The 55,530-nt window shown below is 43.3% G+C and carries 66 protein-coding genes, 1 tRNA gene, 1 pseudogene and 1 riboswitch (2 of these 69 running past the window's edge); of the genes and pseudogenes, 54 read left to right on the top strand and 14 right to left on the bottom strand.

The window, feature by feature from the left end; translation table 11 throughout:
- The 5 genes from glcK to P3L57_RS12440 form a co-directional block, all read left to right on the top strand.
- Nucleotides 1–705: the 3' portion of a glucose kinase GlcK gene (gene glcK, locus P3L57_RS12460; protein WP_059293596.1), read on the top strand. 261 nt of this gene lie to the left of the window's left edge; 705 of the gene's 966 nt are visible here — the last part of the coding sequence; its start codon lies off the left edge, out of view; its stop codon occupies nucleotides 703–705.
- Between the two features lie 116 nt (nucleotides 706–821).
- Nucleotides 822–2,738 (top strand): LTA synthase family protein, encoded by a 1,917-nt coding sequence (locus P3L57_RS12455; RefSeq protein WP_059293597.1) that lies wholly within the window; start codon nucleotides 822–824, stop codon nucleotides 2,736–2,738.
- Nucleotides 2,739–2,819: 81 nt separating this feature from the next.
- Nucleotides 2,820–3,950, top strand: coding sequence for a M14 family metallopeptidase (locus P3L57_RS12450; protein ID WP_277617523.1), 1,131 nt, complete (start codon nucleotides 2,820–2,822; stop codon nucleotides 3,948–3,950).
- 67 nt (nucleotides 3,951–4,017) lie between these two features.
- Nucleotides 4,018–5,076: a YqgU-like beta propeller domain-containing protein gene (locus tag P3L57_RS12445; protein WP_059293599.1), complete on the top strand. Its 1,059-nt coding sequence runs from the start codon at nucleotides 4,018–4,020 to the stop codon at nucleotides 5,074–5,076.
- Nucleotides 5,077–5,079: 3 nt separating this feature from the next.
- Nucleotides 5,080–5,394 carry an MTH1187 family thiamine-binding protein gene (locus P3L57_RS12440; RefSeq protein ID WP_010334936.1) on the top strand — a complete coding sequence of 105 codons (315 nt, stop codon included), beginning with the start codon at nucleotides 5,080–5,082 and terminating at the stop codon, nucleotides 5,392–5,394.
- A gap of 32 nt (nucleotides 5,395–5,426) precedes the next feature.
- On the opposite strand, the gene P3L57_RS12435 is transcribed toward P3L57_RS12440, so the two are convergent.
- Entirely contained in the window at nucleotides 5,427–5,600 is a 174-nt protein-coding gene (locus P3L57_RS12435; RefSeq protein ID WP_010334935.1) for a DUF2759 domain-containing protein, read from the bottom strand.
- A gap of 156 nt (nucleotides 5,601–5,756) precedes the next feature.
- Between P3L57_RS12435 and P3L57_RS12430 the strand changes: the two genes are divergently transcribed.
- Nucleotides 5,757–6,392 (top strand): MBL fold metallo-hydrolase, encoded by a 636-nt coding sequence (locus P3L57_RS12430; protein WP_059293600.1) that lies wholly within the window; start codon nucleotides 5,757–5,759, stop codon nucleotides 6,390–6,392.
- A 39-nt stretch (nucleotides 6,393–6,431) separates the two neighbouring features.
- On the opposite strand, the gene P3L57_RS12425 is transcribed toward P3L57_RS12430, so the two are convergent.
- Complete coding sequence (locus tag P3L57_RS12425; protein ID WP_033884711.1) at nucleotides 6,432–6,677, bottom strand: DUF2626 domain-containing protein; 246 nt, start codon at nucleotides 6,675–6,677, stop codon at nucleotides 6,432–6,434.
- Between the two features lie 233 nt (nucleotides 6,678–6,910).
- On the opposite strand from P3L57_RS12425, the gene mgsR reads away from it, so the two are divergent.
- Nucleotides 6,911–7,291: a transcriptional regulator MgsR gene (gene mgsR / locus P3L57_RS12420; protein WP_052330300.1), complete on the top strand. Its 381-nt coding sequence runs from the start codon at nucleotides 6,911–6,913 to the stop codon at nucleotides 7,289–7,291.
- A gap of 65 nt (nucleotides 7,292–7,356) precedes the next feature.
- Here the strand turns inward: mgsR and P3L57_RS12415 are convergent.
- Nucleotides 7,357–7,427 (bottom strand) — tRNA-Gln (locus P3L57_RS12415).
- A 96-nt stretch (nucleotides 7,428–7,523) separates the two neighbouring features.
- Between P3L57_RS12415 and P3L57_RS12410 the strand changes: the two genes are divergently transcribed.
- Nucleotides 7,524–8,363, top strand: a complete 840-nt coding sequence (locus tag P3L57_RS12410) for an STAS domain-containing protein (RefSeq protein ID WP_044154573.1) — start codon at nucleotides 7,524–7,526, stop codon at nucleotides 8,361–8,363.
- Between the two features lie 79 nt (nucleotides 8,364–8,442).
- Here P3L57_RS12410 and P3L57_RS12405 read toward each other — a convergent pair.
- A pseudogene (locus P3L57_RS12405) lies at nucleotides 8,443–9,772 on the bottom strand (hemolysin family protein).
- A 143-nt stretch (nucleotides 9,773–9,915) separates the two neighbouring features.
- On the opposite strand from P3L57_RS12405, the gene corA reads away from it, so the two are divergent.
- From corA to P3L57_RS12355, 10 genes are all read left to right on the top strand, one after another.
- Nucleotides 9,916–10,869, top strand: a complete 954-nt coding sequence (gene corA, locus P3L57_RS12400) for a magnesium transporter CorA (RefSeq protein ID WP_044154576.1) — start codon at nucleotides 9,916–9,918, stop codon at nucleotides 10,867–10,869.
- Between the two features lie 62 nt (nucleotides 10,870–10,931).
- On the top strand, nucleotides 10,932–11,342 hold the full coding sequence (locus P3L57_RS12395; protein WP_059293601.1) for a CBS domain-containing protein: 411 nt from the start codon (nucleotides 10,932–10,934) through the stop codon (nucleotides 11,340–11,342).
- Nucleotides 11,343–11,663: 321 nt separating this feature from the next.
- A complete protein-coding gene (comGA, locus tag P3L57_RS12390; RefSeq protein ID WP_059293602.1) occupies nucleotides 11,664–12,734 on the top strand; it encodes a competence protein ComGA in 1,071 nt (356 codons plus the stop codon).
- Nucleotides 12,721–13,758 (top strand): competence type IV pilus assembly protein ComGB, encoded by a 1,038-nt coding sequence (comGB, locus tag P3L57_RS12385; RefSeq protein ID WP_059293603.1) that lies wholly within the window; start codon nucleotides 12,721–12,723, stop codon nucleotides 13,756–13,758. The genes comGA and comGB overlap by 14 nt, the downstream gene beginning before the upstream one ends.
- Nucleotides 13,759–13,771: 13 nt before the next feature.
- Complete coding sequence (gene comGC, locus P3L57_RS12380; protein WP_010334925.1) at nucleotides 13,772–14,068, top strand: competence type IV pilus major pilin ComGC; 297 nt, start codon at nucleotides 13,772–13,774, stop codon at nucleotides 14,066–14,068.
- Nucleotides 14,058–14,489 carry a competence type IV pilus minor pilin ComGD gene (gene comGD / locus P3L57_RS12375; RefSeq protein WP_044154579.1) on the top strand — a complete coding sequence of 144 codons (432 nt, stop codon included), beginning with the start codon at nucleotides 14,058–14,060 and terminating at the stop codon, nucleotides 14,487–14,489. The genes comGC and comGD overlap by 11 nt, the downstream gene beginning before the upstream one ends.
- A complete protein-coding gene (comGE, locus tag P3L57_RS12370) occupies nucleotides 14,473–14,820 on the top strand; it encodes a competence type IV pilus minor pilin ComGE (protein WP_069487185.1) in 348 nt (115 codons plus the stop codon). The genes comGD and comGE overlap by 17 nt, the downstream gene beginning before the upstream one ends.
- A gap of 25 nt (nucleotides 14,821–14,845) precedes the next feature.
- Nucleotides 14,846–15,229 carry a competence type IV pilus minor pilin ComGF gene (gene comGF / locus P3L57_RS12365; protein WP_175422400.1) on the top strand — a complete coding sequence of 128 codons (384 nt, stop codon included), beginning with the start codon at nucleotides 14,846–14,848 and terminating at the stop codon, nucleotides 15,227–15,229.
- Complete coding sequence (gene comGG, locus P3L57_RS12360) at nucleotides 15,230–15,604, top strand: competence type IV pilus minor pilin ComGG (RefSeq protein ID WP_059335411.1); 375 nt, start codon at nucleotides 15,230–15,232, stop codon at nucleotides 15,602–15,604. It abuts the gene before it with no gap.
- A 71-nt stretch (nucleotides 15,605–15,675) separates the two neighbouring features.
- Nucleotides 15,676–15,855 (top strand): YqzE family protein, encoded by a 180-nt coding sequence (locus P3L57_RS12355; protein ID WP_003236949.1) that lies wholly within the window; start codon nucleotides 15,676–15,678, stop codon nucleotides 15,853–15,855.
- 42 nt (nucleotides 15,856–15,897) lie between these two features.
- Here the strand turns inward: P3L57_RS12355 and P3L57_RS12350 are convergent, their stop codons facing one another.
- Nucleotides 15,898–16,221, bottom strand: a complete 324-nt coding sequence (locus P3L57_RS12350) for a YqzG/YhdC family protein (RefSeq protein WP_024122040.1) — start codon at nucleotides 16,219–16,221, stop codon at nucleotides 15,898–15,900.
- A gap of 276 nt (nucleotides 16,222–16,497) precedes the next feature.
- Here P3L57_RS12350 and tapA point away from each other — a divergent pair, with 276 nt between their 5' ends.
- The 3 genes from tapA (at nucleotide 16,498) to tasA (ending at nucleotide 18,665) form a co-directional block, all read left to right on the top strand.
- Entirely contained in the window at nucleotides 16,498–17,259 is a 762-nt protein-coding gene (gene tapA / locus P3L57_RS12345; RefSeq protein WP_069487187.1) for an amyloid fiber anchoring/assembly protein TapA, read from the top strand.
- Entirely contained in the window at nucleotides 17,231–17,815 is a 585-nt protein-coding gene (sipW, locus tag P3L57_RS12340) for a signal peptidase I SipW (RefSeq protein ID WP_059293608.1), read from the top strand. The genes tapA and sipW overlap by 29 nt, the downstream gene beginning before the upstream one ends.
- Nucleotides 17,816–17,879: 64 nt before the next feature.
- The gene (tasA, locus tag P3L57_RS12335) at nucleotides 17,880–18,665 is read left to right on the top strand and encodes a biofilm matrix protein TasA (RefSeq protein ID WP_059293609.1); all 786 of its coding nucleotides are present in this window, start codon (nucleotides 17,880–17,882) and stop codon (nucleotides 18,663–18,665) included.
- 85 nt (nucleotides 18,666–18,750) lie between these two features.
- Here tasA and sinR read toward each other — a convergent pair whose 3' ends face one another.
- The 4 genes from sinR to P3L57_RS12315 form a co-directional block, all read right to left on the bottom strand.
- On the bottom strand, nucleotides 18,751–19,086 hold the full coding sequence (sinR, locus tag P3L57_RS12330; RefSeq protein WP_003226345.1) for a transcriptional regulator SinR: 336 nt from the start codon (nucleotides 19,084–19,086) through the stop codon (nucleotides 18,751–18,753).
- A 33-nt stretch (nucleotides 19,087–19,119) separates the two neighbouring features.
- Nucleotides 19,120–19,293, bottom strand: a complete 174-nt coding sequence (sinI, locus tag P3L57_RS12325; protein ID WP_024122036.1) for an anti-repressor SinI — start codon at nucleotides 19,291–19,293, stop codon at nucleotides 19,120–19,122.
- A gap of 183 nt (nucleotides 19,294–19,476) precedes the next feature.
- Nucleotides 19,477–20,271 carry a YqhG family protein gene (locus tag P3L57_RS12320; RefSeq protein ID WP_044154602.1) on the bottom strand — a complete coding sequence of 265 codons (795 nt, stop codon included), beginning with the start codon at nucleotides 20,269–20,271 and terminating at the stop codon, nucleotides 19,477–19,479.
- 19 nt (nucleotides 20,272–20,290) lie between these two features.
- On the bottom strand, nucleotides 20,291–21,964 hold the full coding sequence (locus P3L57_RS12315) for a DEAD/DEAH box helicase (protein WP_059293610.1): 1,674 nt from the start codon (nucleotides 21,962–21,964) through the stop codon (nucleotides 20,291–20,293).
- A gap of 168 nt (nucleotides 21,965–22,132) precedes the next feature.
- Nucleotides 22,133–22,234: riboswitch (glycine riboswitch) on the top strand.
- Nucleotides 22,235–22,407: 173 nt separating this feature from the next.
- Between P3L57_RS12315 and gcvT the strand changes: the two genes are divergently transcribed.
- Genes gcvT through gcvPB form a run of 3 tightly spaced genes read left to right on the top strand, consistent with a single transcriptional unit; the run spans nucleotide 22,408 to nucleotide 26,345 of the window.
- Nucleotides 22,408–23,496: a glycine cleavage system aminomethyltransferase GcvT gene (gene gcvT / locus P3L57_RS12310; RefSeq protein WP_069487188.1), complete on the top strand. Its 1,089-nt coding sequence runs from the start codon at nucleotides 22,408–22,410 to the stop codon at nucleotides 23,494–23,496.
- A 28-nt stretch (nucleotides 23,497–23,524) separates the two neighbouring features.
- On the top strand, nucleotides 23,525–24,871 hold the full coding sequence (gene gcvPA / locus P3L57_RS12305; RefSeq protein WP_069487189.1) for an aminomethyl-transferring glycine dehydrogenase subunit GcvPA: 1,347 nt from the start codon (nucleotides 23,525–23,527) through the stop codon (nucleotides 24,869–24,871).
- Nucleotides 24,864–26,345, top strand: coding sequence for an aminomethyl-transferring glycine dehydrogenase subunit GcvPB (gene gcvPB / locus P3L57_RS12300; protein ID WP_044154625.1), 1,482 nt, complete (start codon nucleotides 24,864–24,866; stop codon nucleotides 26,343–26,345). Before gcvPA ends, gcvPB begins: the two co-directional genes overlap by 8 nt.
- Nucleotides 26,346–26,378: 33 nt before the next feature.
- Here the strand turns inward: gcvPB and P3L57_RS12295 are convergent, their stop codons facing one another.
- Nucleotides 26,379–26,759, bottom strand: a complete 381-nt coding sequence (locus tag P3L57_RS12295; RefSeq protein WP_024122030.1) for a rhodanese-like domain-containing protein — start codon at nucleotides 26,757–26,759, stop codon at nucleotides 26,379–26,381.
- Nucleotides 26,760–26,949: 190 nt separating this feature from the next.
- On the opposite strand from P3L57_RS12295, the gene lipM reads away from it, so the two are divergent.
- The 3 genes from lipM to P3L57_RS12280 all read left to right on the top strand — a co-directional run bounded on the left by lipM (nucleotide 26,950) and on the right by P3L57_RS12280 (nucleotide 29,317).
- Nucleotides 26,950–27,786 (top strand): octanoyltransferase LipM, encoded by an 837-nt coding sequence (gene lipM / locus P3L57_RS12290; protein WP_069487190.1) that lies wholly within the window; start codon nucleotides 26,950–26,952, stop codon nucleotides 27,784–27,786.
- A 100-nt stretch (nucleotides 27,787–27,886) separates the two neighbouring features.
- Nucleotides 27,887–28,315: a transcriptional regulator MntR gene (mntR, locus tag P3L57_RS12285; RefSeq protein ID WP_010334908.1), complete on the top strand. Its 429-nt coding sequence runs from the start codon at nucleotides 27,887–27,889 to the stop codon at nucleotides 28,313–28,315.
- A gap of 126 nt (nucleotides 28,316–28,441) precedes the next feature.
- On the top strand, nucleotides 28,442–29,317 hold the full coding sequence (locus P3L57_RS12280) for a patatin-like phospholipase family protein (protein WP_024122028.1): 876 nt from the start codon (nucleotides 28,442–28,444) through the stop codon (nucleotides 29,315–29,317).
- On the opposite strand, the gene P3L57_RS12275 is transcribed toward P3L57_RS12280, so the two are convergent.
- A complete protein-coding gene (locus tag P3L57_RS12275) occupies nucleotides 29,314–29,709 on the bottom strand; it encodes an SA1362 family protein (RefSeq protein WP_044154629.1) in 396 nt (131 codons plus the stop codon). The two genes, P3L57_RS12280 and P3L57_RS12275, sit on opposite strands and share 4 nt — an antisense overlap.
- Before the next feature lie 39 nt (nucleotides 29,710–29,748).
- Nucleotides 29,749–30,702 (bottom strand): DUF1385 domain-containing protein, encoded by a 954-nt coding sequence (locus P3L57_RS12270; protein ID WP_069487191.1) that lies wholly within the window; start codon nucleotides 30,700–30,702, stop codon nucleotides 29,749–29,751.
- A 231-nt stretch (nucleotides 30,703–30,933) separates the two neighbouring features.
- Between P3L57_RS12270 and P3L57_RS12265 the strand changes: the two genes are divergently transcribed.
- The 27 genes from P3L57_RS12265 to spo0A all read left to right on the top strand — a co-directional run bounded on the left by P3L57_RS12265 (nucleotide 30,934) and on the right by spo0A (nucleotide 53,727).
- A complete protein-coding gene (locus P3L57_RS12265; protein WP_069487192.1) occupies nucleotides 30,934–31,467 on the top strand; it encodes a YqhR family membrane protein in 534 nt (177 codons plus the stop codon).
- Between the two features lie 87 nt (nucleotides 31,468–31,554).
- Entirely contained in the window at nucleotides 31,555–31,995 is a 441-nt protein-coding gene (gene aroQ, locus P3L57_RS12260) for a type II 3-dehydroquinate dehydratase (RefSeq protein ID WP_024122024.1), read from the top strand.
- Between the two features lie 2 nt (nucleotides 31,996–31,997).
- On the top strand, nucleotides 31,998–33,059 hold the full coding sequence (gene papA / locus P3L57_RS12255) for an aminopeptidase PapA (RefSeq protein WP_069487193.1): 1,062 nt from the start codon (nucleotides 31,998–32,000) through the stop codon (nucleotides 33,057–33,059).
- A gap of 24 nt (nucleotides 33,060–33,083) precedes the next feature.
- Nucleotides 33,084–33,641: an elongation factor P gene (efp, locus tag P3L57_RS12250; RefSeq protein WP_024122022.1), complete on the top strand. Its 558-nt coding sequence runs from the start codon at nucleotides 33,084–33,086 to the stop codon at nucleotides 33,639–33,641.
- A gap of 143 nt (nucleotides 33,642–33,784) precedes the next feature.
- Nucleotides 33,785–34,066 carry a YqhV family protein gene (locus tag P3L57_RS12245; protein ID WP_010334901.1) on the top strand — a complete coding sequence of 94 codons (282 nt, stop codon included), beginning with the start codon at nucleotides 33,785–33,787 and terminating at the stop codon, nucleotides 34,064–34,066.
- 75 nt (nucleotides 34,067–34,141) lie between these two features.
- Entirely contained in the window at nucleotides 34,142–35,065 is a 924-nt protein-coding gene (gene spoIIIAA / locus P3L57_RS12240; RefSeq protein ID WP_044154635.1) for a stage III sporulation protein AA, read from the top strand.
- The gene (gene spoIIIAB, locus P3L57_RS12235) at nucleotides 35,059–35,574 is read left to right on the top strand and encodes a stage III sporulation protein SpoIIIAB (RefSeq protein WP_024122020.1); all 516 of its coding nucleotides are present in this window, start codon (nucleotides 35,059–35,061) and stop codon (nucleotides 35,572–35,574) included. Before spoIIIAA ends, spoIIIAB begins: the two co-directional genes overlap by 7 nt.
- Nucleotides 35,575–35,596: 22 nt before the next feature.
- Nucleotides 35,597–35,803 carry a stage III sporulation protein AC gene (gene spoIIIAC / locus P3L57_RS12230; protein ID WP_003153142.1) on the top strand — a complete coding sequence of 69 codons (207 nt, stop codon included), beginning with the start codon at nucleotides 35,597–35,599 and terminating at the stop codon, nucleotides 35,801–35,803.
- 12 nt (nucleotides 35,804–35,815) lie between these two features.
- Complete coding sequence (gene spoIIIAD, locus P3L57_RS12225; RefSeq protein WP_081638335.1) at nucleotides 35,816–36,211, top strand: stage III sporulation protein AD; 396 nt, start codon at nucleotides 35,816–35,818, stop codon at nucleotides 36,209–36,211.
- 18 nt (nucleotides 36,212–36,229) lie between these two features.
- The gene (spoIIIAE, locus tag P3L57_RS12220) at nucleotides 36,230–37,429 is read left to right on the top strand and encodes a stage III sporulation protein AE (protein ID WP_069487194.1); all 1,200 of its coding nucleotides are present in this window, start codon (nucleotides 36,230–36,232) and stop codon (nucleotides 37,427–37,429) included.
- 13 nt (nucleotides 37,430–37,442) lie between these two features.
- Nucleotides 37,443–38,063 (top strand): stage III sporulation protein AF, encoded by a 621-nt coding sequence (gene spoIIIAF, locus P3L57_RS12215; RefSeq protein ID WP_044154638.1) that lies wholly within the window; start codon nucleotides 37,443–37,445, stop codon nucleotides 38,061–38,063.
- Nucleotides 38,056–38,745: a stage III sporulation protein AG gene (gene spoIIIAG, locus P3L57_RS12210; protein WP_010334895.1), complete on the top strand. Its 690-nt coding sequence runs from the start codon at nucleotides 38,056–38,058 to the stop codon at nucleotides 38,743–38,745. The genes spoIIIAF and spoIIIAG overlap by 8 nt, the downstream gene beginning before the upstream one ends.
- A complete protein-coding gene (gene spoIIIAH, locus P3L57_RS12205; protein WP_024122016.1) occupies nucleotides 38,746–39,396 on the top strand; it encodes a stage III sporulation ratchet engulfment protein SpoIIIAH in 651 nt (216 codons plus the stop codon). It abuts the gene before it with no gap.
- Nucleotides 39,397–39,547: 151 nt separating this feature from the next.
- Entirely contained in the window at nucleotides 39,548–40,030 is a 483-nt protein-coding gene (accB, locus tag P3L57_RS12200) for an acetyl-CoA carboxylase biotin carboxyl carrier protein (protein WP_024122015.1), read from the top strand.
- 11 nt (nucleotides 40,031–40,041) lie between these two features.
- Complete coding sequence (gene accC / locus P3L57_RS12195; protein ID WP_059293619.1) at nucleotides 40,042–41,394, top strand: acetyl-CoA carboxylase biotin carboxylase subunit; 1,353 nt, start codon at nucleotides 40,042–40,044, stop codon at nucleotides 41,392–41,394.
- 20 nt (nucleotides 41,395–41,414) lie between these two features.
- Nucleotides 41,415–41,822, top strand: coding sequence for a fatty acid biosynthesis protein YqhY (gene yqhY / locus P3L57_RS12190; protein ID WP_010334891.1), 408 nt, complete (start codon nucleotides 41,415–41,417; stop codon nucleotides 41,820–41,822).
- A 264-nt stretch (nucleotides 41,823–42,086) separates the two neighbouring features.
- Nucleotides 42,087–42,482, top strand: coding sequence for a transcription antitermination factor NusB (gene nusB / locus P3L57_RS12185; protein ID WP_024122013.1), 396 nt, complete (start codon nucleotides 42,087–42,089; stop codon nucleotides 42,480–42,482).
- Nucleotides 42,483–42,493: 11 nt separating this feature from the next.
- Nucleotides 42,494–43,345: a bifunctional methylenetetrahydrofolate dehydrogenase/methenyltetrahydrofolate cyclohydrolase FolD gene (gene folD, locus P3L57_RS12180; RefSeq protein ID WP_024122012.1), complete on the top strand. Its 852-nt coding sequence runs from the start codon at nucleotides 42,494–42,496 to the stop codon at nucleotides 43,343–43,345.
- A 138-nt stretch (nucleotides 43,346–43,483) separates the two neighbouring features.
- Complete coding sequence (xseA, locus tag P3L57_RS12175; RefSeq protein ID WP_069487195.1) at nucleotides 43,484–44,830, top strand: exodeoxyribonuclease VII large subunit; 1,347 nt, start codon at nucleotides 43,484–43,486, stop codon at nucleotides 44,828–44,830.
- A complete protein-coding gene (locus P3L57_RS12170) occupies nucleotides 44,827–45,081 on the top strand; it encodes an exodeoxyribonuclease VII small subunit (RefSeq protein ID WP_024122010.1) in 255 nt (84 codons plus the stop codon). The genes xseA and P3L57_RS12170 overlap by 4 nt, the downstream gene beginning before the upstream one ends.
- Nucleotides 45,071–45,961 (top strand): polyprenyl synthetase family protein, encoded by an 891-nt coding sequence (locus tag P3L57_RS12165; protein ID WP_069487196.1) that lies wholly within the window; start codon nucleotides 45,071–45,073, stop codon nucleotides 45,959–45,961. The genes P3L57_RS12170 and P3L57_RS12165 overlap by 11 nt, the downstream gene beginning before the upstream one ends.
- 177 nt (nucleotides 45,962–46,138) lie before the next feature.
- Complete coding sequence (dxs, locus tag P3L57_RS12160) at nucleotides 46,139–48,040, top strand: 1-deoxy-D-xylulose-5-phosphate synthase (RefSeq protein WP_044154645.1); 1,902 nt, start codon at nucleotides 46,139–46,141, stop codon at nucleotides 48,038–48,040.
- On the top strand, nucleotides 48,037–48,885 hold the full coding sequence (locus P3L57_RS12155; protein ID WP_069487197.1) for a TlyA family RNA methyltransferase: 849 nt from the start codon (nucleotides 48,037–48,039) through the stop codon (nucleotides 48,883–48,885). The genes dxs and P3L57_RS12155 overlap by 4 nt, the downstream gene beginning before the upstream one ends.
- Before the next feature lie 96 nt (nucleotides 48,886–48,981).
- A complete protein-coding gene (argR, locus tag P3L57_RS12150; protein WP_010334883.1) occupies nucleotides 48,982–49,431 on the top strand; it encodes an arginine repressor ArgR in 450 nt (149 codons plus the stop codon).
- 35 nt (nucleotides 49,432–49,466) lie between these two features.
- Nucleotides 49,467–51,197 carry a DNA repair protein RecN gene (gene recN, locus P3L57_RS12145; RefSeq protein WP_069487198.1) on the top strand — a complete coding sequence of 577 codons (1,731 nt, stop codon included), beginning with the start codon at nucleotides 49,467–49,469 and terminating at the stop codon, nucleotides 51,195–51,197.
- Between the two features lie 174 nt (nucleotides 51,198–51,371).
- A complete protein-coding gene (gene spoIVB, locus P3L57_RS12140) occupies nucleotides 51,372–52,649 on the top strand; it encodes a SpoIVB peptidase (protein WP_024122004.1) in 1,278 nt (425 codons plus the stop codon).
- A 274-nt stretch (nucleotides 52,650–52,923) separates the two neighbouring features.
- Nucleotides 52,924–53,727: a sporulation transcription factor Spo0A gene (spo0A, locus tag P3L57_RS12135; protein WP_010334880.1), complete on the top strand. Its 804-nt coding sequence runs from the start codon at nucleotides 52,924–52,926 to the stop codon at nucleotides 53,725–53,727.
- Nucleotides 53,728–54,307: 580 nt separating this feature from the next.
- On the opposite strand, the gene P3L57_RS12130 is transcribed toward spo0A, so the two are convergent.
- On the bottom strand, nucleotides 54,308–55,426 hold the full coding sequence (locus tag P3L57_RS12130; RefSeq protein WP_059293833.1) for an NADH-dependent flavin oxidoreductase: 1,119 nt from the start codon (nucleotides 55,424–55,426) through the stop codon (nucleotides 54,308–54,310).
- A gap of 72 nt (nucleotides 55,427–55,498) precedes the next feature.
- A protein-coding gene (locus tag P3L57_RS12125; protein WP_024122000.1) for a hypothetical protein crosses the window boundary here: on the bottom strand, nucleotides 55,499–55,530 show its final stretch. The gene runs 103 nt beyond the window's last position; 32 of the gene's 135 nt are visible here — the last part of the coding sequence; its start codon lies beyond the right edge, outside the window — the gene reads right to left on this strand; the stop codon is at nucleotides 55,499–55,501.

The raw sequence follows: 55,530 nt of genomic DNA, 5'->3' as shown, positions 1-55,530 counted from the left end.
CTGGGCTGGAAAAACTATGCTTTAAAAAATCATCTGGAAACGGAAACAGGCATCCCTGCGGTTATAGAAAATGATGCGAATATTGCCGCGCTCGGAGAAATGTGGAAGGGTGCGGGTGATGGCGCAAAAGACGTCATTCTCGTTACGCTAGGCACAGGAGTTGGCGGCGGTATTATTGTGAATGGGGAAATTGTGCACGGGATAAATGGCGCTGGCGGAGAAATCGGCCATATTTGCAGCATCCCAGAAGGCGGGGCGCCGTGCAACTGCGGTAAAACAGGCTGTATTGAAACCATCGCGTCAGCAACTGGCATTGTTAGAATTGCAAAAGAGAAAATTGCAAAAGCTAAAAAGCCGACTCAATTAAAAGCATCTGATCATTTAACGGCACGAGATGTATTTGAAGGAGCAAATGAAAATGATGAATTAGCTCTTGAAGTTGTCGATTATGTAGCTAAGCATCTCGGTCTGGTGCTTGGCAATCTGGCCAGCTCGCTTAATCCGTCAAAAATTGTTCTCGGCGGCGGCGTTTCAAGAGCCGGAGAATTGCTGAGATCCAAAGTCGAGAAAACATTCCGTATATGTGCCTTTCCGCGCGCTGCGGAAGCGGCTGATATATCTATTGCGGCGCTTGGAAATGATGCGGGCGTTATCGGAGGGGCTTGGATTGCTAAGAATGAATGGCTGAAACACCAAAATTGTTAAATTTGTGAAAATGAAATTGATTTTTTGTTATGTTCAGGTTAAGATTTAATTTGATGTGTTAATGAGAATGTTGTGAATAGACTGATTTATTTGAGCGTGCTGCATAGGAGGTTGAAATGCGAAAAACGTTTTTTTCGATGATTTCATTTATGCTGATTGCCATGTTAATGATGTGGCTGAAAACGTATGTTGTTTACAAGACCAGTTTTCATATTAAAATTGACAATCTTACGCAGGAATTTATTCTGTTTATCAACCCATTGAGCTTTTTGCTGCTTATTTTTGGCTTCAGCCTGTTTTTAAAGGGAAGAAACAGAAATCGTTACATTATTGCCATGAGTTGTATTGTCACATTTGTTTTGCTGGCGAATATGGTTTTTTATCGTTTTTACAATGATTTCTTAACGATTCCGGTTCTTTTTCAAACAAGCAATATGGGCGATCTGGGAAGCAGCATCGGAACGCTTCTTGAGCCGACAGACCTCCTATTGGCTGTAGATATCGTGATTTTAATATGGCTTCATATGCGTCAAAAAGCCTTTCAATCAGACATCCCCTCCACGAAAAATGAACGGGCGGCATATTTTTTGTTTGTGGCTTCCGTTTATTTCTTCAACTTAGGTCTGTCTGAGGCAGAACGGCCGCAGCTATTGACACGCTCATTTGACAGAGAAATGCTCGTTAAAAATATCAGCCTGTTTAATTTTCATATTTATGACGGAGTACTTCAGTCAAAGCAATCCGCACAAAGAGCGCTGGCTGACAGCAACAGCCTGACGGAAATTGAAAACTATGTCACAGCCAATGCGAAAGATGCCAATAAGAACTTATTTGGCGCCGCAAAAGGCAGAAACGTCATACTCGTATCTCTGGAGTCGACACAAAGCTTTGTGATCAATGAAAAGGTGAACGGAAAAGAAATCACTCCGTTTTTGAATGATTTTATAAAAGAAAGCTATAACTTTAGTAATGTTTATCACCAAACCGGGCAGGGGAAAACCTCTGATTCTGAATTTATCGTTGACAATTCACTTTATCCGCTTGGACGAGGCGCTGTGTTCTTTACAAATGCGGGCAATCAATACATGGCCGCGCCAGAGATTCTCAAAAATAACGGATATTATTCAGCGGTGCTCCATGCCAATAATAAAAGCTTTTGGAATCGCGATTTAATGTACGATTCATTTGGGTATGATTCATTTTTTGATATTGAATCGTATGATGTAAATGACGATAATTCAGTCGGCTGGGGGCTGAAGGATAAAGAATTTTTTGAACAGTCTTCAGAGCTGATGAAAAACCTGCCTCAGCCGTTTTACTCCAGGCTGATCACACTCACGAACCACTTTCCGTTTGACCTTGATGAAGAGGACAAATTGATTGAGGAATATGATTCAAGCAGCCAAACGTTAAACAAGTATTTCCCAACTGTTCGCTATCAGGATGAGGCGCTGAAACGATTTATCGAAAAGCTGAAGGAAGACGGGTTATATGATAACTCCATTATTGTTTTATACGGTGACCATTACGGAATATCGGAAAACCATAATGAAGCGATGGGGCAGTTTTTAGAGAAAGAAATTACACCATTTGAAGAAGTGCAGCTCCAAAAAGTGCCGTTTGTCGTTCATATTCCTGGAATTACAGACAAGAAGCCGAAAACGATTGATAAGGTAGGCGGACAAATCGATATCCGACCGACGCTGATGAATCTGTTAGGTATTGATACAAAGAACTTCATTCAATTCGGCAACGATCTGCTTTCTGACGATAAACTGGACTTTACAGTGCTGCGGGACGGAAGCTTTATCACAGACCAGATCGTGTACACTGACGGTCTATGTTATGACAAAGCGAGCGGAAAGCCTTTGAAAGAGGCAAAACAATGTGAAACATTTGCTGATAAAGCGAAGCAGGAACTTTCACTTTCCGATGAAATCATTTACGGAGATTTGTTACGATTTTATGATCAGGAAAGACTGGACAATTCGTCAAAAAGAAAAGAAAAACAAATTCTTGATCAGGCCTCATGATCACAAAGTCTCCCGTATCAAAAAATGCGGGAGGCTTTCTTTTTTAAAAAACGCCGTCATATAGTAACAAAAAGGGGGATGATGATGGCGTTTATTACGATAAAACCTGAGATCAAATACAATTTGGCTTTATTGGCAAGAGAACTGAAGGTAGATGAGACATTGCTTAGAAGTGCCAATCAAACAGCACAGAAACATCAATTGCACTGTCCGGGTTATAAGATTGAAGAAAGCACTGATAAGGAGCTTCAATCCATTCAGGAAGTAAAGCGCTTTTTACACCCGCTGCAGCTTCAGCCTGCTGATGACTGGCTGGAGCAAGAAAAAATCTATGACTTTCTAGCTGTCGAAGAGGAAATTAAAAAAATAATCAATGTGTTTCCGTTTGTTTCATGCCGGGAAATCGGACGTTCCGTTTTGGGCAGGCCGATCTGGGAGCTGGCAGTTGGGGGAGAGCATACCTCCAAAAAAGTTCACATGAATGCATCGTTTCATGCAAATGAGTGGATTACCACGTCTGTATTACTGAAGTGGCTGAAGGAATATTGCCTTTCTTTATGTCATAATACGAATTTCTTTGGTTTTACTCCTTTGGAGCTGTTCAGCCGAACCTCTCTGTCTCTTGTTCCTCTTGTGAATCCGGATGGCGTTGATCTTGTCTTACACGGATCAGCGGGCATGGGAGACAGGAGAGAGGAACTTGAAAGACTAAACTGCCATCGGCCGAATTTTAATGAATGGAAAGCAAATATTAACGGAGTTGATTTAAATAAACAATTCCCGTCTTTATGGGAAATTGAAAAATACCGCAAACCAAAAACGCCCAGCTACCGAGACTTTCCCGGAACTTCTCCGCTCACGGAGCCGGAATCCATTGCGATGCAGCAGCTGATAACAGCGGATCCGCCTGACAGGCTGGTGGCCCTTCACACTCAAGGAGAAGAAATCTATTGGGGATATAAAGGCCTTGAGCCCGAAGAATCGGCTGCGGTAATAAAGGATTTTGAGACGATAAGCGGAAACATTTATAAAGGAGTCAAGGATATTGACAGCTATGCGGGATTCCGCGACTGGTTTATTCATCACTATTTTAAGGAAGGTTATACAGTGGAACTTGGAAAAGGCCAAAATCCCTTGCCGTTTGAGCAGTTTTCACATATTTACAAGGCGACAAGCGGGATCTTATGGAGGTCGTTATTTTTTCCTGAATAACTGAAACTTTTTCTTTTTCGTGCCGTATCAAATATGGGACAATAATTATGATCGGAGGGGGAGGCTGATGAGATCAGTTTGTTTGATTCTGCTGTCAGCTTTGCTAGTTTGTTTATCGGCATGCGAACCATCTCATCAGCAGCAAAAACAGGCAGCGACGGCAAAAAGTGAGGAAAAAGAGATTGTTCCGCTGCCAGCAGGAAAAGCGGACGGAGCGGAAGGCTGGCTCAATAACAACACAATTCTCTATACAGTCTCAGATCCGACAAAAACAGAGCTTCTTGCCTATCAAATCTTTAATGGCAAAACGAAAAAGCTCTATCAGACGGATGGTCAAATCGTTGATGTTCAAATCAATCCCAAGAAACAGATGATTCTGCTGCAGATCACGCATAGCCAACAGACAGCAGTAGTTTTGCTGAATCAAAAAGGGGAGACGCTGTACCAGAAAGAATACGAAACGTACGAGCTGGAGGCAGCATGGAATCAGTATGATCCGTATCAAATGATGGTCACGGTATTCACTGAAAACTGGGACTTCAATACATACCACGTGGATGCCAAAAAAGACAAGTCTGCTTTAAGTCGAATACAGGTACCGTTTGTCCATTGGACCTCAAAAGACACATTTGACTATCTAAAAGAGGGAAGAAACGATAAAGAAGGCCCTTTGTATACGTATGATATTGCTTCTGAAAAGGAGAAAAAGCTGGAGGAGGATGTCCTTTACTTTGATTCTTTTCATAATATGAGCTTTACCGTCAAAGCAGATTCCGGAGAGAACGGCTTGTATGAATTTACATCACCGCAATTGAATGGTGAAGCAGTTACAGCAGAATGGCCGCTCCAAACCAAATATACAAGTCTGGCTCCGATGGAATATGATTATGATGAGGCTGGCGGTCTGTTTTACACGTTTAAAGAAAGCGGGGACGCATATAAGCTGTCAGCGATCGATATGAAATCGGGAAAGGCGCAGGATCTTCTTACCTTGCCTGAAATGGAGCCGATCCAAGTATCCCCGAACGGAAAATATGCGTTGTACGGTTTTCATTTTGAGTGCATAATTTCATTAATATCTCATGAAATGAAGCCAATCATCATTGGTAAAAAGGAGATGGAATAATTAATGGCTATCGCAGATGTAACCATTATCCCAATCGGAACAGAAACACCTAGTGTGAGCGCCTACGTGGCGGATGTGCAGAAAATTTTAGAGGGCTACAAGGCAGAAGGGAAAATCAAATATCAGCTGACACCAATGAACACACTGATTGAAGGCGAGCTCAGCGACCTTTTTACTGTGATTCAGGCGATTCACGAAGCGCCGTTCCAAAAAGGGCTTCACAGAGTGGCTACCAACATTCGCATCGATGACAGACGGGACAAAAAAACGACGCTTGAAAGTAAAATAGAAAGCGTGAATAAACATTTACAGCAATAAAAAATAAACCTGTATCCCATTGGATACAGGTTTTAATGTGCAGTAGGATAACCGCTGTTTATCACCGTCATCACTGTAAACCAGCCAAACACACACAAGGTGGCTCCGGCTAATAAAAATCCAAGTATATTTTTGTTTTTCACAGAACGCAAGACTCCCCACAAAGCGAAAAGAGCGACAAGGCCGAAAATCACGACAAGTAACATTACGCAGCCCCCTTTACATTGAAAAACCTGCAATTCTTTCCATTTTTATTCTACCCGTTTTCAGTGTGTTTGTCGATAGCGTTTTCATAGCGATTGTTTGAATCTTTTTTCAAAAACCCTCATAATAGGAGCATAAAAAGGAAAGAGGTGAGAAAAGTGAAATGGAGAAGAATGCCTGTAGGACCGATTCAAGCGAATGCATATTTTTTAATCAGTGATGATCAATGCCTGATTTTTGATCCGGGCGGCGAAGGAGATAAAATCAACCAATACATAAAAGAAAAAGGATTAACGCCTTTAGCCATTTTACTGACACACGCCCATTTTGACCATATTGGGGCGCTGGATGACGTGAGAGACAGATGGGATATTCCTGTCTATCTGCATCAAAATGAAAAGAATTGGCTTACAGATGCCTCATTAAACGGCTCAGGAATGCTGAGAGGAATAGAAGTGACAGCTAAGCCGGCAGATCATTTGATTGAAGGGGACGGTGAGCTGAATATTGGGCCTTTCCATCTGGAGACGCTATTTACACCGGGACATTCCCCGGGAAGCGTTTCATATTACGTAAAGGATGCCGACCTGGTGATTTCCGGTGATGTCCTGTTTCAAGGCGGGATAGGCCGTACAGATTTACATGGAGGCGACCAAGAAACGCTGCTGACGTCTATCCATGAAAAATTGCTTGCGCTGCCGGAGCACACATTGGTGTTAAGCGGACATGGCCCTGAAACTGACGTGCAGACTGAGCAGGATCAAAATCCGTTTTTAAATGGTTTTTCATTATAGAAAAAGAGACAAACCGATGAGGTTTGTCTCTTTTTGCCTTTAATGTCCTCCGCCGCCTGGTGCCATAATAAAAATGGAATAGTATGTGAAGCCGGCAAAGAAGATGGTTAAATAAGCGCCAAAGATATAAATGTACATCCGTTCTGTTAAATTCAAATACGATAGAAACACAAATAAGATCGTCTGTCCAAAAAATAAAAGGGAAGCATCTTTCATATCACCTAAATAAAACATGACTGCAAATATTCCCGTCCAAAATCCTAACACCCGGAACATGCGATTCATTTTTTATCCCCTCCCGAGAGTCCCTCTGATTGTTATTATAATAGATCACGAACAAAAATGTAAACATTTTCATTATTAATATGAAAAATGGTATTTAACCCTTTGATTGCGTTTTCTATTATATGTGCGGTTTTTTAGAAATAACCCGAAAAAAAGTTCAATAAATGGTTTAAAGAAAAATTGTTACGGGTAGTTATTCTACAAAGAGATGGTTAACTGGAGGAGGAAAAAACATAATGGAACAATTAACTTTTTACTCATACCCAAGCTGCACGTCATGCCGAAAAACAAAACATTGGCTCAAAGCGCACCAGATTGAATTTAACGAACGGCACTTATTCAGAGAAACTCCAACGATGGATGAATTAAAGTATATTTTATCTTTAACGACAGAAGGAATTGACGAAATTTTAGCAACAAGAAGCCAAACCTTCAAAAATTTAAATTTAAACATTGAAGATATGACTGTAAACGAAGTGCTGGAACTTTTAATTGAGAAACCGAAGCTTTTGCGCCGTCCGATTCTCGTGGACAACAGGAAACTTGTTATCGGATACAATCCGGGAGAACTGTTAAAGTTATCGAAGAAGAAAACGATTCATCAATCTGCATGATGAAAAACCGAAGATCCGCTGATTTGCTTGAATCAGCTTATCTTCGGTTTTTCACGGTTCAGAAACTGGGCTAGCTGGATTCGAACCAACGATCACGGAGTCAAAGTCCATTGCCTTACCGCTTGGCTATAGCCCATCGAATATAAAAATAGTATGTGTAACGTGAGACAAGTTATACATATCAATTATACACTTTTTGAAAGATAAACATCACAGGAGGTAACCGATTGAAATGAAAGCTCTAGATCAGTATTTAACAGAGCACAAAGAAGACATTACACTCCAATGGCTGGAAACATGCACGTTAAAAGGAAGTTTGCTGTATTCTGCAAAAGATCAGCAAAAATTAGAACGAAAATTAAAAGAGCAGCATGAATCATTGGTAGCTATTGTAGCAAAATCCATTAGAAAAGAAGAGGTGAAGGATCAGCTTAACCAATGGTCACTTCAATGTGCCAGAGATCGTGCTGTTCATGAAGTGACTGTGACGGAAAGTGTCAGTCAGTTTAACGCTTTCAGGCACATCATGTGGCAATGGATTCAAGACTTCAGCGAAGCCGCTTCTTCCCAAGAAATCGGCATCCAGGAGATATTTGAGTGGAGCAAGATTTTGAATCAAACGATTGATGAGATTATCGAGGTATTTACAGAAGAATATCATCAGGTCACGGTGATCCAATTAAATGCGCAAAAAGAAATGATCAATGAATTGAGCGCACCGATTATGCCGATTTCTAAAGAGATTGGGATTCTTCCCCTTGTTGGTGAAATTGACACGTACAGAGCGAGAACCATTTTGGAATCCGTTTTGGCCCAATGCTCGGCGTTAAAGCTTTCATATTTATTTTTAGATATATCCGGTGTTCCTATCGTCGATACGATGGTTGCCTATCAAATCTTTAAAGTGATTGACAGCACCAAACTGCTGGGCATTGAGACGATTATTTCAGGAATCAGGCCTGAAATCGCCCAGACTGTTGTGAAGCTCGGATTAGATTTTTCGAATGTGAAAACAGAGCAAAGTCTTGCTAAAGCTTTAGCCAACAAAGGATTTAAGATAGAAGAATCTTAAGATGTCCCTTAAGGGATGTATTTTTTTGAAACACGTTCAACAATGAAGAGAAGCAACAGCTGAACAGCCTGTGCTAGGGCTATTCAGCTTTTTTTACTTCGATAAACAAAATATGGTGACTGTCGATGTCTTTTACCTTGAATGAGTAGCCGTCATATTCAATGACACTTTCAGGCTCGGCGTCTATGTTTTGTGTGAGAAACCAGCCTCCGAGCGTATCGACTTCAGCATCTGATAAATCAGTTCCAAGCAGGTTATTCACGTCACTGATTAATAACTTCGCATTTAATAAATAATGATCTTTTCCCAGCTCTCGAACATGAGGCACTTCATCTGCATCGAATTCATCGCGTATTTCTCCTACAATTTCTTCAATAATATCCTCGACGGTGATCAATCCTGAAGTTCCGCCATACTCATCAATGAGAATCGCCATATGAGTGCGTTCTTTTTGCATTTTGATGAGTAATTTGTAAATCGGAATGGTCTCAATGACATGAATGACGGGCTGTATGAAGGGTTCAATTTTGTGCTTCTGAAAAGAAAAATCTTTCGTCAGCAATGAAAACAGCACTTCTTTCATATTGATCACGCCGATGACGTTATCTTTATCTTCTTTTACAACCGGGTAACGGGTATATTTGGTCTGCTTAACCGTTTCCCGCATGCTTGGAATCGAGTCATCCTCAATAGATAAACTGACCATTTCGTTTCGCGGGACCATGATCTCCTTTGCCATTCGTTTATCAAAAGTAAATATATTATTCATATATTTTAATTCGCTTTTTCTGATTTCTCCGCTTTTATAGCTTTCGGTCAGCAGTACTCTAAGCTCTTCCTCCGTATAAGCCAGTTCATGCTCTGATGCCGGCTTCAGCCCAAAAAGTCCTGTGATCATTCTGGCAGACTGGTTAAGGAGCCAAATGAACGGAAACATGATTTTATAAAACCAGATTAATGGTTTCGCGAGCATCAGCGTAATGCTTTCTGCTTTTTGAATCGCGAAGCTCTTCGGTGCCAGCTCCCCGATGACGACATTTAAATACGTTACCACTAAAAAGGCGATAATAAGGGAAAGAAGATGAGTAAGCGACTCGTTTAAACCTGCCTTATGAAAGAGCGGGCGAAGCAGAGTCTGTACAGTCGGTTCACCCAGCCAGCCGAGTCCTAAAGCTGCGACCGTGATGCCCAGCTGGCAGGCTGATAAATATTCGTCAAGATGTGTGACCACATGTTTTGCCGCTTTAGCGCCTTTTTTGCCTTTTGCGACAAGCTGATCAATTCTGGATCGCCTTACTTTTACGATCGAAAATTCTACGGCGACAAAAAATCCCGTTAACAAAATTAAAAACGCGACTGCTAATAAATTGATAAATTCCAAAATAAACTGCCTTCTCCAAGGAAGGCATGCACCTCCCTTTCCGATGTCTTTCTACATTCCATACCACCGGCAAAAGCTCACAAAACATGTGATGAAGTGCCTAAATGGTTTAGGAATGCTTCTCCTTGGGCAATTAAAGAACAAAAGAATAAAAGTCTGGAGGATCGTAACATGAAGGTACATACAGGTGAAGATTGGTTTTGGTACCAAATGGGGCCTCAGGAAAGAGATAAGGCAAGAGATCTGATCCATTTTTCTCATTGGCCGCAATGTGAAAAGTGGTTTGAAAATAATCATCATATTAACTTTTTGCGCGTGGATACAACAGAAGCTGAGAATGAAGCGGTATTCGGCTCGATCGTATATGATCAGGGGCTTGGCGAGGAAAAAGACCATACCGTTTTTCACTTCTATATTACTAGGCAATATTTTTTCACAATTAACTTTGATTTTTCGATTTTGGAGGGGATTAAGGGAAAACAAGTTGTCCAGCAAATGGAAAGAGCGAACAATGCAATAGAGGGGTTTTTGATTCTTCTCGGCGAACTAATGAATGCGTATTTAATCGGTATAGATGAATTTGAAGTAAAGCTGAGAAAGCTCAGATGGCAAATCAAAGACGACAATAGCAAAAGCATTTTAAATCGCGTCCATCTCCTGCGCCATGAGCTGATGATTTGGAAAAACTTAATCCTAAGCGCTAAAAAAATTGAAATGGCGTTGAAAGAAACCTTTTTGCCTCAAAATGAAGGAAAAAAGGATTATCAGCGGACACACCTGAAAATTGACAGGGGGTTTACATACATCAGCGAATTTGAAGGGGAGCTTAACAATCTGCTTCATTCAGAGGAAGTCATTACCTCGCACAGGGGAAATGAAATTGTAAAAGCGCTGACCATTTTTACGACGCTTTTTACGCCGATTACAGCGCTGGGGGCCCTCTGGGGGATGAACTTTTCTGTGATGCCTGAGCTGAATTGGAAATACGGTTATGTCTTTTCTCTCTTATTGATTATCACTTCTACAGTCTTGATCTACCTATATTTGAAGAAGAAAGGCTGGACGGGAGATATGCTGCAGGAACGGAAGGATAAAAAGAAATCTCGAAAACGGCGGACCCTGTAGAATGTTTCATTTTTTGTGCAGCGGATAAAGAATAAATAGAACACGGTAAAGGAGGAATTGAAATGATAGTAAGAGATATCATGACTGCGAATGTAGAATGCTGCGAGCCAACCGCATCAGTCACTGAACTAGCCAAAAAGATGAAAGACTCCAATGTCGGTTCGATTCCAATTTGTGAAAGCGGCAGACTTCAAGGCATCGTTTCTGATCGGGACATTGTCACCAGAAGCTTAGCTGAAGATCAAATGGAGGCGAAAGCAAGTGATATCATGAGCACAGAAATCGTTTTCGGTCATCCTGATATGTTTGCTGATGAAGCGAGTCAGCTCATGGCAGAGCATCAAATCCGCCGTTTACCGATTCTTGAAAATGAACGTTTAACGGGTATTGTTGCGTTAGGCGACCTTTCCGTTAAGAAAGATACAGACCAGAAAGCCGGAAAAGCATTAAGTGAAATTTCTAAATCAGCATAACAAACAGTTCGGAAGAGGTAATTGCCTCTTCCTTTTTATTTTGTATACAATAAACTGATTCGCCAATTTTAGAAAGCATCATACTCCGATTTATAAATCCCTCTTTGGATGCCAGAGCCGGACTGCGTACATTTGTCCATCAATCTCTTTTCAAATCCTTATTAAAATTGAAAATGATGTGATACATATATCTGAATTTCTATTTTTGATAGGGGCGAAATGTTTTTTTAAGTTGTAAATACATCAGAAAATCACATTTTCTTTGTTTGATTACCATGTCTTCTTTTTCTACAATACGCTTTGAAAGGAGAGGGAATCAAAGTGGATTCGATAGAAAAAACAAGCAAAACTTTAATTGAAGAGGCATATAGGACGAAGGCCTCTGACATTCACATTGTGCCGAGGGAACGGGACGCAATCATTCATTTTCGGGTTGACCATGCATTGCTGAAAAAGCGAAACATGAAAAAAGAAGAGTGTGTAAGGCTCATTTCTCATTTTAAGTTTCTCTCAGCTATGGACATAGGGGAAAGAAGAAAGCCGCAAAATGGATCTCTTACTCTAAAATTAAAAGAGGGTGACGTTCACTTAAGGATGTCAACACTCCCGACAATTAACGAAGAAAGCCTCGTCATCAGAGTGATGCCTCAGTATAATATCCCTTCGATTGACAAACTGTCTTTATTCCCAAAGACAGGAGCCACCTTGCTTTCATTTTTAAAACATTCCCACGGCATGCTGATTTTTACCGGGCCAACAGGCTCTGGGAAAACAACAACATTATATTCTCTGATCCAATATGCAAAAAAACATTTTAATCGAAACATTGTCACACTTGAAGATCCAGTGGAAACGAGGGATGAAGATGTTCTTCAAGTGCAGGTGAATGAAAAAGCCGGTGTCACATATTCCACAGGGCTGAAGGCTATTTTGCGCCATGACCCCGATATGATCGTTTTAGGTGAGATAAGAGACGCTGAAACAGCCCAGATCGCGGTGCGGGCAGCGATGACTGGTCATTTAGTGCTGACGAGCCTTCATACGAGAGATGCGAAGGGCGCGATTTACAGGCTGCTTGAATTTGGCATTAATATGAATGAAATCGAGCAAACGGTTATTGCGATAGCGGCTCAGCGTTTAGTTGATTTGGCTTGCCCGTTTTGTGAAGACGGATGTTCATCAGTGTATTGCCGCCTGTCACGAAATGTCAGGAGAGCAAGCGTATACGAGCTGCTTTACGGGAAAAACCTTCAGCAGTGTATCCAGGAAGCGAAAGGGGACAATGCAAATTACCAATATCAAACGCTGCGTCAAATTATAAGAAAAGGGATTGCGCTCGGCTATTTAACGACAAACAACTATGACCGGTGGGTTTATCATGAAACAGATTAGAAAAGTTTGGCCGTTAAAGGATCAAGCCTATTTACTGAAAAGGCTGGGTGAAATGACAGCGGGCGGATACAGTCTTTTAGACGGATTGCGCCTGATGCAGCTGCAAATGAATAAAAGGCAGCTGGCGGACTTGGCTAACGCCATAAGCCGGTTGAGAGAAGGGGAATCGTTTTACCATGTATTAAAGAGCTTGTCATTTCATAAGGAAGCCGTCGGTATTTGTTATTTTGCTGAAACACATGGGGAATTGCCGGCTTCCATGATGCAGAGCGGAGAGCTGCTGGAACGAAAAGCAGGCCAGACAGAACAGATAAAAAGGGTGTTGCGATATCCTCTTTTCCTCATCTTTACTGTTGTTGTCATGCTTTATATGCTGCAATACATCATCATCCCTCAGTTTTCTGGTATTTATCAATCGATGAATGTAGAAACCTCACGCACAACAGACATCATTTTTGCGTTTTTTCAGCACCTTGATGCTGTGTTCATATTAATGGCCATTTTGGCTGCAGGAACAGGTCTTTATTATTGGTTTGTGTTCAAGAAAAAATCCCCTGACCATCAAATGCTCATTTGCGTAAGTATTCCTTTGTTTGGAAAGCTGGTCAGGCTGTTTAACAGCTACTTTTTTTCTTTACAGCTGAGCAGTCTGCTAGCATCAGGTCTTTCTATTTATGACAGTTTGAAAGCATTTAGGCATCAAACGTTTCTCCCTTTTTACCGCCATGAAGCTGAACAAATGATTGAACGGTTAAAAGCCGGTGAAACCATTGAAGCTGCTTTATGCAAACGGCCTTTTTACGAAAATGATTTTTCAAAAGTGATATCTCATGGCCAGCTAAGCGGCCGCTTGGATCGGGAACTCCTCACATACAGCCAGTTTATATTGCAGCGGCTTGAGGACAAGTCACAAAAATGGACAGGCATTCTTCAGCCCATTATTTACGGATTTGTCGCAGGGATGATTTTAATTGTTTATCTATCGATGCTCCTGCCTATGTATCAGATGATGAATCAAATGTGAAAGGAAGAGGCTGATGAACGAGAAAGGGTTTACACTTGTGGAAATGCTGATCGTACTCTTTATTATTTCTATTTTGCTATTGATCACCATACCGAATGTAACAAAACATAATCAAACCATTCAGAAAAAAGGCTGTGAAGGCCTGCAAAACATGATAAAGGCGCAGGTAACAGCATATGAACTCGATCATGACGGGAAGACACCAAGCCTCGGCGATTTACAGGCAGAAGGTTATGTGAAAAAAGATGCGGTCTGTCCAAATGGAAAGCAAATTATCATTACCGGCGGGGAGGTTAAGGTTGAACATTAAATTAAAAGGGGAAGCTGGATTCACCCTTTTAGAAAGCCTGCTTGTTTTGAGCCTTGCCTCTATTATGCTGATTGCGGTGTTTACCACGCTTCCTCCTGTTTATGAAAATACAGCATTACGGCAGACAGTATCCCAGCTGAAAAACGATATTTTACTTGCACAGCAGACCGCAATTTCCAATCATCAAAGAACAAAGATTCTTTTTCAAGAGAAAAAATATCAATTAATCATAGGTGACACTGTTATAGACCGTACATATCATCATGGTCTTTTTGCAGAGTCACTGACATTAAAAGACCGCTTGGAATTTAACGAGAAAGGGCACCCGAATATAGGCGGGAAAATCCGTATAAAAGGGCGTGCCGCCTATGACATAACAGTTTATTTAGGGAGCGGAAGAGTGAATGTGGAGAGAAAATAAAGGCTTTTCTACAATTGAAACAATGGCTGCCCTCAGCATATGGCTGTTTATGCTTCTGACGATCGTGCCGTTGTGGAACAAGCTGATAGCTGATGAACATATAGCGGAGTCGAGAGAAATTGGTTATCAGCTTGTTAATGAAAGCATAGGCAAATATATGCTGATAGGAGCAGGAAATTCGTCACAGGCTGTTTCGATGAACAATAGCAAATACTCGATGACATGGGAGGAGGAGGGAGAGTATCAAAACGTATGCATCTCATCAGACACCTATAAAGACAAGCCATTTTGCCTCAGCATTTTGCGGACAGACTGGCTATACGCTTCTTAATGTATTATTTTCGCTCTCTGCTTATTTGCTCATATCAGGATCGTTAGCGATGTACTTTCATCTATTTTTGTTACGTCAACAGGAGAATGAGGGCTTCATGCAGCGGGAATGGATCATTTCGGTAGAGCAGATCATGAATGAGTGCAAGCAATCGCAGACAGTGCAGACAGATGAGCATGGGAGCGTCTTAATCTGCAGAAATCTGTCAGGGCAAGAGGTCCGTTTTGAAATCTACCATTCAATGATCAGGAAAAGAGTAGACGGAAAAGGGCATGTTCCGATTCTTGACCATATTAAAACAATGAAAGCCGAGGTTAAAAACGGGATGCTTTGGCTGAAAGTCAAGAATGAGAATGATAAAGAGTATCAAACAGCTTTTCCGGTATATACGTCGTTAGGAGGTGGGTGAATGTACTACTCAAAAGGGTTTATCTATCCGGCCGTTCTTTTTACATTTGCCCTTGTGATGCTGATTGTGAATTTCACCGCCCCTCAATTTGTTTCACGCCATATGTTTGAGAAGGAAACAAAAGAGTATTACACAGGAGAAAATCTGCTGCAAAATGGCGCGCTTCTATCCATCAGGCATATACTTGAGCACAGACCAGGCCGAAAGGGTTCACAGCAGTTTCAATATGGACATGTATCTTATGACATTCGCAAAACAACCATAAAAGAACAGCAAGAAATCACCCTTAAAGCCATCACAGAGTCGGGAACAGAAAAAAACGCTCAGCTGCTGTTCGATCAAAATCAGAAAAAACTGCTGAGCTGGACAGAATAAACCAGCGGTATGTGTATAAAAAAAGTCGTGTGAGCCAACACTTCATAATAACTGAATGATGAGGTGATCACGTGAAAACGAATGATTATGTCAAATATATGACTCAGCAATTTGTGAAATATATAGACACTCCAAAAGATGAGCGAAAAGAACGAAAAGAGGTTCGAAAAGAAACAAAAACGCCTGCTTCTCAGCATTGGTTCGGTATTTTACCTTATGGTTTTAGGCTATGGCTGAAAAGAAAAAAATAAATTGTGCCAATATAACGAGCAAGGTCCTTCACATGGAGGACCTTATTGATATTCTTCTAAAATTGCAATTTTATTCACCTTTTGACTATGAGGATCGAAAGAAATTGTGACAAACACGCCGAATTCCTTTGAGCCTTCTCTCAGGGTTAAATGATATTGTTTCACAGCTTCGTCTTTTCTTTTGCGGTCCCAAACTTTTTGTTTAACCAGTACCTGTGCGAGCGGGTACCTTTTTTTTGCTTCTTTTACAGCAAGCTCTTCCCATTTTGACATGTGTCGGGCGGTTACAAGCGGCCCTTCTTCTGCTTGAGCGGCACTGGTGCCGAAACCGAGAAGAGACAGACAAATCACACATTGTTTGATCATAAGCCGTCACCCTTTCTTTGTTGTTTATTATTGCCAAATGTTAACCGGATATGCGTTTAATTTCTCACATAACAATCCCAAAAAATTCTAAAAACTTAAAAAGGTGAGCAATATTGAGTAAGGCTATGCAATATGATGAAAACATTCTTTTAAACGAACAAAATGGCGGATTTTGGTGTTTTTAAATCCTTCAATCGTTGATTATACTCAGTTTGTGCGGTTCTTAAAAGAGAACGACTGTCACATCAAGTTACAGTGTTTTACAGGGGGTAAGGTATGTTTCGATTGTTCCGCAATCAGCATAAGGCTAAGACAAAATTAAGAGTGCTGCTTGTTTTTCAGCTTTCAGCCATATTCAGTCTGACAGCCGCTATATGCTTACAATTTACCGGAGATACAAGCGCTGCTTTTTATGATATTGAAAACTTTGATGTTTCGCTTCAAACGTGTGAGAACTTTCAGCATACAGATAAAAACTGTCATTATGATAAACGGTGGGACCAAAGTGATTTACACGTGGTGAATCAAACAGATACAAAAGGTACTGTCTGTTCCCCTGTTCGTCTATTTGCCGAGCTGGAAAACAGAGGCCAGAAACTTAAGAAATCGAAATGGAAGTGGGAGCTTCATAAACTGGCAAACACCCGCAAACCGCTAAAAGACGGGAGCGTAATAGATAAAGGATACGTTTCCACCCAAATAGGCGAATCACTTTACAAAATTGAAACAAATAAAAAAGTGAAACCCGGCATTTATGCGTTTAAAGTATATAAACCGGCCGGCTATCCGGCGGACGGCAGCAAGTCTGAGTGGTCGGAACCAATGACAATTGTGAAGTGTGACGAAAAACCGACAGCACCGAAAAAGGAAAGTCAGCCGGCTGTGAAAAATCAGCACAATCAAGCAGACAGTGACAGAAAAGACAAGACAGATAAAGAAAAAACAGCCGACAAAGCCGTAAATGAAGACAAAGAAAATCAACCAGTTCAGAAGGAAAGCGGGGAAGAGGATGAAAAAAGCATTAAAGCTGATCAGTAATATCCTTTACGTAATCATCTTTACTCTGATTATTGTGTTAACGCTAGTTGTCATATCAACACGTTCATCCGGGGGAGAGCCGGCAGTGTTCGGATACACGCTGAAATCAGTACTGTCTGGCTCAATGGACCCTGAATTTAAAACGGGCTCATTAATTCTCGTTAAAGAAATCACAGATGTGAAAGAGCTCCAAAAGGGCGACGTGATCACATTTATGCAGGATGCAGACACAGCGGTGACCCATAGAATTATTGATATGAAAAAGCAAGGCGATCATTTGTTATTCCAAACAAAAGGGGATAATAACGCCGCAGCTGATTCTGCGCCTGTGTCGGATGAAAATGTCCGCGCGCAATATACAGGTTTTCAGCTTCCTTATGCCGGCTACATGCTTCATTTTGCCAGTCAGCCGATCGGCACTGCTATTTTACTGATTGTTCCTGGCGTTATGCTGCTGATCTACTCTTTTGTGACAATCAGCAGTGCGATCAGAGAGATTGAAAGAAAGACGAAAGCCTTGGAAACAGAGACAAAGGACAATACGATGTCCACTTAACATCAGTTGTAAACCTGGCAACAGGTTTCGATAATATAATCATTCAATAAAAGGGGAGTTTACCATGGGTATGAAAAAGAAATTGAGTTTAGGAGTTGCATCAGCAGCACTAGGGTTAGCTTTAGTAGGAGGAGGAACATGGGCAGCATTTAACGACATTAAATCAACGGATGCTACTTTTGCATCAGGTACGCTTGATTTAGCAGCGAAAGAAAATTCAGCCAGTGTCAACTTATCAAATCTAAAGCCGGGAGATAAATTGACGAAAGATTTCCAATTCGAAAATAACGGCTCACTTGCGATCAAAGAGGTATTAATGGCGCTGAATTATGGAGAATTTAAAGCAAACGGCGGAAGTAATACATCCCCAGAAGATTTTCTCAGCCAGTTTGAGGTTACATTATTGACAGTCGGCAAAGAGGGAGGCAATGGCTATCCGAAAAACATCATTTTAGATGATGCCAACCTTAAAGACTTATATTTAATGTCCTCTAAGAATGATGCTGCGGCGACTGAAAAAATTAAAAAACAAATTGATCCTAAATTCTTAAACGCAAGCGGAAAAGTCAATATAGCGACAATTGACGGTAAAACCGCTCCTGAATATGACGGTGTTCCTAAAACACCGACTGATTTTGACCAGGTTAAAATGGAAATTCAATTTAAAGACGATAAAACAAAAGATGAAAAGGGACAAATGGTTCAAAATAAATATCAAGGCAACTCATTACAGCTTCAATTCTCATTTGAAGCAACACAGTGGAGTGGCTTGACAATCAAAAAGGAACATACTGATAAAGACGGTTACATTAAAGAAAATGAAAAAGCGCATAGCGAGGATAAACATTAATAGAAAAAGAGGTGGCCCAGTACATGCGTACTGAGCCATTCTTATGTTCATTGACAAAAGAGGAGTAAGTGCCTCTGCTCAGGCACTACTCCTCTTTTTGGGACTTTCTCCATTTTTGATAATCTAAAAATTCACGAAATTGTTTTTTCGATACCCCAGATGTCATCGCATCGCGAACCAATTTCTCCCATTCACTATCTAATTGACCATCGTATTCGGTTTCATGTTTTTCATCAAGCAAAGTATGAACCGAGACGTCCAGAACAGCGGAGACTTTTTCGAGAAATTGAATGGAGGGGTTCGTTTGTAGATTTCGTTCTATTGAGCTTAAATAAGACTTCGCTACCCCAGCTTTTTCTGCTAGTTCTGATAGTGAGTAGCCTTTTTCTTTACGGTATTGTTTAATACGCTGGCCAATCAATGTCATCACCTTCCTTGTGATATTATAGCACATTCAGAAAGGATTTATGGTATGACTTCTGGCTGCCGGACCAGGATGAGCAGACTTTTTGTTTAAAAGTAAATATTTGCGTATTTCCTCAGGGCTGATATTTGCTTCTCTGGCTTCCATCATTAATTCAACCCATTCTTGATCTAATTCGAAGTGCTCTTGTTTTGCATTTTTCATGCAGTTTCTCCTCCTAAAATACTTGTTTATGTATTTCAGCCAGTCCGGCCATGACCATTGTACGCCTTCTGTGGTCTCTGGAAGTCATTTGCCAATTGAATAGCCAGAATTTTTTTCCAATATACCTTTATTATAATAGCATTTTTCCAAAAAAAACGAGAACGATGTCGAATCTGAAAAAAGTTAGCTCGAAATATTATTTTGCAGAAAAAATAATCCGCCATTTTCGATCTGAACTGATATCTTTGGTTGATACAAGGCTTTTAACGCTTGTTTTTCAAGTTGGTACTCTTCTGGTTTTTCTTCTGTATGCTCATAAAACTGATCAAGCAATTTCATATCGTTTTGCCACCTGTTTACCGCCTGCTCTGCCCAGTCTGACGGTTCTTGTCTAGCGGCTTGGGTAATATAGCTCTCCATCCGCTTAAGACCGCTTTCAGGTTTGATCATAGGCGATATGGTGAAACAATAGTCACATATTTGTGATGTCAATGAAAGCTGTACGAGCTTACTTTGAAAATCTTCAATCATGGCTCCAGAGACAAGGTGAAGACCTAGTGATAATAGCTTATCCTTTTTCATGTCGGACTGGTATGAAATCATGACATTTATACCAAGCCAAGGCTGAAGCGGAATTTTCGCTCCGGCTGATTCAATTTTCTCATACATTCTGGTAAATCTCCCATTTTGTTTAACTGCTTTAAATATTTGAAACAGGCGCGGCGCCCCGAAATAAATAAATTCGCCATCTAGGTCTTTTGGAGCTGATTCCTTATCTGTAATGAACGTTATTTTCATCGGATTCGGGTCGCCGCCGGTCTTCTCGCGCCAGTGCCAGTAAAAAGGCCGATTCATGATCTGTTTGTCCATTTCAACTGTAAGCTGAACCGTCATGTAACCGGGGCCTTGGTCGATGATCGGACAGCTGTTTGCCTGGAAAAAACGAAGCAGAAATTGGTGAACCTCTTGCTGTCTCACTTGTAAAACCTCCTTGCGGCTAAGAACCTCTTTTTTCAGCGGGCTGCTGTTTTTTATAAGATAAAAATGAGGTTAAGTTGTCCATTTTAATTTTCATTTCTTCTTCGGTTGCCGAATGGTACAAAATATCGTGCAGGTGCTCTTCAAAATTGTTGACTTGAATTTTTGTTAAAATGTCATCAAGCTCGCCGACCACTTTTTCAAATAAATGAATTTTTTCATATAAAAGCTTTAAAATATGCTCTTCCACTGTATGTTTGGTAGCCATGTTATAAATATGGACGTCACGTTCCTGCCCGAGCCTGTGGATTCTTCCGATTCTTTGTTCAAGCCGCATCGGATTCCATGGCAAATCATAGTTAATCATGTGATTGCAAAACTGCAGGTTGATCCCTTCGCCGCCCGCTTCAGTTGCAATCAGCACTTGAACCTTCCCGCGGAAAAGGTCCTTCATCCAGTCTTTTTTCCCGCGTTTAAATCCGCCTCTGAACGGCACAGAGCTGATGCCGTGTTGCTGAAGAAACCATTGCAGGTAAATTTGAGTGGCACGGTATTCTGTAAAAATAATGACTTTATCGTCTATCTTTTTAATCAGATCGACGACTTGATTCGCTTTAGAATTTTGCGTCACTTGATTGATGCGGTCCATTAATATAGAAATGGTGTGTTCATCAATGGCTGGTGCCTGTTTTTCTTTTTGGTCGAGCATTTTTTTCAGTGTCATGTACACAGCTTCCCTGCTTGAACAGCATTCTCTTTGGAGTGTCATAATGGAGAACATGCTGGCCGGTTTGTTAATGCTTTCTTTCAGGCGGGAAATCTCATCGTAAAGCGCCTGCTCTGATGGAGAAAATTCAATCGGCACTGTTTCGACGCGGCGCTGCTTCCAATTCAGCCCGGTGTCATGCCGCCTGTTGCGAATCATGACTTTATTCACTAGATCTTTTAAATGATCATGTGCTTCTAAGCTGGATTTCTTTTTAGAAAACATTTCTTGAAAGTGATTCTGATTGCCTAAATGACCAGGCTTTAATAAGGAAACCAAATTGAAAATTTCTTCAACACGGTTTTGGATTGGCGTCGCAGTCAGCAGCAGGCAGTATTTTTTCACAAGATTCCGGACAAATTCATAGTTCTTTGTTTTGCTATTTTTCAGCTTGTGGGCCTCATCAATAATGACGAGATCATATGGGATTGACAGCACAATTTCCCGGTGGGGCGAGCGCTTTGCAGTATCGATGGAGGACACGACGATATCGCACTGCTCCCACACATAGCTCTTCTTTTGCTCAACAGCCGGAATCAAAAATTTTTCCTGAAGCTCTTTCACCCACTGCGAAACAAGAGAAGCTGGCACAAGGATCAGAATTTTTTTGGCTAACCCGCGAATCATATATTCTTTTAGAATCAGTCCCGCTTCAACAGTTTTGCCGAGCCCCACTTCATCTGCTAAAATCGCTTTTCCGTTCATTTTTTCAACAACCTTCTGCGCAACCTCAAGCTGATGGGGAAGCGGCGTGAAGGAAGGGAGATATAATGGGGCCCGCAAGCCTTCAAATTCAGGAATCGCCAATGTTTCCTGGATTTCTGATGAAAGCTTGTACAGCTCCCAGTTTGACCACGGACCGTCGTTTTTCAGTCTTTCGGCAAATTCTTCGGGCCATTTTGTATCATATGTGATTTCTGCATTCATTGCTGTGAAACCGCCTTTCATATTCTTCAATTTTTAAAATGAACAATATAAGAAAAATCCGCCCAAATTGCTGTTGCCCAGCATATAGTGATGATGGTAGGATATGAGTATGTATTTGATGTAAGATATTGCTATAGTATGTCCATAACAGCATGAAAATATGAGCGAATGACAGCAAGGGGAGAGACCTGACCGAGAAAACCGGGATACAGGCGCCGAAGGAGCAAACTGCGGAGTGAATCTCTCAGGCAAAAGAACTCTTGCTCGACGCAACTCTGGAGAGTGTTTGTGTGAAATGCGCAAGCCACCAAAGGGGACGTCTTTGCTATTGCAAAGTAAACTTTCAGGTGCCAGGACAGAGAACCTTCATTTAATATGAGGTGTTTCTCTGTCCTTTTTTGTATGTTTTTTTAGCTGCGCCGTTGAAAAAGGGGAGGAATTTGATGCTGAAAAGAACACCGTTATTTGAATTGTATAAGGAATATGGAGGGAAAACGATTGATTTCGGAGGCTGGGAGCTTCCTGTTCAATTTTCTTCAATCAAAAAAGAGCATGAGGCTGTCCGAACAGCAGCCGGGCTGTTTGATGTATCTCATATGGGGGAAGTCGAAATCACAGGGGATGACAGCTTATCTTTTTTACAAAAGCTGATGACAAATGATGTATCCGCGTTAAAAACCGGCCGTGCGCAATATACCGCGATGTGCTATCCGGATGGCGGCACCGTTGATGATTTACTCATCTATCAAAAAGCTGAAAACCGCTATTTGCTTGTCATAAATGCTTCAAATATAGATAAAGATCTTGCTTGGCTCAAAGAACACGCAGCAGGAGATGTCCAGATTGACAATTTGTCAGATCAGATTGCGCTTTTGGCCGTGCAGGGACCGAAGGCAGAAACAATTTTAAAAAATCTGACAGCTTCAGATATGTCTGCTTTAAAACCATTTGCATTTATTGATGAAGCTGATATCAGCGGCTGCAAAGCACTCATTTCGCGCACCGGCTATACGGGTGAAGACGGGTTCGAAATTTACTGCCGTGCTGATGACGCCGTCCGAATTTGGAAACAAATCATTGAAGCGGGTGAAGAACACGGGCTTATGCCATGCGGGCTAGGGGCGCGTGATACACTCAGATTTGAAGCGAAGCTCCCGCTCTATGGCCAGGAGCTGACTCGGGATATCACGCCGGTTGAAGCAGGTATAGGCTTTGCCGTAAAACACAAAAAAGAATCTGATTTTTTCGGGAAGTCTGTATTGAGTGAACAGAAAGAAAACGGGGCCAAACGAAAGCTCGTCGGTCTTGAAATGATTGAAAAAGGAATACCGAGACACGGATATGAAGTGTTTCAAAGCGGCAAATCCGTCGGAAAGGTGACAACAGGCACCCAGTCACCGACATTGGGGAAAAACGTGGGCCTTGCCTTGGTTGATGCTGGAGCGAGTGAGATCGGAACTGTTGTAGAAGTGGAGATTCGCAAAAAATTAGTGAAAGCAAAGGTAGTTAAAACACCATTTTATAAACGCTAAAAATTTTTCTTTGGAGAGGGGTCAACACATGAAGCACCGCTATTTGCCCGCGACAGAAAAGGATAAACAGGAAATGCTTGATGCCATCGGCGCAAACACGATCGATGATTTATTCGCCGATATACCGGAGAACGTCAGATTTAAAAAAGAGTATCAAATCAAAAAGGCAAAATCAGAAACAGAATTAACAAAAGAACTGACAAAGCTGGCGTCTAAAAACTGTGATACCGTTCAATACGCATCTTTCTTAGGCGCCGGTGTATATGATCATTATCAGCCGGTTATTGTGGATCATGTCATTTCAAGGTCTGAGTTTTATACAGCTTATACACCATATCAGCCGGAAATTTCTCAAGGGGAGCTTCAGGCGATTTTCGAGTTTCAAACGATGATTTGTGAATTAACTGGCATGGATATCAGCAACTCTTCTATGTATGATGGCGGAACAGCCTTGGCGGAAGCTGCGATGCTTGCCTCCGGACATACGAAAAAGAAAAAAATTGTGGTGTCAACAACCGTGCACCCTGAATCGAGAGAAGTGCTGAAAACATATGCAAAAGGACAGTATATTGAAGTTGTTGAAGTCCCTGCCGCAAATGGAGTGACTGATCTTGATGCTTTGCGCGAAACCGTTTGTGACGATACGGCGGCGGTCATTGTGCAGTACCCGAACTTTTTTGGTCTGATTGAGCCGTTGAAGGATATTGAGCCGATCGCTCATCAGGGAAAATCCATGTTTATTGTCTCAGCCAATCCGCTTGCATTGGGACTTCTGACCCCGCCGGGCGCTTTTCAGGCCGATATTGTGGTTGGCGACGCACAGCCATTCGGGATTCCTTCCGCATACGGCGGACCCCATTGCGGATTTTTTGCGGTCACGAAAAAATTAATGAGAAAGGTGCCGGGCCGCCTCGTCGGACAAACGGAGGATGAAAACGGAAAAAGAGGTTTTGTGCTTACCTTACAAGCCAGAGAGCAGCATATTCGCAGGGATAAGGCGACGTCAAACATCTGCTCGAACCAGGCTTTAAACGCACTGGCCGCTTCCGTCGCCATGACGGCTCTCGGGAAAAACGGCGTAAAAGAAATCGCCCGCCAAAATCTCTTAAAAGCTAATTATGCTAAGCAAGAAGCGAAAAAAGCGGGGCTCACCGTAATGTTTGACGGGCCGATGTTTAACGAATTCGTTATCAAACTAGATGAACCTGTGAAATCGGTAAATCAAAGATTGCTGACAAAAGGGATCATCGGCGGCTACGATTTGGGTCTGACGTATCCGGAGCTTGACCGCCATATGCTTATTGCCGTAACAGAGCTGAGAACAAAAGAAGAAATTGATGCACTCATTCAGGAATTGGGGGATCGCCATGAATAATCAGGATCAGGCACTTATTTTTGAGCTTTCAAGAGAAGGCCGTGTCGGCTACAGTCTGCCGGAGCTTGACGTACCGGAAATGGAAGTGGAGGACCTCTTGTCAGACAGCTATATCCGGGATGAGGACGCAGAGCTGCCGGAGGTTTCTGAGCTGGATATTATGCGGCATTACACAGCATTGTCCAGACGGAACCACGGGGTTGATTCGGGCTTTTATCCGCTCGGTTCCTGCACAATGAAATACAATCCGAAATTGAATGAAAAAATCGCGCGGATTCCCGGTTTTGCCGCGATCCATCCTCTTCAGGACGAAGACACAGTGCAAGGCGCTTTGGAGCTTTTATATGACTTAAGCAAGCATCTCGAGGAAATTACGGGAATGGATGAGGTCACGCTTCAGCCCGCGGCGGGGGCGCATGGCGAATGGACGGGACTGATGATGATCCGCGCTTATCATGAGGCGCGCGGAGATATGAAACGGACAAAGGTCATTGTCCCCGATTCAGCTCATGGGACAAATCCTGCGTCTGCAACAGTTGCCGGTTTTGAAACGGTGACGGTGAAATCGAATGAAAACGGGCTTGTTGATTTAGAGGATTTAAAAAGAGCGGTGAATGAAGAAACCGCAGCTCTTATGCTGACGAATCCGAATACACTCGGATTATTTGAGGAGCAGATCACCGAGATGGCGGAAATCGTTCACCAAGCCGGAGGAAAGCTGTATTATGACGGCGCTAATTTAAATGCCGTGTTAAGTAAAGCGAGACCCGGTGATATGGGATTTGATGTGGTGCATCTTAATTTGCATAAAACCTTTACAGGGCCTCACGGCGGAGGCGGTCCAGGTTCAGGTCCGGTTGGCGTAAAAGAAGATCTGATTCCTTATCTGCCAAAACCCGTTTTAATCAAAAAAGAAGGCCGGTTTACTTTTGACTATGACCGCCCTCACGCGATCGGCCGTGTTAAGCCTTATTACGGCAACTTCGGCATCAATGTCAGAGCGTATACGTATATTCGCTCTATGGGCCCGGACGGGTTAAAGGCCGTTACTGAAAACGCGGTGCTGAACGCCAACTATATGATGAGAAAGCTTGCCCCTTATTACGATCTGCCGTTTGACCGCCATTGCAAGCACGAATTTGTATTGTCAGGGAAACGCCAGAAAAAGCTTGGGGTGCGTACGCTGGATATTGCAAAACGGCTGCTCGATTTCGGCTATCATCCGCCTACAATTTATTTCCCGCTTAATGTTGAGGAGTGCATCATGATTGAGCCGACAGAGACAGAATCCAAGGAAACGCTGGATGCGTTTATTGATGCTATGATCCAAATTGCGAAAGAAGCAGAGGAAACTCCGGAGCTCGTTCAGGAGGCTCCGCATACAACAATCGTCAAAAGAATGGATGAAACAAAAGCAGCGAGACAGCCTGTACTTAGATACGAGAAAAACGTAAGCAGCGAACTTGTAAAATAAAAAACAGCTGTCTGATATCAGACAGCTGTTTTTTTAATTTTTGGCTTTGATTTTTCCGCCCCATTTTTTAAAGCCGCCCTTAAGGTTATAAATCTCAGTGCAGCCGTTTTTGCGCAGGGTTTGTGCCGCGCGTCCGCTGCGGACACTGTTCTGGCAGTACAGATAGACAGGCTTGTCCGGCCGGATTTCATTTTTTCTCTGTTTCAGCTGAGAAAGCGGAATGTTGCGGGCGCCTAAAATATGTCCGCCATCAAATTCATTCGGTTCACGAACATCGATAAGCTGCGCTTTGCGGTAACCAGCGCGGAATTCTTCTTCCGAAAGTGTTTTCATAATTCGCTGCTGATAGACATATGAAGCAATCATATAGACGATAAACGCAGCAAAAATAATTAAAACGATCATATTAGACAATGTGATTCTACTCCTTTAACGTATAAAATCAAAACCCTGCTTCTTTAAACAAGGGCATAGAGACGTTTTCGACAAATACTATTATAGTAAAGCACGGCGCGATTGTCATCCATAATGGAACTAAAATATTTTTCATTTTCCCGGCAGTTTGTTAAACTGATTCTATTAAAACGGTAAGGAAGGTCTCAAAATGGAAAAAGAAACTTGGCGGTTTATAGACTCAGGAAATGCAAGCCCGGCTTTCAATATGGCGCTTGATGAAGCGCTTTTATATTGGCACAGTGAAAAGAAAATTCCTCCGGTCATCCGTTTTTACGGCTGGAATCCGGCGACGCTTTCTGTAGGTTATTTTCAAAATATTAAAAAGGAAATCAATTTTGAAGCAGTACATAAGTATAATCTTGGATTTGTCAGACGACCGACCGGAGGAAGAGGGGTGCTCCACGATCAGGAATTGACATACAGTGTAATCGTTTCTGAGGATCATCCGGAAATGCCGGCGACTGTAACCGAGGCATATCGGGTTATTTCAGAAGGCATACTCCAAGGCTTTAGAAATCTTGGTCTGGACGCTTATTTTGCCATTCCGAGAACCGAAAAAGAAAAAGAAAGCTTAAAGAACCCGCGCTCTTCCGTTTGTTTTGATGCGCCGTCCTGGTATGAGCTCGTTGTCGAGGGACGCAAGGTGGCGGGAAGCGCGCAAACGAGACAAAAAGGCGTCATTCTTCAGCACGGCTCCATTCTGCTTGATTTGGATGAGGACAAGCTGTTTGATCTGTTTTTGTATCCGAGTGAAAGAGTCAGAGAGCGGATGCAGCGCAATTTTAAAAATAAAGCGGTTGCGATTAATGAACTCACCGATCACCCGGTGACGATGGAGGATGCACGCAAGGCTTTTAAATCCGGATTTGAAACCGGTTTGAATATTCACTTGGAGCCGTACGAATTATCCCAGGAAGAGGTTGATTTTGTTCAGGACTTGGCAGAAACAAAATATGCTTCTGATGAATGGAATTATAAGCGGTAAAAAGGGCTTTTTGGCCTGCAGAGCATCCTTGTTTTTTCAAGTTCATTAGTGTAAACTTGTAATGATTTATAAAGTTAAGGTGCTTTTTGGGAGGGTTTCGATGACGACACCAAGTATGGAAGATTATATTGAACAGATTTATATGCTGATTGAAGAAAAAGGATATGCAAGGGTTTCTGATATCGCGGAAGCATTGGCAGTCCACCCCTCCTCTGTAACAAAAATGGTTCAAAAACTAGATAAAGACGAATATTTAATTTATGAAAAATATCGCGGTCTCGTGCTAACGTCTAAAGGAAAGAAAATAGGCAAACGGCTAGTATACAGACATGAATTGCTTGAGCAGTTTTTAAGAATCATTGGTGTTGATGAAGAGAAAATATATAACGATGTCGAAGGAATCGAGCATCATTTAAGCTGGAACAGCATTGATCGCATCGGTGATCTTGTTCAATATTTTGAAGAAGACGATGCGCGTAAAAAAGAGCTGAAATCAATCCAAAAGAAAACAGAACATCATAATCAGTAAAAAGGCGGGCCTCAAAGGAGGCCGCCTTTTTTTGATGAAATGCGCCCTGCTTCATTCATTGGTCTATTTCTTCGCGTTTTTTCTTAAAATGATAGTAAACCATTGGATGGAGGGGGAGGGTATGGGATGTATATTGACGGTGTGTTTTCTGGCGGAGGGGTAAAAGGCGTGGCGCTTGCCGGCGCTTATGAAGCGCTTGAGGAAAAAGGCTTCCGCTTTGCACGGCTTGCCGGCACAAGCGCCGGCGCCGTTATTGCCGCTTTTATTGCATCAGGTTATTCAAGCAAGGAAATTCACGCTTTGATTGAAGAAGTGGACGGAGAGAGGCTGCTGGACCAGCGATACTCATTTCTCCCCTTAAAAATGCTCCAATGGGTGTCCATTTACTGGCGTTTGGGCTTGTTTAAAGGAGACACATTAGAAAAGTGGATCGCCGACCTTTTAAGAGCGAAAGGCGTACGCGTCTTTGGCGATTTGAAAAAAGGCTCTTTGCGGCTCATCGCTTCGGATCTGACAAACGGTACAATGATCGTGCTGCCGGATGACTTGGTCCGCTACGGGTTAAATCCGGATATGTTTCCGGTTGCCAGAGCGGTAAGAATGAGCTGCAGCATTCCCTATTTTTTTGAACCAATAAAATTAAAAACAGATACAGGAACTGCCACCGTAGTGGATGGGGGCGTTTTAAGCAATTTTCCCATATGGCTGTTTTCTAAAGAAAGAAAACGACCTGTTATCGGTGTGACGCTTGCGCCGAATGAAAGGGAGCGGCCGAAAAAAAATATCGGAAACGCTTTTGAACTGTTTGGCGCTCTGTTTGAAACGATGAAGGATGCGCATGACGCAAGACATATCGCGTCACGCTATGAGCAAAATATCATTTTTCTTCCGGTTGACAACGTGATGGCGACCGAATTTCATTTAACACAACAAAAAAAACTAGCCCTGATTGAGCTAGGTAAAAGTCGGACAGAGCAGTTTTTAAAGCAGTGGACCTATTAAAAAAGCGCTCTGTTTTTCTTTTTATTTTTTTTGCCTTCTATGACAGTCAGCTGCGTCTGGCTTTTTTTCTTGAGAATCATCGGCTTAGGTTTGCTGGCGCTCGGAACGCTTCGCAGATGGCTCACTCGGCCTTTATGCCCGGCGCGGTGCTTTGCTTTTTGTTCTTTCAGCCGGCGCCGCGATTGTTTGGCCGCTTTTTTAAAAGCCGCTCCTTCACTGCCAGTATTTCGCTTCATTACATATTTCACAATAAAATAAATAATGATACCTGCCAAGATGACGGTTATCGCCATTTTTGCCATTTCTCCGGGATTGGTTACCAGCACATAGAGGAAACCGAACGCTCCCAGCGCAATTAATACAGCAATAATAGGTTGTACACGATGATTCATAACTGTCCACCTCCGAAAGTAATAGCAGGGCAACGGATATTAGATGACGTTGTGAGAAGGCTGCTCTTTTTGTTCAGATCTTTCTTCGAGTCTGAGAAGCTCGTTAAAGCTTTCGATTGCAACTTCTACTTGGTCATCCTTAGGTTCTTTCGTCGTTAACAGCTGAAGCCAGAGGCCCGGGTACCCGAGACATTTCAAACCGGGAATATCACGCACTTTATTTGTCAGCTGCAGCACTTCAAAGGAAATCCCAAGTACAACCGGTATGAGAGCGACACGATCTATAACACGCAACCAAAGCGGATCTGTCGGAACAAGCAAGTATACAAACATACCGACAATAATGGTAAATAAAATAAAGCTGGACCCGCAGCGGTAATGAAGCCGTGATTGATTTTGAACGTTCTCTACAGTAATTGGCAAATTCTGTTCATAACAGTTTATGACCTTATGTTCGGCTCCATGATATTGAAACACTCTTTTAATCAGCGGTGTCATGGATAAAAAATAAATATAACCGAGCAGCAAAATCAGTTTGAATAGACTTTCAACTGCGATTTGCGCTGTGTCCGTTGGAAAAACCGGTCTTGTCAGTTCAGCTAAGAAAACAGGAACCAATGTAAATACGAATTTACTGAACAAAAATGATAAGACGCCGATCACTGCAAGGCTGAGATACATTGACAGCCCCGAGGTTTTTTTTTCTTCCTTAAGCGTCTCGTCCTCAGACGGATCAAGTCCGTAGCGTTCACTCGAGAAATTCAAATGCTTTGTGCCGTTAGCGCTCGCTTCAATAATAGCAGCGATCCCTCTTATAAATGGTATTTTTTTCACCATGTTCAGCTTCGGATTGTGTTTCCGCGGAAGCTTGAAGAAATCAATGCTTCCGTCTGTTCTTCGTATGGCCGTAACGTAATTGTGTTTTCCGCCAAACATAACGCCTTCCACAACCGCCTGCCCGCCGTAAGCGGGCGGAATTTTATGTTTTGACATATTCATCAACCTGCCTATTTCTTTAGGATTGCTAACTATTTCCTTTCACTCTATTGTACAGGAAACAGCGCGAAACCTCTAGATTGACGGGCTGAAAATTTGCCAGAGCCTTGCTTTTTCTACATGCAGTATACCCGTTATTTTCAAATTTTACTCGCTGCTGTCAAAATGTGTGAGCTTTTTTATTGACATTTCATTTTTTGGGCACACTTTAACAAGGAGGTGGCCGTTATGACTAGTGAAAAAAATACAGATCAAAACGAACAAACAAAAGAGGATCAGGGACCGCCGGTGCCAATGGGCGGCAGGGTAGCGGCGACGGGTTTTTGCGGAGGCGTATTATGGAGTTTCGTCGGTTATATCGCCTACTTATTTCATTTTTCCGAAATCAGCCCCAATATGATATTGCAGCCGTTTGTACTCGGAGAGTGGAAAAAACATGGTTTAGGAACGATTATCAGCATCATTGTGATTGGCATCATTTCGATTGGCGGGGCGTTTCTTTATTATCTTCTCTTGAAACGCTTGAAAACGATGTGGCCTGGTATGTTATACGGCTTGCTGCTTTGGCTGCTCGTGTTTTTTGTGTTTAATCCGATTTTCCAGGATGTGCGCGCCGTAACTGAATTGAAATCAGATACGATTATTACAACGATCTGCATCTATCTGCTTTACGGTCTGTTTGTCGGATATTCAATTTCATTTGAATATAATGAGCTGAACTCGGAAAAGCTGGCACGTGCGCTGGGAACACAGAGAGAATAGTGTATTATCCTTTTTTGTTATGATAAAATGTTCACGAGAAGTGAACATTTTTTACATGAGAAACCCTCGCGAAAAGGAGAGAGCCATGTGCCTCATTTTTTGATTTTGAACGGCCCGAATGTCAATCGGCTGGGGAAGCGTGAGCCGGATGTATTTGGGCGTCACACACTGACAGATATTGAAACAGATCTTTTTCAATTTGCTGAAGCCTTACATATTCAGCTTACTTTTTTCCAGTCTAATCATGAAGGCGATTTGATAGACGCCATACACGAGGCTGAGGAACAATATGACGGAATTGTTTTGAATCCGGGCGCGCTGAGCCATTACAGCTATGCCATCAGGGATGCTGTTTCAAGCATCAGCCCTCCTGTGGTTGAGGTGCATTTATCAAATTTATACGCCAGAGAAGAATTCAGGCATCAGTCAGTGATCGCTCCTGTTGCGAAAGGGCAGATTGTCGGCCTCGGATCTGAAGGCTACAAGCTTGCTGTTCGCTATTTATTAAGCCGGCAAGGGGGAGAATAAAGATGAAACTTGAGAAATTAAGAAACTTGTTCGAACAGCTGGGGATAGACGGAATGCTGATTACAAGCAGCATCAATTTGCGCTATATGACCGGTTTTACAGGGTCAGCGGGCTTAGCTGTCATATCCGGAGACAGGGCTGCGTTTATTACGGATTTCCGTTATACGGAGCAGGCCAAGGTTCAGGTAAAGGGCTTTGAAATCATTGAGCACGGCGGCAGCCTGATTCAAACCACTGCCGACACAATTGAAAAGTTCGGCATCAAACGCCTCGGTTTTGAACAAAACAGTATGACCTACGGCACATACGCGTCTTACAACGCGATTATCAGTGAGGCTGAATTAGTGCCTGTGGCTGAATCCGTGGAAAAGTTGCGCTTGATTAAGTCTAATGAAGAGATTAAGATATTAGAGGAAGCTGCGAAGATTGCAGATGATGCTTTCAGCCATATCTTGACGTTTATGAAACCCGGCATTTCTGAAATAGCTGTTGCCAATGAATTGGAGTTTTATATGAGAAGCCAAGGAGCGGACAGCTCTTCTTTTGATATGATTGTCGCCTCGGGCCTTCGGTCAAGCCTTCCCCATGGAGTGGCAAGTGACAAACTGATTGAAAGCGGGGATCTTGTTACGCTGGATTTTGGCGCTTACTATAAAGGATATTGTTCTGACATTACCCGAACGGTCGCTGTAGGCCAGCCTAGTGATCAATTGAAAGAAATTTATCAGGTCGTATTTGATGCTCAGGCACTCGGCGTCGAACATATTAAGCCGGGCATGACAGGCAAAGAGGCTGACGCCCTGACAAGGGATCATATCGCTGCAAAAGGCTACGGCGAGTACTTCGGCCATTCAACCGGGCATGGGCTCGGCATGGAAGTTCATGAGTCGCCGGGGCTGTCCGTCAGATCTTCAGCTATCCTTGAACCGGGCATGGTGGTTACAGTGGAGCCGGGCATTTACATACCAGAAACAGGCGGTGTCCGAATTGAAGATGACATCGTGATGACAGAAAACGGCAACCGGACAATTACCCATTCCCCAAAAGAACTCATTATTTTGTGATTGGAATATAGGAGGACATTAAACATGATTTCAGTAAACGATTTCCGTACAGGATTAACAATCGAAGTGGATGGCGGCATTTGGCGCGTCGTTGACTTCCAGCACGTAAAACCGGGTAAAGGTGCGGCATTTGTCCGTTCTAAACTTCGCAACCTGCGTACTGGCGCGATTCAGGAAAAAACATTCCGTGCTGGTGAAAAAGTGGCAAAAGCGCAAATCGAAACAAAAACAATGCAATACTTATATGCAAACGGAGATCAGCACGTATTCATGGATACAAGTTCTTATGAACAGCTTGAACTGAGTGAAACTCAAATTGAAGAGGAATTAAAGTATCTGCTTGAAAATATGTCTGTACACATCATGATGTACCAAGATGAAACACTCGGTATCGAACTTCCGAACACGGTTGAGCTGAAAGTGGTAGAGACTGAACCTGGTATTAAAGGTGATACGGCATCAGGCGGTACAAAACCTGCGAAAACCGAAACTGGTCTTGTTGTAAACGTGCCGTTCTTTGTCAATGAAGGCGACACTCTTGTAGTCAACACATCAGATGGTTCCTACGTTTCAAGAGCGTAAGGAGAAAAAAGAGGCCTGTTCCCAATTGGGAGCAGGCTTTTTTTGTGCGCAAAAACAGAATCTTTCTTTTATACGAAAATGGCAAGACTACTTCCGACAGCTAGAGCATATCATATAAAAAAATGGGAGGTTGGGAGAGTGCTATGAAATTTTTTCTTGGAAATATTAATTCTACTGTTTTGACAATGGCCGGATTGCGAGTTTTATCCTCCATGATTGAGCTGACGGCCGCGATTGTGATGCTTGTGACAAATGATGTCCGCAAAGCGGTTGTGGTCAACAGCATTCTTGCTATTGTCGGTCCGCTGATTTTTATCATCACCATGACTGTGGGAATCTACCAAATTGCCGGGCAGCTGTCATATGCAAAACTGATCTTGATTTTTACGGGTGTCGTGTTGATTTTAGCGGGTGTCCACAAATAAAGAGAGGCTTGTCATAAAGTCTGCCTCGCATCATACATTTTAAAGAAGCCGATCGGTAGAAAGGAGGAGACTCTGTTGAATGAAATTGCTGACGTTCTCCCTGAATCCATGAAAAATGCCCTTTCTGAAATACCGGAACATCAATGGCTGGAAATCGAAGAAATCAGAATTCGGGTTAACCGCCCTGTTGAACTGATACGAAAAGGACAACCTCTTTTTTTGTCCTATGCGGGCACGGCCGAGGATGCCCACCTGATCCTCAGCCGGCTGAGCAATTATAGTATGTATACGCTCGAAGAAGAGCTGAAGAAAGGGTATGTCACCATCAGGGGCGGCCACAGAGTCGGACTTGCAGGCAGAGTCATTACAGAAAACGGAGGGGTGAAGGGCCTCCGCGACATTGCGTCTTTTAATATACGAATTGCCCGGCAAAAGCTTGGTATTGCAGAACCGCTGCTGCCTTATCTGCATCAAAACGGCTGGCTGAATACATTGATTATCGGTCCGCCGCAAACCGGTAAAACAACGCTGCTTCGGGATCTTGCCAGACTGGCGAGCAGCGGCAAGAACCGGATTCCGCCCGTAAAGACAGGCATTGTCGATGAACGGTCGGAAATTGCCGGGTGCCTGCGCGGCATTCCGCAGCATCAATTCGGACAGAGAATTGACGTGTTAGATGCCTGTCCGAAGGCTGAGGGGCTGATGATGATGATCCGGTCAATGAGTCCCGAGGTGATAATCGTTGATGAAATCGGAAGAACGGAGGATACAGAAGCACTTCTCGAGGCGCTGCATGCCGGTGTTTCGGTCATTGTATCCGCGCATGGCTGGAGTATTTCTGATCTGATGAAGCGGCCTTCATTAAAGCGTCTGTGGGAAGAAAAAGCCTTTGACCGCTATTTGGAATTATCCAGAACGAAGGGACCGGGCACGGTAAGCCGTATTTATGACAAAGACGGAAACGTGCTTTCGGGAACGAGGGACGTGAAAACATGCTGAAGCTGTTAGGCGCTGTATTCATTGTAGCTGCGACAACATGGACAGGTTTCGAGACGGCGAAAATTTATACAGAACGGCCAAGGCAAATCCGTCAGCTGCGTGCGGCGCTCCAATCTCTCGAGGCGGAAATTATGTACGGCCATACACCGCTTCATACCGCTTCACAGCAGATCGCAAAACAGCTTGCACAGCCTGTTTCGGCTCTGTTTCTCAGTTTTAGCGAACAGCTGGAGAAAGGCAGTGATTCCGCTAAAACGGCATGGGAGCAAAGCTTAAAAAAAGTGTGGGACAACATGTCACTGAAAAAAGCCGAATATGATGTGCTGAAGCAATTCGGCGAGACGCTTGGGATTCACGATCGAATCTCACAGCAAAAACATATCAAGCTGGCACTTACACACTTAGAGGCATCGGAAGCGGATGCTGAGCAGGCACAAGCGAAAAATGAAAAGATGATAAAAAGTTTAGGCTTTTTAGCGGGCTTGTTACTCATTCTTCTATTGATGTAAACGTGAGGGGAGCAAAAATAAAATGGGAGTAGACGTTAATGTCATTTTTCAAATCGCCGGAGTGGGAATCGTGGTCGCTTTTTTACACACGATTTTGGATCAGATGGGAAAAAAAGAATACGCCCAGTGGGTGACGCTGTTAGGTTTTATCTATATTTTATTTATGGTCGCCACCATTGTGGATGACCTCTTTAAAAAGATAAAAGCTGTGTTTTTATTTCAAGGATAGGGGGGCTTACAGATTGACATTGTTCAAATTGTAGGTTTAGGGCTGATCGCCACCTTCCTTTCTTTGATCGTAAAAGAACAAAAGCCGACATTTGCCTTTTTAATTGTCGTATTTGCCGGATGTGTTATTTTTCTCTATTTGGTAGATCAAATCTACGACATTATCAGAATGATTGAAAAAATAGCCGTTAACGCCAATGTCAACATGGTATATGTTGAAACGATTTTAAAGATTATCGGAATCGCCTATATTGCTGAATTCGGGGCGCAGCTCACCAAGGATGCCGGTCAAGGGGCCATCGCCTCGAAAATAGAATTGGCGGGGAAAATTCTGATTCTCGTTATGGCTGTTCCTATTTTAACCGTGATTATTGAAACGATTCTTGGACTTATACCTTCCATGTCATAACCGAAAGGAGGCGGCAGATTGAAGCGTTTTCGATGGGCGTTGGTTCTTGCAGTGCTGCTCGTATTCGGCTGCACAGAAATTGTACAAGCAGCAGACGATTCGGTCCAAACAGAAGAACATACCGAAACGCCGGAGCAATTGGCTGAAAAAACGGCAGAGTCGCTTGAAACAGACAAGATCGGTGAATTTTGGAATGACATAATGACGGAGTACGGCGGGCTTCTGCCGGAAAGTCAAAAAGGAAGTTTGCTTGAGTTTATAAACGGCGATAAATCTTTTTCACCGCAAGAATGGCTGAAGGCTCTCTTTTCTTATTTGTTTCATGAAGTGCTTGCCAATGGAAAGCTTCTCGGCACGTTGATTTTGCTGACGATTTTTTGCGTCATTCTTCAGCTTCTGCAAAATGCATTTCAGCAAAGCACAGTCAGCAAGGTTGCCTACGCAATTGTTTATATGGTGCTGATTATCCTTGCACTGAACAGCTTTCATGTAGCGATCAATTATGCGACAGAGGCGATTCAGACGATGACCAGTTTTATTTTGGCTCTCATTCCTCTCCTGCTGGCGCTTTTGGCTTCTTCTGGAGGAGCTGTATCTGCGGCCTTCTTTCATCCTGTTATTCTCTTTCTAATGAATACGAGCGGTCTGCTGATTCAAAATATCGTCATGCCGCTGATTTTCTTATCAGCGATTCTGAGCATCGTCAGTACAATGACTGAACAATACAAAGTAACGCAGCTGTCCAATCTTCTCAGAAATATTGCCATCGGAGCGCTGGCAGTCTTTCTCACTGTGTTTCTCGGCGTCATTTCTGTGCAGGGTGCCTCGGCGGCAGTGACAGACGGCATTACGCTCAGGACGGCTAAGTTTATTACCGGTAACTTCATTCCTGTTCTTGGAAGAATGTTTACTGACGCAACGGATACAGTGATCAGCGCTTCCTTATTGCTGAAAAATACGGTGGGAATCCTGGGTGTCGCCATTTTGATTTGTATTGCGGCTTTCCCGGCAATCAAAGTGCTTTCTCTCGCTTTTATTTACAAGCTGGCAGCCGCGATTCTCCAGCCGCTCGGCGGCGGTCCGGTCATTACCTGTCTCGATGTCATCAGCAAAAGCGTCATTTATATTTTTGCGGCTCTCGCTATTGTGTCTCTCATGTTTTTTTTAAGCCTTACCGTCATTATTACTGCCGGAAACCTCACGATGATGATGAAATAAAGGAGGCTGACGGATGAGTTTTTTAACTGAATGGCTTACCAGCATCGTCTTATTTATCCTATTTGCAATCGTCATTGATATGCTGCTGCCGAGCTCCAGCATGCAAAAGTACGCAAAAATGGTAGTCAGCCTGCTGCTGATCGTCGTCATGCTTACTCCAATCTTTAAGCTTTTCAAAACAGACCCCGAAGTCATCTTTGAATACCTCACAAAAAACGGGCAATCGGAATCTGCCGAAATAAAAAATCAGATCAATTCAAAAAAAATAGAAATACAAGCTTCCCAGCGCGCATATATTTTAGAAGAAATGGCTGTCCAACTAAAAAAGAAAGCGGAGGAGATGTTCAGTCATGACGAATATAAAGTAGACCAAATCAAGATCACGGCAGGAGAAAAAGTAGATTCAGAAGAGGATATCAAAACAATCAGCGTGTATATGGCCCCGTCTTCTGAAAAAACGGTCCAAACGGTCGCGCCGATCGACATTAATACGGATCATGCATACGTCACGAAAGAAAAAGCGGAACAAAAAGAAGCTAAACAGATTGAGACAAAGCTTGCGGACATTTGGGAAATCGGCAGTGAGAAAATTACGGTTCATATGGAAGGCGGGGAGAGGATCGGCAATGAATAAAAACGGATTATGGAACGTATTGAAAAAGCAGTTTCTTCCGGGGCAATCGAAGGACGGCGAAAAACCGAAGCTGACCAAATATCATTACTTTCTGTTCGTTTTTGTTCTCGGCGTCTCCTTTATGCTTGTCAGCCAGCTCTTTTCTTCACCGGAGAAAACGGAAAACGCCCAGACGATAACAGCACCGGCATCAGCTGATTCGGCGGACAGCAAAGAGAAAACAGCTGAAGTGTTTAAAGCCTCTAAATCTGATGATCCTAAAAACTCTATTGGCGATTATGAAAAAGAATATGAAAACCAGCTGAAAGAAATTCTTGAAACCATTATCGGCGTGGAGGATGTCTCGGTTGTGGTCAATGTAGACGCAACGTCACTGAAGGTTTATGAAAAAAACAAATCAAGCAAAAATACAACAACTGAAGAAACAGACAAAGAAGGCGGAACTAGAAGTGTGACGGATCAAACATCAGAGGAAGAAATCGTCATGATCAGGAATGGGGATAAAGAAACCCCTGTTGTGGTTCAAACGAAAAAACCTGACATACGCGGTGTACTCGTTGTTGCTCAAGGAGTGGACAACGTTCAAATAAAACAAACCATTATTGAAGCGGTGACACGGGTCCTGGATGTTCCAAGCCACCGGGTTGCGGTTGCCCCTAAAAAAATAAAGGAGGATTCATAAATGCTCAAAAAACAAACCGTTTGGCTGTTAACAATGCTCAGTCTTGTTGTGGTGTTAAGTGTTTATTATATCATGTCACCGGAAAGTAAAAACGCGGTGCAGATGCAAAGTGAAAAAAGCCCGTCTGACAGCGGTGAGGTCGCAACTGAAAAAACACCTGCCAAGGAAGACACAAAGGAAAAAAACGGTGCTGAAACAGAAAAAGAAGACGGAACAAAGGGGACGAAAGATTCTTCATCAGACAAAGAAACTTCCGCTGAAGCGAGTGAAAAAGGAACAGTTGTGACCGAAACCGCCGATGATGATCTCTTCACAACGTACCGCCTTGATTTAGAGGACGCCAGAAGCAAGGAAAGGGAAGAACTGAATGCGATCGTATCCAGCGACGATGCAACAGCAAAGGAAAAGAGCGAAGCATATGATAAAATGACAGCCCTCAGTGAAGCGGAAGGAACAGAAAAACAGCTTGAAACACTGATTAAAACACAAGGCTATGAAGATGCCCTCGTAAATGCGGAAGGAGACAAAATCAACATCACGGTCAAGTCTGACAAACACTCCAAATCTAAAGCTACAGCCATCATAGACCTTGTTGCCAAAGAAATTAAAACGATGAAAGACGTTGCTGTCACATTTGAGCCTTCCAAATAGTTAATGAACAACCGCCCGCCGAAACGCGGGCTTTTTGCATGCCAATCATATTAGAGTTGAATTCAAAAGTCCGCTCCTGTAAGATAAACATAGTATGTACTTTTAGTAGTAACCTATAAAAAGAAATTTCAATACATAGGAGTGCGATGGAATGTTAAATATTAAAGAAATCCATGAGCTGATTAAAACAATTGACGAATCTTCAATTGATGAATTCGTATATGAAAATGAAGGTGTTTCCCTAAAACTGAAAAAACACGAAGCGGGTACAGTGCAAGTGATGCAGCAAGCACCGGCAGCACCTGTACAAGCAGCGGCTCCGCAAACGGCACAGCCGCAAGCGCAGCAAGCAGCGCCGGCACCTGCACAAGAGGCGCCGAAACAAGATGAAAACCTGCATCAAATCAAATCGCCGATGGTGGGAACATTTTATGCTTCTTCATCACCGGAAGCCGGTCCTTATGTAACTGCAGGCTCTAAAGTAAATGAAAACACAGTTGTCTGCATTGTGGAAGCAATGAAGCTATTCAACGAAATCGAAGCGGAAGTAAAAGGCGAAATCGTTGAAGTATTAGTTGAAAACGGCCAGCTGGTTGAGTATGGACAACCTCTATTTCTTGTAAAAGCAGAGTAAGGAGACTTAACATGATAAAAAAGCTATTGATCGCCAACAGAGGAGAAATTGCTGTCAGAATCATCAGAGCCTGCAAAGAGCTCGGCATTGAGACTGTCGCTGTTTATTCAGAAGCTGATAAAGATGCCCTGCATGTGCAAATGGCTGATGAGGCTTTTTGTATCGGACCGAAAGCATCAAAAGACAGCTATCTAAACGTTACAAATATCGTAAGTGTCGCCAAGCTTACCGGCACAGACGCTATTCATCCGGGATACGGATTTTTAGCTGAAAACGCCGACTTCGCGGAATTATGTGAAGAAGTGAATGTCACGTTTGTCGGACCTAGCGCTGAGGCCATTTCAAAAATGGGAACAAAAGACGTTGCGCGGGAGACGATGAAACAGGCGGGCGTGCCGATCGTTCCAGGTTCACAAGGAATTATAGAAAATGTGGAAGAAGCGGTTTCGCTGGCTAATGAAATTGGGTATCCTGTAATTATAAAAGCCACCGCAGGCGGAGGCGGAAAAGGAATCAGGGTTGCGCGCACCGAAGAGGAATTGATTAACGGCATTAAGATTACTCAGCAGGAAGCTGCAACTGCATTTGGAAATCCTGGAGTTTACATCGAAAAATACATAGAGGATTTTCGTCATGTTGAGATCCAAGTGCTTGCCGATAATTATGGAAATACCATTCATTTGGGCGAACGCGACTGCTCGATTCAAAGACGCCTTCAAAAGCTTTTGGAAGAATCACCATCTCCTGCGCTTGATTCAGAAATCAGAGAGCAGATGGGTGAAGCAGCGGTTAAGGCTGCAAAAGCAGTTGGCTACACAGGCGCGGGAACAGTTGAATTTATTTATGACTACAGAGAACAGCGCTACTACTTCATGGAAATGAACACAAGAATTCAAGTAGAGCACCCGGTCACAGAAATGGTGACAGGAACAGACCTGATTAAGGAACAAATCAGAGTCGCATCAGGAATGGAACTCACCCTCAAACAAGAAGATGTTCTATTTGAAGGCTGGGCCATCGAATGCCGAATTAATGCGGAAAACCCAAGCAAAAATTTCATGCCGTCACCCGGTGAAATCAAAATGTATCTGCCGCCGGGCGGTTTAGGTGTCCGTGTAGATTCAGCCGCGTATCCGGGCTATACCATCCCTCCGTACTACGACAGCATGATTGCGAAAGTAATCACATACGGAAAAACGAGAGATGAAGCGGTCGCCCGCATGAAGCGCGCATTAAGCGAATTTGTCATCGAAGGCATAGAAACAACAATCCCGTTCCACATCAAACTGCTTGAACACGAAACATTTGTCAGCGGAGAGTTTAATACGAAGTTTTTAGAAACATATGATGTAATGGGCTCATAATTTTTACGGAGGTGAATTGAATGAAAGACAACAGCTTGCTTAAAATGGATCATGAAGACACGCATTTAGGTAAGGTTGAGATCGCGCCGGAAGTCATTGAGGTGATTGCGGGTATCGCAGCTTCTGAAGTTGACGGCGTTGCTGAAATGCGCGGGAACTTTGCGACAGGGGTCGTCGAGCGCTTCGGCAAAGTAAACCACGGCAAAGGCGTAAAAGTCGACTTGGCGGATGACGGAATTACGATCGATGTCTACTGTGTTGTCGCATTCGGCGTTTCCATTCCGAAAGTCGCAGCGGCCGTTCAGGAAAACATTCGTCAAACCTTATTAAATATGACGTCTCTTTCAATTAACGAGATCAATATTCACATCGTCGGCATTCAATTTGACACAAAAGCCCAGGAAGTCGAAATCGACGAAGAAATGTAAATGGCTTAACAGAAAACCAAGGGGAGGGCGGCCCTTTGGTTTTTTTACACGTTACCCTTTATTTCAAAGCATGAAGAAAGCCGGCTCGAGGCAGCCGAGTTTCTTCATGATCGTGAAATCCGAATGATCATATGAAGGTGTGTAAAAATATTCGGTAATAGGGTCGAAAAACCTTGATTTCAATATGCGGATACGAAAAAAATATGTTATGATCTCTTTATGGCTTAACGACAAGCGGATAAAGAGGATCAAAGGAGAAAGAAAATGAAAAGAAGAACAGCAAGAGAAAAAGCTTTGCAGGCACTATTTCAAATTGATGTCAGCGATATTGCAGTGAATGAAGCCATTGAACACGCATTAGATGAAGAAAAGACAGATCCTTTCTTTGAAAAGCTTGTATACGGTGTACTTGAACACCAGGTTCAGCTGGATGAAATGATTTCGAAACATCTGGTGAATTGGAAGCTTGACCGGATTGCCAATGTTGACCGTGCTATTTTGCGTCTGGCAGCATACGAAATGGCATATGCCGAAGACATTCCGGTAAATGTCTCCATGAACGAAGCGATTGAGCTGGCGAAACGGTTTGGTGATGACAAAGCGACAAAATTTGTAAACGGGGTTCTTTCTAACATTAAATCTGATATTGAACAATCATAGGAGGAAAGAAAATGACTGCAACAATCATCGACGGAAAAGAAACGGCAAAAGAAAAACGCGAACAATTGGCAAAAGAAGTAGAAGAGCTTAAAAAGCAAGGCGTCACTCCCGGCCTGGCGGTTATTTTGATTGGAGATGACCCAGCTTCTCATTCTTACGTGCGGGGAAAGAAAAAAGCAGCAGAAACAATGGGCATGAATTTTAAGCTTGATCAATTCGACAGCAGCCTCACAGAAGCTGAACTGCTTTCGATTATTGACAAATACAATGAAGACCCTGAGTTTCACGGAATTCTCGTTCAGCTTCCGCTTCCAGACCATATTTCTGAAAAAGCGGTGATTGAACGTATTTCTCCTGATAAGGATGTAGACGGTTTTCATCCGTTAAATGTAGGAAAAATGCTGCTAGGCGAAGATACATTTCTTCCTTGTACGCCGCACGGAATTGTTGAGCTTTTGAAGAAAACCAATATTGACCTTTCCGGTAAAGAGGTTGTTGTAGTCGGCCGAAGCAATATTGTCGGTAAACCTGTCGGCCAGCTTTTATTAAATGAAAACGCGACAGTGACATACTGTCATTCAAGAACAAAAGATATATCTGAACATACGAAAAAAGCGGACATCCTGGTGGTGGCGGTCGGTAAAGCCAACTTCATCACTGCTGACCAGATGAAAGAAGGCGCCATCGTTATTGACGTCGGCGTTAACCGTTTGGAAAGCGGAAAGCTTTGCGGAGACGTTGAGTTTGAAGGTGCGAAGGAAAAAGCATCCTTTATTACACCTGTTCCGGGCGGAGTCGGTCCTATGACCATCACGATGCTTGCGCATAATACTGTTAAATCTGCGAAACGTACGTTATCATAGATCTTTGGAGATATTCAGAGACAGGCTAAAACCCTGCCTCTGGATAATGAGCACGATACCCGCTTCTTCAGGCTCCTTAAGCCAGAGCGGGTTTTCTTTAGTTATGGTGCAGGAATGCTTACGAGAGGAGTTTGAGACATGGGTGAAACAGCGTATGTTACTGTCTCAGCGCTGACAAAGTATATAAAACGAAAATTCGATGTAGATCCTCACCTTGAAAATATTTGGATTAAAGGCGAATTATCGAATGTAAAGATACACACGAGAGGCCATATTTACTTCACGTTAAAAGACGAAAACGCCCGGATGCAGTCGGTCATGTTCGCCAGACAGAGCGAGCGTCTTCCTTTTAAACCTGAAAACGGTATGAAAGTGCTGGTGAGAGGCGGAATTTCCGTATACGAACCGAGCGGAAACTATCAATTATATGCAAAAGAAATGCAGCCTGACGGGGTCGGAGCGCTTTATTTAGCGTATGAAGAATTAAAAAAGAAGCTAGCCGGAGAAGGTTTATTTGACGAACGCTACAAAAAACAAATCCCCGCATTTCCAGCCACAATCGGGGTTGTGACATCACCCACAGGTGCTGCTGTCAGAGATGTCATTACAACTCTAAAAAGAAGATATCCCCTTGTAAAAGTCATTGTTCTTCCAGCGCTCGTTCAGGGTGAAAATGCGAGCAGATCAATCGTTAGGCGCATTGAAGAGGCGAATGAAAAACAGGCGTGCGACGTATTAATTGTCGGAAGAGGCGGCGGATCGATTGAGGAACTGTGGGCGTTTAACGAAGAAATCGTAGCGCGTGCGATCTTTGCCTCCAACATACCGATCATATCGGCAGTCGGGCATGAGACGGATTTTACCATCAGTGATTTTGTTGCGGATATCAGAGCGGCGACACCTACAGGAGCAGCTGAGATTGCAGTGCCCCATACCACTGATTTAATGGAACGGACGAAAACGGCGGAAGTCAGAATGACAAGAGCGATGCAGCAGCATCTCATCCAAAAAAAAGAACGGGTTCAAACACTTCAATCCTCATATGCATTTCGCTTTCCTAAGCGGCTGTTTGAGCAAAAAGAGCAGCAGTTTGACCTTGCATACCAGCAGTTTCAAGCTCAGCTTACCGCGCTGTTGGACCGGAAAAGCAGACAGCTTGAGCGCGAAACTTACAGATTAGAGGCGCTGCACCCCCATGAACAGCTGAAACAGGCGAGAAAACGGTATGAGGATCAGACGAATCAGCTGAAAAAAAATATGAATATCCAAATGAAGCAGCTGCATTCTCAGTTTCAAACCGTTCTTGGCAAGCTGAACGCGCTAAGTCCCCTTCAAATTATGGAAAGAGGATACAGCTTGGCTTATAAGGAAGATGAACTCATAAAAAGCGTCAGTCAGATAGAAGAGAAAGACCAGCTTGAGGTAAAGCTGAAGGATGGCGTGCTGACCTGTGAAGTATTAAATAAGAGAGGGGAAGAAAAATGACAGACATGAAAAAAAATGAAAGCATGACGTTTGAAGAAGCGATGAAAGGCTTAGAAAGCATTGTATCAAAGCTTGAAGAAGGCGATGTGCCTCTGGAGCAAGCAATTAACTACTTTCAAGAAGGAATGGCTCTTTCAAAAATGTGCCATGAAAAGCTTCAAAAAGTAGAAAAGCAAATGGACTTCATTTTAAAAGAAGACGGCGAACTGGCACCTTTTAGTGTTCAGGAGGAAGACGAAGGTGACAAATAAATTAGCTAGCTTTCTGGCGGAGCGTAAAAAAACGGTTGAAAAACAGCTCTTTGTATATACAGAAAACCTTAATATCCCGGATTCATTAAAAAAATCTATGCTGTATTCCCTTGAGGCCGGAGGGAAACGGCTGCGGCCTCTCATCGTGCTGGCGGTTTTGAACGCGTACGGAAAAAGTGAAAAAGACGGTATCCCAGTCGGGTGCGCTGTTGAAATGATTCACACGTATTCATTAATTCATGATGATCTGCCTTGCATGGATGATGATGATCTGCGCCGCGGAAAGCCGACAAACCATAAAGTATTTGGTGAAGCCACGGCTGTTTTAGCGGGAGACGGGCTGCTGACGGAAAGCTTTAAGCTGATTACGTCCCATGTGTCAGACGAAGTATCCGCAGAAAAGCGGCTCCGTCTTGTGAATGAACTGATTTCAGCAGCGGGAACCGAGGGCATGGTCGGGGGGCAGATCGCCGATATGGAAGCAGAAAACCGCCAGGTCACGCTTGAAGAACTTGAATCCATTCATGAACGGAAAACAGCCAAACTGCTCGGTTTTGGCGTCATCGCCGGCGCTATTTTGGCGGATGCGCCTGAGGAAGAAATTGAAACATTGCGCGTCTTCAGCAGCCACATTGGAATCGGTTTTCAAATCAGAGACGACATTTTAGATTTAGAAGGCAGTGAAGAGAAAATCGGCAAACGTGTCGGCTCGGATACAACGAACGACAAATCGACTTATCCGTCACTTCTGTCACTGGAAGGGGCCAAAAAGAAATTGGACAGTCACATAAAAGAAGCAAAGCGCTTGATCGACGGGCTCTCCCTTCAAAAAGACCTTTTGTATGAGCTTTGTGATTTAATTGCGGCAAGAGACCACTAAAACGATCCTTATTTGAAGCGGCTGCACGACATATGGTAGAATGTAAGCAGTTTCGATGAAAATCAAAAGGAAGAGCGCGTTTGTCTTTTTTTATGCCTGAGAAATGATCTGAGTTCAGCTCGGCATTTAAGACATATATCAATGCAGAAATTCATGCTGAAAGTGAGTTGATCCGCTTTGGATCTTTTATCAATACAGGACCCGTCGTTTTTAAAAAACATGTCCATTGATGAATTAGAGAAATTAAGTGATGAGATCCGTCAGTTTCTGATTACGACTTTATCGGCTTCTGGCGGTCACATTGGCCCTAATTTGGGTGTCGTTGAGCTTACCGTTGCATTGCATAAGGAATTTAACAGCCCGAAAGACAAGTTTTTGTGGGATGTAGGCCACCAGTCTTATGTCCATAAGCTGCTGACGGGCCGGGGAAAAGAATTTGAGACCCTTCGTCAGTATAAAGGGCTTTGCGGATTCCCGAAGCGGAGCGAAAGCGAACATGACGTATGGGAAACCGGTCACAGCTCAACTTCCTTGTCAGGTGCGATGGGGATGGCGGCCGCTCGCGATATTAAAGGAACGGATGAGTTTATCATTCCGATTATCGGTGATGGTGCGCTGACCGGCGGAATGGCGCTTGAAGCGCTGAACCATATCGGTGACGAGAAAAAAGACATGATTGTTATCCTCAACGATAATGAAATGAGTATCGCTCCGAATGTCGGTGCTATTCATTCCATGCTCGGACGGCTGCGAACAGCCGGGAAATATCAATGGGTGAAAGATGAGCTTGAATACCTGTTCAAGAAGATTCCGGCTGTTGGGGGCAAGCTTGCCGCCACGGCAGAACGTGTCAAAGACAGCCTGAAGTATATGCTTGTCTCAGGCATGTTTTTCGAGGAACTCGGATTTACTTATTTAGGCCCTGTGGACGGACACTCTTATCATGAGCTGATTGAGAATCTTCAATACGCTAAAAAAACAAAAGGCCCTGTCCTGCTGCATGTGATCACCAAAAAAGGAAAAGGGTACAAACCTGCTGAAACCGATACGACCGGTACGTGGCACGGAACCGGACCATATAAAATTAATACAGGTGACTTTGTAAAACCAAAAGCCGCAGCGCCTGCATGGAGCAGCCTTGTCAGCGGCACAGTACAGCGAATGGCACGTGAGGACGGGCGAATCGTGGCGATAACACCGGCAATGCCTGTCGGTTCGAAGCTTGAAGGCTTTGCGCAGGAATTTCCTGACCGAATGTTCGATGTCGGAATTGCAGAGCAGCATGCCGCTACAATGGCAGCTGCTATGGCATTACAAGGGATGAAGCCGTTTCTGGCTATCTATTCAACCTTCCTGCAGCGTGCATATGACCAGGTTGTTCATGACATCTGCCGTCAAAACGCCAATGTGTTTATCGGAATTGACCGTGCCGGATTAGTCGGTGCAGATGGCGAGACGCATCAAGGCGTATTTGATATCGCGTTTATGCGCCACATTCCAAATGTGGTCTTAATGATGCCAAAGGATGAAAATGAAGGGCAGCATATGGTTCATACAGCGCTCAGTTATGACGACGGTCCGATCGCCATGCGCTTTCCGCGCGGAAACGGCCTCGGCGTCAAAATGGATGAACAGCTTAAAACAATCCCAATCGGCACGTGGGAGGTGCTGCGTCCGGGCAACGACGCGGTCATCTTAACATTTGGAACAACAATTGAAATGGCGCTTGAAGCTGCTGAAGAGCTGCAAAAAGAAGGCCTTTCCGTACGCGTCGTCAACGCGCGATTCATTAAGCCGATTGATGAAAAGATGATGAAGGATATACTAAATGAAGGCTTGCCGATTCTAACGATTGAAGAAGCGGTCTTAGAAGGCGGATTCGGAAGCGCGGTTTTAGAATTCGCTCATGATCAGGGGATGTATCATACGCCGATCGACAGAATGGGCATACCGGATCGATTTATAGAACATGGTAGCGTAACGGCGCTTCTTGAAGAAATAGGCTTAACGAAACAACAGGTGGCAGACAGAATTCGATTGCTGGCACCGCCGAAGACACATAAAGGAATTGGATCATGACGGCTAAGAAAGAACGATTAGATGTATTACTAGTGGAAAGAGGGCTTGCGGAAACGCGGGAAAAAGCGAAACGGGCCATTATGGCAGGGATCGTGTATTCGAATGAAAACCGCTTGGACAAGCCTGGTGAAAAAATTGACCGCGAGCTTCCGTTGACTATCAAAGGAAACCCGCTGAAATATGTGAGCAGAGGCGGCTTAAAGCTTGAAAAAGCGCTGAAAGAATTTCCTGTCTCTGTTCAGGACAAAATTATGATTGATATCGGTTCCTCCACCGGCGGCTTTACAGACTGTGCTCTGCAAAACGGCGCAAAACAGTCGTACGCGGTGGATGTAGGCTATAATCAGCTTGCATGGAAGCTAAGACAGGACGAACGTGTCGTCGTGATGGAACGCACGAATTTCCGTTATGCGACTCCGGCAGACTTCACAAAGGGCATGCCGGAGTTTGCTACGATTGATGTATCCTTTATTTCACTTCGGCTGATCCTGCCTGTTTTAAAAACATTGCTTGTACCGGGCAGCGATTGTATTGCGCTTGTCAAGCCTCAGTTTGAAGCAGGCCGGGAATCTGTCGGCAAAAAAGGCATTGTCAGAGATCCGAAGGTGCATGCAGATGTCCTGCGGCGTATGGTCAGTTTTTCGGCTGGCGAGGGCTATATCTGCAAAGGCCTGTCATTTTCTCCAATTACGGGAGGAGACGGAAATATTGAATTTCTCCTTCATTTGCACTGGCTGGGAGAAGGTCAAGAAGGTGCAGGTTTGCCTGAGGAGGAAATCAGCCGTATAGTGGAAGAAGCACATAAGACGTTAAAAGAAGAAAAAAAAGCAGATGTACCGGAATAATAGGGCGCTATTATTCCTTTTTTCTGCATTCATGTACTTTTTGCGGAGAATCATATACCATATAAGAACAGATAAGCTGGAAATAGAGGTGCTTACATGAACAAAGGCCAGAGGCATATCAAAATCAGAGAAATCATTACAAGCAATGAAATCGAAACCCAAGATGAATTGGTCGACATGCTGAAGCAGGATGGATACAAGGTGACACAAGCCACGGTTTCACGTGATATTAAAGAGCTTCACCTTGTGAAGGTGCCGACAAATAACGGCTCATATAAATACAGCCTACCGGCGGACCAGCGTTTCAATCCGCTGTCTAAGCTGAAACGGTCACTGATGGATGCTTTTGTGAAAATAGACTCAGCAAGCCATATGATTGTGCTGAAAACCATGCCGGGCAATGCCCAGGCAATCGGAGCGCTTATGGACAATCTGGACTGGGACGAAATTATGGGGACCATTTGCGGAGATGACACCATTTTAATAATTTGCCGGACTCCTGAAGATACCGACGGCGTAAAAAGCCGGCTCCTAGAGCTGCTGTAAAGGAAATCTAACAAAGATAAGAGGTGTAATGCTGTTTGTTAGCTGAATTATCGATTAAAAACTTTGCCATTATTGAGGAACTGACGGTTTCTTTTGAACGCGGGCTTACGGTTTTAACAGGAGAAACCGGAGCCGGCAAATCCATCATCATAGATGCCATTTCACTTTTGGTCGGTGGCCGCGGTTCATCTGAATTTGTCAGATATGGAGAAACAAAAGCCGAGCTTGAAGGGCTGTTTCTGTTAGATAGCGGCCATCCCGTTTTTGACGTCTGTGCTGAACAGGGGATTGACGTTTCAGATGAAATGATCGTCATGAGAAGGGATATCAGCACGAACGGAAAAAGCGTATGCCGGGTTAATGGCAAACTTGTAACGATTGCGTCGCTTAGAGAAATCGGCAGGCTTTTATTAGATATTCACGGGCAGCACGATAACCAGCTGTTAATGGAGGACGAAAACCATCTTCAGCTTTTGGACAAGTTTGCGGGAGCCGAAGTGGAAAGCGCACTTCAAGCGTATCAGGAAGGCTATCAGCGATACATGAAGCTGCTTAAAAAGCTGAAGCAGCTTTCTGAAAGTGAGCAGGAAATGGCACACCGGCTTGATCTGATTCAATTTCAGCTGGAAGAAATCGAATCAGCAAAGCTTGAACTGAACGAAGATGAGCAGCTGCAAGAAGAGCGCCAGCAAATTTCAAATTTTGAGAAAATATTTGAATCACTGCAAAATGCTTATAACGCGCTGCGCAGCGAGCAGGGCGGTCTGGACTGGGTCGGAATGGCGTCGTCTCAGCTTGAAGATTTATCCGATATTAACGAACCGCTGCAAAAACTTTCTGAGAGTGTTTCGAACTCCTACTACCTTTTAGAGGACGCTACATTTCAGATGAGAAATATGCTGGATGAGCTTGAATATGACCCGGAGCGCTTGAATTTTATTGAGACGCGTCTTAATGAGATCAAGCAGCTGAAGCGGAAATACGGGGCAACCGTTGAGGATATTTTAGAATATGCTTCTAAAATTGAAGAAGAGATTGATCAAATTGAAAACAGAGACAGCCATCTGCAAAGCCTGAAGCAGGAGCTGGATTCGGTTGGTAAAGATGTTGCAGTGGAAGCGGCAAACGTTTCCCGAATCCGAAAAACGTGGGCGAAAAAGCTGGCTGAGGAAATCCATCGTGAACTGAAAAGCTTATATATGGAAAAGTCGACTTTCGATACGGAGTTTAAGGTCAGAACGGCGACCCGCGGTGAGGAAGCGCCGGTCGTAAACGGACAGCCTGTTCAGCTCACTGAACAAGGGATTGATCTGGTGAAGTTTTTAATTTCCACCAATACGGGCGAGCCGCTGAAATCTCTTTCTAAAGTCGCTTCCGGCGGAGAGCTGTCGAGGGTCATGCTTGCCATTAAAAGCATTTTTTCCTCACAGCAGGACGTTACCTCGATTATATTTGACGAGGTAGATACAGGCGTAAGCGGCAGGGTCGCTCAGGCTATTGCTGAAAAGATTCACAAAGTATCGATGGGATCACAAGTGCTATGCATTACGCACCTGCCTCAGGTAGCAGCCATGGCCGATACCCATCTTTACATTGCGAAAGAATTAAAAGACGGAAGAACGACGACGCGTGTAAAGCCGCTGACTAAACAAGAGAAGGTGACGGAAATCGGACGCATGATAGCAGGAGTTGAAGTTACAGACTTGACGAAACGCCATGCGAAAGAGCTGTTAAAACAAGCGGATCAAGTCAAAACAACTGGGTAAGCTGCGCGATATGCGCAGCTTATTTTTTTGTATACACATCCATTCGTTCATCAGTATATCCAATGTTTTTCTTTATAAGACAGTTATAAATAAGGGCTGAGAAGGCAAAAGTAATGATGTAGCAGCAATTCATAAAGAAGGTGTGGGGTAGGAGCGAGGAGAGTGAAGTAGTGAATGCCGGATAACATCAGAAAAGCAATAGGTTTAATTCTCCTTGTTTCGTTATTAAGTGTAGGTTTATGCAAACCATTAAAAGAGTATTTACTGATTCCAACGCAAATGAGAGTATTTGAAACCCAAACACAAGCCATTGAAACGAGTTTATCGGTAAACGCCCAGGAAAAATCATCAGAAGCGTTTACAGTTGAGAAAGACCCGCATGAAATCAAAGTCACAGGCAAAAAATCAGGCCAGTCAGAATTAGTATATGATCTTGCCGGATTTCCAATCAAAAAAACAAAAGTGCAAGTTCTTCCGGATTTAAAAGTTATACCGGGCGGGCAATCCATCGGTGTCAAACTTCATTCCGTGGGAGTCCTTGTCGTCGGATTTCATCAAATTAACACAAGCGAAGGGAAAAAATCCCCTGGTGAATCGGCAGGAATTACAGCAGGCGACATTATTATTGAGATGAATGGACAGAAAATTGAAAAAATGAATGATGTTGCCCCGTTTATTCAAAAAGCGGGAAACACCGGAGAGTCACTTGATTTGCTGATCAAACGTGATAAACAGAAGATCAAAACAAAGCTGATTCCTCAAAAGGATGAAGCTGAAGGCAAATACCGAATCGGTCTATATATCAGGGATTCTGCCGCAGGCATCGGCACGATGACTTTTTATGAGCCGAAAACAAAAAAATACGGAGCGCTTGGCCACGTGATCTCCGATATGGATACGAAAAAACCAATCGTCGTGGAAGATGGAGAAATTGTCAAATCGACTGTGACATCAATTGAAAAAGGGACAGGCGGAAATCCTGGAGAAAAACTGGCGCGATTTTCCTCTGAACGCAAAACGATCGGGGACATTAACAGAAACAGCCCATTTGGAATCTTCGGCACGTTACATCAGCCGATTAAAAACAAAATCTCAGATAAGGCGCTGCCGGTTGCCTTTTCAAATGAAGTGAAAAAAGGGCCTGCGGAAATCTTAACGGTCATTGATGATGATAAGGTAGAAAAATTTGATATCGAAATCGTCAGCACGACACCGCAAAAATTTCCGGCTACAAAAGGAATGGTCTTGAAAATTACCGATCCGAGACTGCTGAAGGAAACAGGCGGCATTGTTCAAGGCATGAGCGGGAGCCCAATCATTCAAAATGGAAAGGTTGTCGGCGCTGTCACCCATGTGTTTGTCAACGACCCGACAAGCGGTTACGGTGTGCATATTGAATGGATGCTGTCTGAAGCAGGAATCGATATTTACGGAAAAGAAAAAGCAAGCTGACTGCCGGATCTCCGGCAGTTTTTTGCTTTTCCCCCTCTTCACTTCTCATCATACATACGTTAAAATGAACAAAAGAAGATTTTTCGACAAATTCACGTTTCCTTATTTGTCAAATTTCATTTTTAGTCGAAAAACAGAGAAAAACATAGAATAACGAAGATATGCCACTATTATTGTTAGTTATGATTTTTTTTAGAGGGTATATAGCGGTTTTGTCGAATGTAAACATGTAGCAAGGTGGAATCCTGTTAACTACATTGGGGGAGGAAGAAACGTGGAGAAAATTAAAGTTTGTGTTGCTGACGATAATCGAGAGCTGGTAAGCCTGTTGAGTGAATATATAGAAGGACAGGAAGACATGGAAGTCATCGGAGTTGCGTATAATGGACAGGAATGCCTGTCGCTATTTAAAGAAAAAGATCCTGATGTGCTCGTCTTGGATATTATTATGCCTCATTTGGACGGACTGGCTGTTTTAGAGCGACTGAGAGAATCCGACCTGAAAAAACAGCCAAACGTCATCATGCTGACAGCCTTCGGGCAGGAAGATGTCACGAAAAAGGCCGTCGATTTAGGAGCGTCCTACTTTATTCTCAAACCGTTTGATATGGAAAACCTTGTCGGCCATATTCGCCAGGTCAGCGGAAATGCCAGCAGTGTGACGCATCGCGCACCGTCATCACAAAGCAGCATTATACGCAGCAGCCAGCCTGAACCAAAAAGGAAAAATCTCGACGCGAGCATCACAAGCATTATCCATGAAATCGGCGTCCCTGCACATATTAAAGGCTATCTCTATCTGCGTGAAGCGATCTCAATGGTGTACAACGATATCGAGCTGCTCGGCAGTATTACAAAAGTCCTCTATCCGGACATCGCCAAAAAATTCAACACAACCGCTAGCCGTGTTGAAAGAGCGATCCGCCACGCGATTGAAGTGGCATGGAGCAGAGGGAATATTGATTCCATTTCCTCATTGTTCGGCTATACGGTCAGCATGACGAAGGCAAAACCTACAAATTCAGAGTTCATTGCGATGGTTGCAGATAAGCTGAGATTAGAGCATAAGGCTTCTTAAGCATGATCAGCACAAGCACTTAAATCAAACGTCTTTTATTTATTGGTTTCCGCTGATAAATAGGAGGCGTTTTGTTTTTGGATAAATCTGTTATAATGAATGCGGTAGATGGGTGAATATTTGTTTATACGATTGGAGTGATCGAAAATGTGTGAAAAATACGGGCTGTTGATGGCTATATTTATCCTTTCGCTTTGTGTCAATTCAAACATCATCGTGGAGTCACACAAAATAGGCATGCTGATTGACTTCATTTCATTTGCTGCAATGGTCGTATGTATATTCGTTGGTTGGACCATGAGAAACAGAAAGTCAAAAACGGATTGACACCCTTTACGCTGTATGTTCGTAGTAAAAAGAGCAATATGAGGTATAAAGGAGACATAAAATGAAAAAGAGAAAAAAGAAAAACAGAAAACGTGACGGACTGCTGTTCGATTTTCTAACCGAAGGAATTGGTCAGCTTCTCATTTTGCCATTTAAATATGTGCACAAACTATTCGATTGACGAAAAGGACCCTTTCTTAAGGGTCTTTTTTTATAAAAAAGACTGCCGAAACATTCCGGCAGTCACGTCAAATTAATCTTTATAAGGAACCCATCCAGGTGTGTTCACAATCGCTTGCCATAGCGGCTCAGGCAAGTGATATTTTTCTTTGTCTGTCCCTTTTATCACTGTTTCAATTTGTTTTTCGCGTCCTTCTTTTACTTTTACAGCCCAATCAGGATCAACTAAAATTTCACGCCCCATCGCCACCAGCGGAATACCGTTTTCAATCACAGCAAGCGCGTCATCAGCAGAATGGATGGAACCAACAGCAATCAGAGGCACCTTGTGTCCGACACGTTCATTCAATAAGTCCATGCGCGTACGTGTCGGGTCTGCCCCGCGGCGCGCTTTGGAGTTGACGTCCATCAATGAAATATGGAGGTAATCCAGTTCTTTTTCCACTAAGGCATCAACAAGCGTGAAGGTTTCTGTCATTGTCAGTCCCGGTGTATCTGGCTCTTCCGGAGACAGGCGGTAGCCGACTAAAAATGCACCCTTCGCGTGATCGGCAATTGCTTGTTTCACCTCATCCACAATAGCAAGCGGGAAGGCTAATCGTTTCTCATCGCTTCCTCCCCAGCGGTCTGTGCGCTGATTTGTTTTTGGAGAATAAAACTGCTGAATCAAGTAGCCGTTTGCACCGTGAATTTCGACACCGTCAAATCCGGCTTCAATGGCGCGTCTTGTCGCTTCTCCAAAAGCCTTCACGATGTTTTCAACCTCTGCTTCTGTTAAGGCGCGGGCCATTTGTTTGCCGTTATCAGAAACGTCACTTGGCGCTACAACATCCTGATTCGGAACGAGCTCAGCAGGGCATTCAATTCCGCCGTGATGAATTTGCACAATCGCTTTTGACCCTTGTGCTTGAATGGCTTGGGCTAATCTTTTTAGCCCGGCAATATGTGAGTCGTCATGGATGGCTGGCTGTCCGGAAAACGCTTTTCCATCAGGCGTGACGTTTGCGCATGCTGTAATCACCATTCCCATTTCTTTTGAACGGGGGATGATATAGTCCAGCTCCGCTTCAGAAATCGTACCGTCTTCATTGGAAGAATAATGGGTCATTGGAGCAACCGCGATCCGGTTGTCAATCGTAACGCCGCTTCGGAATGTAAATGATTCAAAGAGCGGTTTGTACTTTGGATTCATAAGATCATCTTCTTTCGTTTGGATTCGCACATATTCTAGCCTATATGTAAAATTTGATGCAATCAATCTGCTTCACCGGCTGAATATCTTGAGTGCCGAATGTG

Source organism: Bacillus sp. B28, from assembly GCF_029536185.1.
In the GTDB taxonomy this organism is placed as follows: domain Bacteria; phylum Bacillota; class Bacilli; order Bacillales; family Bacillaceae; genus Bacillus; species Bacillus halotolerans.
This window is presented reverse-complemented; position numbering and strand designations above follow the sequence as displayed.

What these genes read in the sequence shown, in the direction of transcription:
- P3L57_RS12155 (WP_069487197.1), top strand. Translation starts at nt 48,037, where the DNA reads ATGACGGCTAAGAAAGAACGATTAGATGTATTACTAGTGGAAAGAGGG.
- comGG (WP_059335411.1), top strand. Translation starts at nt 15,230, where the DNA reads ATGTACTACTCAAAAGGGTTTATCTATCCGGCCGTTCTTTTTACATTT.
- comGB (WP_059293603.1), top strand. Translation starts at nt 12,721, where the DNA reads ATGAAACAGATTAGAAAAGTTTGGCCGTTAAAGGATCAAGCCTATTTA.
- spoIIIAG (WP_010334895.1), top strand. Translation starts at nt 38,056, where the DNA reads ATGAATAAAAACGGATTATGGAACGTATTGAAAAAGCAGTTTCTTCCG.
- P3L57_RS12170 (WP_024122010.1), top strand. Translation starts at nt 44,827, where the DNA reads ATGACAGACATGAAAAAAAATGAAAGCATGACGTTTGAAGAAGCGATG.
- accC (WP_059293619.1), top strand. Translation starts at nt 40,042, where the DNA reads ATGATAAAAAAGCTATTGATCGCCAACAGAGGAGAAATTGCTGTCAGA.
- accB (WP_024122015.1), top strand. Translation starts at nt 39,548, where the DNA reads ATGTTAAATATTAAAGAAATCCATGAGCTGATTAAAACAATTGACGAA.
- folD (WP_024122012.1), top strand. Translation starts at nt 42,494, where the DNA reads ATGACTGCAACAATCATCGACGGAAAAGAAACGGCAAAAGAAAAACGC.
- P3L57_RS12265 (WP_069487192.1), top strand. Translation starts at nt 30,934, where the DNA reads ATGACTAGTGAAAAAAATACAGATCAAAACGAACAAACAAAAGAGGAT.
- spoIIIAB (WP_024122020.1), top strand. Translation starts at nt 35,059, where the DNA reads ATGCTGAAGCTGTTAGGCGCTGTATTCATTGTAGCTGCGACAACATGG.
- sinI (WP_024122036.1), bottom strand. Translation starts at nt 19,293, where the DNA reads ATGAAAAATGCAAAACAAGAGCACTTCGAATTAGATCAAGAATGGGTT.
- corA (WP_044154576.1), top strand. Translation starts at nt 9,916, where the DNA reads ATGAAGGTACATACAGGTGAAGATTGGTTTTGGTACCAAATGGGGCCT.
- P3L57_RS12245 (WP_010334901.1), top strand. Translation starts at nt 33,785, where the DNA reads ATGAAATTTTTTCTTGGAAATATTAATTCTACTGTTTTGACAATGGCC.
- P3L57_RS12280 (WP_024122028.1), top strand. Translation starts at nt 28,442, where the DNA reads ATGTATATTGACGGTGTGTTTTCTGGCGGAGGGGTAAAAGGCGTGGCG.
- gcvPA (WP_069487189.1), top strand. Translation starts at nt 23,525, where the DNA reads ATGAAGCACCGCTATTTGCCCGCGACAGAAAAGGATAAACAGGAAATG.
- nusB (WP_024122013.1), top strand. Translation starts at nt 42,087, where the DNA reads ATGAAAAGAAGAACAGCAAGAGAAAAAGCTTTGCAGGCACTATTTCAA.
- sipW (WP_059293608.1), top strand. Translation starts at nt 17,231, where the DNA reads ATGAAAAAAGCATTAAAGCTGATCAGTAATATCCTTTACGTAATCATC.
- P3L57_RS12425 (WP_033884711.1), bottom strand. Translation starts at nt 6,677, where the DNA reads ATGAATCGCATGTTCCGGGTGTTAGGATTTTGGACGGGAATATTTGCA.
- gcvT (WP_069487188.1), top strand. Translation starts at nt 22,408, where the DNA reads ATGCTGAAAAGAACACCGTTATTTGAATTGTATAAGGAATATGGAGGG.
- P3L57_RS12315 (WP_059293610.1), bottom strand. Translation starts at nt 21,964, where the DNA reads ATGAATGCAGAAATCACATATGATACAAAATGGCCCGAAGAATTTGCC.
- spoIIIAF (WP_044154638.1), top strand. Translation starts at nt 37,443, where the DNA reads ATGAGTTTTTTAACTGAATGGCTTACCAGCATCGTCTTATTTATCCTA.
- tasA (WP_059293609.1), top strand. Translation starts at nt 17,880, where the DNA reads ATGGGTATGAAAAAGAAATTGAGTTTAGGAGTTGCATCAGCAGCACTA.
- xseA (WP_069487195.1), top strand. Translation starts at nt 43,484, where the DNA reads ATGGGTGAAACAGCGTATGTTACTGTCTCAGCGCTGACAAAGTATATA.
- comGC (WP_010334925.1), top strand. Translation starts at nt 13,772, where the DNA reads ATGAACGAGAAAGGGTTTACACTTGTGGAAATGCTGATCGTACTCTTT.
- spoIIIAC (WP_003153142.1), top strand. Translation starts at nt 35,597, where the DNA reads ATGGGAGTAGACGTTAATGTCATTTTTCAAATCGCCGGAGTGGGAATC.
- lipM (WP_069487190.1), top strand. Translation starts at nt 26,950, where the DNA reads ATGGAAAAAGAAACTTGGCGGTTTATAGACTCAGGAAATGCAAGCCCG.
- mntR (WP_010334908.1), top strand. Translation starts at nt 27,887, where the DNA reads ATGACGACACCAAGTATGGAAGATTATATTGAACAGATTTATATGCTG.
- P3L57_RS12455 (WP_059293597.1), top strand. Translation starts at nt 822, where the DNA reads ATGCGAAAAACGTTTTTTTCGATGATTTCATTTATGCTGATTGCCATG.
- P3L57_RS12130 (WP_059293833.1), bottom strand. Translation starts at nt 55,426, where the DNA reads ATGAATCCAAAGTACAAACCGCTCTTTGAATCATTTACATTCCGAAGC.
- P3L57_RS12275 (WP_044154629.1), bottom strand. Translation starts at nt 29,709, where the DNA reads ATGAATCATCGTGTACAACCTATTATTGCTGTATTAATTGCGCTGGGA.
- gcvPB (WP_044154625.1), top strand. Translation starts at nt 24,864, where the DNA reads ATGAATAATCAGGATCAGGCACTTATTTTTGAGCTTTCAAGAGAAGGC.
- spoIIIAH (WP_024122016.1), top strand. Translation starts at nt 38,746, where the DNA reads ATGCTCAAAAAACAAACCGTTTGGCTGTTAACAATGCTCAGTCTTGTT.
- tapA (WP_069487187.1), top strand. Translation starts at nt 16,498, where the DNA reads ATGTTTCGATTGTTCCGCAATCAGCATAAGGCTAAGACAAAATTAAGA.
- spoIVB (WP_024122004.1), top strand. Translation starts at nt 51,372, where the DNA reads ATGCCGGATAACATCAGAAAAGCAATAGGTTTAATTCTCCTTGTTTCG.
- P3L57_RS12445 (WP_059293599.1), top strand. Translation starts at nt 4,018, where the DNA reads ATGAGATCAGTTTGTTTGATTCTGCTGTCAGCTTTGCTAGTTTGTTTA.
- P3L57_RS12350 (WP_024122040.1), bottom strand. Translation starts at nt 16,221, where the DNA reads ATGATCAAACAATGTGTGATTTGTCTGTCTCTTCTCGGTTTCGGCACC.
- argR (WP_010334883.1), top strand. Translation starts at nt 48,982, where the DNA reads ATGAACAAAGGCCAGAGGCATATCAAAATCAGAGAAATCATTACAAGC.
- P3L57_RS12450 (WP_277617523.1), top strand. Translation starts at nt 2,820, where the DNA reads ATGATGGCGTTTATTACGATAAAACCTGAGATCAAATACAATTTGGCT.
- yqhY (WP_010334891.1), top strand. Translation starts at nt 41,415, where the DNA reads ATGAAAGACAACAGCTTGCTTAAAATGGATCATGAAGACACGCATTTA.
- P3L57_RS12440 (WP_010334936.1), top strand. Translation starts at nt 5,080, where the DNA reads ATGGCTATCGCAGATGTAACCATTATCCCAATCGGAACAGAAACACCT.
- papA (WP_069487193.1), top strand. Translation starts at nt 31,998, where the DNA reads ATGAAACTTGAGAAATTAAGAAACTTGTTCGAACAGCTGGGGATAGAC.
- P3L57_RS12435 (WP_010334935.1), bottom strand. Translation starts at nt 5,600, where the DNA reads ATGTTACTTGTCGTGATTTTCGGCCTTGTCGCTCTTTTCGCTTTGTGG.
- P3L57_RS12270 (WP_069487191.1), bottom strand. Translation starts at nt 30,702, where the DNA reads ATGTCAAAACATAAAATTCCGCCCGCTTACGGCGGGCAGGCGGTTGTG.
- P3L57_RS12410 (WP_044154573.1), top strand. Translation starts at nt 7,524, where the DNA reads ATGAAAGCTCTAGATCAGTATTTAACAGAGCACAAAGAAGACATTACA.
- comGE (WP_069487185.1), top strand. Translation starts at nt 14,473, where the DNA reads ATGTGGAGAGAAAATAAAGGCTTTTCTACAATTGAAACAATGGCTGCC.
- P3L57_RS12395 (WP_059293601.1), top strand. Translation starts at nt 10,932, where the DNA reads ATGATAGTAAGAGATATCATGACTGCGAATGTAGAATGCTGCGAGCCA.
- efp (WP_024122022.1), top strand. Translation starts at nt 33,084, where the DNA reads ATGATTTCAGTAAACGATTTCCGTACAGGATTAACAATCGAAGTGGAT.